Raw genomic sequence first — 56,203 nt, forward strand, 5'->3', positions numbered from 1 at the left:
GCGAGAGCCGCCCCCCGCCATGGATGGCGGATGGCGGCGGGCCCACGGAGCGGGACCGGAGTGAAGGAACCCCGAGGAACGAGGGGCCCAACCAGGAGCAAGCACCCTTGGTTACTTGGGGTGCTTTTCCAAGTAACTCGGCGAAGCCGAAACAGTCTGCCCCCAGGCAGACGCTCTTGATTTTGACCTTCGTACGCAACACCGGGGGGCTAGCGGTGGACCTGCGAAACGCCTAAATCTTGGCTGCTTCAGGCACCCGCCCATACACATCGGTAAACCGCACGATATCGTCCTCTCCCAAATACTCCCCGCTCTGCACCTCGATCATCACCAGATCAATCACCCCCGGATTGACCAGCCGATGAGTGTGCCCGGGCTGGATGAAGGTCGACTCATTGGTGTCGAGCATGAACTCCTTCTCCCCATTGGTAACCCGCGCCATGCCGCTGACCACGATCCAGTGCTCGCTGCGGTGGTGATGCATCTGCAACGACAACGACGCCTGCGGCTTCACCACAATGCGCTTGATCTTGAAACGCTTGCCTTCCTCCAGCACCGTGTAAGTCCCCCACGGCCGGGTCACGGTGTTGTGCAGCAAGTACGCCGGATGCCCCTGACGCTTGAGCGCCTGCGCGATAACCTTGACCTCCTGACTGCGATCGGCGTCAGCGATCAGCAATGCGTCCGGGGTATCGATGATGATCAGGTTATCCAGACCCACCGCACCCACCAGCCGCTTCTTCGAGTCGATGTAGCAGTTGGTCACGTCGTGCAGCACCACCTCGCCGTTGCATCGGTTGCCATTTTCATCGGCCGGACTCAGCTCGCGAATGGCCTGCCACGAACCGATGTCGCTCCAGCCCATCTCGCACGGCACCACCGCCACCTTCTGCGAATGCTCCATCAATGCGTAATCGATGGAAATGTCCGGCGCCAGGGCGAAGGTCGTGCTGTCCAGCTCGATCTGCAACTCGTTGCGGCCTTCCTTGCTGTTGCACTGCGCCAGGCAATGGCGCACGGCGGTCAGCACGTCGGGCGCGTGAGCTTCCAGCTCGGCGAGCAGCACATCGACGCGCATGCAGAACATCCCGGCGTTCCACAAATGCAGACCGCCCGCGAGATAGTCCTCGGCGGTCACGGCATCGGGTTTCTCGACGAAGCGCGCGACCTGATAGGCCTCGCTGCTGAGGGCCTGGCCTTTCTCGATGTAGCCAAAACCGGTTTCGGCGCGGGACGGGATCAGACCGAACGTCACCAGCCAGCCCTCGTCGGCCAGTTTGCGTGCGCTCTGGACGGCGGCCTCGAACGCGGCAACGTCAGTGATCAACTGGTCCGCCGGCAGAATCAACAGCTGCGCGTCGTCGCCATAGCGCTCCTGAACGTGCAGCGCCGCGGCGGCGATGGCCGGTGCGGTGTTGCGGCCGAACGGCTCGAGCAGAAACTCGAGCGCCAACTGGTGCGTGTTCAGCAGCCGGTAGTCATCGACGGTGCGGAAATACACTTCCCGATTGGTGACGGTGAGGACGCTTTCGACGCCGTCCAGCTGGCTGGCGCGATTGAAGGTCTTCTGCAGCAGGCTTTCGCCGTCCGGCAGGCGCATGAAGGGTTTGGGCATCGCCTCCCGTGAAACAGGCCACAGCCGGGTGCCGGCGCCGCCAGCGATAATGCAGGGAATCAGTTGCATGGGGTTTCTCGCCTCTTCGATCCATGAATCAATGACTGGGGCTGCATTCCCGATCATTCCGAGAAAAGTCAATTTAATGACTTTATCGTAGTATTCGGGCGAATTAGCCAATTATTTGTCGATTAGGCGCTTTCCGCCCGCGCATTTCAAGGGGTTGTAACGCGGAATTAACGCCTCTCGTCCCCTATTTACGGGGCGTAAACCCCCGGCAACTCGGCGTTGCGCGTAGGTGAACCCAGAGCGGTGGCAAGGCCGGCGCGCGTAAGTCCCTGCCATCCAAGGCTTTTTGCCATCATTGAGCGGGCTGACGTCCAACTTCAGCCGTGTCCGGGTGAATGCCAAAGCGTGTCTTGTCGAGGACGCCGGGTTAAAAGATTTTTCATCCACCGGGCTTTTTTTGCAGCACGCGCGGTCAACACATCACGCATCAACTCGAACACGCAAAAGGAAGGGACATGGCAGCGCGCAGGGCATTACTGATTCTTCACGGCAAGCAGGCGCTCAATGAGGATGTCCGCGAGGCGGTGGCGCGCAAGCGCAAACACGGCTGGGAACTGGACGTGCGCGTGACCTGGGAAGCGGGCGATGCCCAGCGCCTGGTACGTGAGGGTCTGGAGGCCGGTCATCGGCAGATCATCGCCGGTGGCGGCGATGGCACATTGCGCGACGTGGCGGAGGCGCTGGCGCTGTCTGAAGTCGACGCCAGTCTGGTGATCATGCCTCTGGGCACGGCCAATGATTTCGCCCGTTCGGCGGGTGTGCCGCTGGAACCCGACCAGGCCCTCGACCTGCTGGATGTCCCGGCGCGTGCGGTTGATATGGGTGCGGTGGGCGGTCAGATGTTCCTCAACATGGCCACCGGCGGGTTTGGCAGCCAGGTCACCGCCAACACCTCCGAAGACCTGAAAAAGATCCTCGGTGGTGCGGCGTATCTGTTCACCGGCCTTACGCGTTTCAGCGAGTTGAAAGCGGCTTATGGCGAATTTACCGGCCCGGACTTTCACTGGAAGGGCGAGATGCTGGCGCTGGGGATCGGCAACGGTCGTCAGGCGGGCGGCGGCCATCCGTTGTGCCCGGAAGCCCTCGCCGATGACGGCCTGCTGGACATCAGCATTCTGCCAGCGCCCCAGGAGGTGGTGAGCACGCTGAAGAGCCTGCTCGAAGGCGGTCTGGGCCTCGACAACATGTTCGTCCGCGCGCGGCTGCCGTGGGTCGAGCTCAAGTCGGCGCAAGGGCTGAACATCAATCTCGACGGCGAACCGCTGAGCGGCGAAGCAACCCGTTTCGAAGCACGAGCAGGCGCGTTGCGTGTGCACCTGCCGTCGCATTCGCCGTTGCTGGGGCAGACGCGACAACTCGCCTGAGCATCAACAACCGTCAGGTGAGCCGCGACCGCGCGCTCATCTGACGCCATCAGTCATCCAGGCTGATGATTCGCTCCCTCACACAGAACAGCACCAGTCCGGGCACGTCGTAGATGTGCAGCCGTTTCATGATCTGCGCGCGATGGGTTTCCACCGTCTTGACGCTCAAACCGAGGCCAGCGGCGATCTCGCGGGTTGAGGTGCCCCTTACCACCAGCCGCAGGATTTCCAGCTGGCGGGCGGTGAGGTTATGACCCTCGGCGGGTTCGACAGGCGCCAGCTGGCTGCCGACCAATGCCTGGCTGATGACCGTGTGAGCGATCGCCGGGCTCAGGTAGCGTTCGCCATCGCGCAGGGCGTTCAACGCGTGTTCGATCTCGCTGGCGGTTGCATCTTTCAGTAGGTAACCGTGGGCGCCGCACGCCAGCGCGCGCATGATCAGGCATGGCTCGGTGTGCATCGACAGGATCAGCACCTTGCTGTCCGGCAGCGTCTGACGCAGGCGTTGCAAGGCGTCCAGCCCGTCGCTTTCGCCCATGGAGATGTCGAGCAGAATGATGTCGGGTTCCAGCTGCAGGCTCATTTCCAGCAATTGATGGCCATTGCTGGCCTCGCCGATAACAGCGTAACCCGGGATGTCCGACACCAGCGCGCGGACACCGGCGCGGATCAGCGCGTGATCATCCACCAGCAGTACGTTGCAGACACTCACGGCTTGCTGCCTTCAGCGCGTCCGCGGACACGCGGCGCCCACGGAAACAACGCCTGAATGCAGGTGCCTTGCCCGGGCTCGCTGGCGACGTTCAATTCACCCCCCAACAAGTTTGCGCGCTCGGCCATGCCCGCCATACCGCGCTGCCCCTGACCGGCGGGGCTCAGCGCAGGAGCGAATCCCTGACCATCATCGCGAATGTTCAGCCACAACCCTTCCGGTCGGCGCTGCAGTTGCACGCGCAGGTTTTGCGCCTGGGCGTGGCGCAGCATATTGGTCACGGCTTCCTGGGTAATGCGGAATGCCGCCACCGCGATCTCTTCGGGAATACCGTCCAGGCGCTGCTGGCATTCCAGGCTCCACTGCACGGAAGTGGCTGACAGCGTGCGCAGCAAATGCGCGCGCAGGCTGGCTTCCAGTCCCAGGCTGGTGAGCTGTCGGGGGTTGAGAATGGCGGACAGGTCGCGAACCTTCGCCAGGGTTTCATCAAGGGTGTTGATGAGCATCGTGCACTGCGCGTGCAGCTCCTGCGGGGCGCGGCGCTGCAGCCAGTCGCTCTGCATTTTTGCTGCCGTGAGCATCTGGCCGATGTCGTCGTGCAGCTCGCGGCTCAGGCGATGACGTTCGGTTTCCTGAACCTGCAGCATGTGATCGGCGAGTTCCTTGGGCTGGAACTGAATGGTCCGGTTCGGGCGGATCATGCTGTAACAGAGGCCCGCAAATGCCAGCCCGTTGACGATGGCCAGCTCCAGCGGCAGGGTGCTGCTCGCCAGGTACGCGATCACATTGCAGCCCGTGGTCGCCAGGCACAGCAGGCCTGCCCAGCGAACGGTGCTGCCGGGGTTCATTCGCAGAAAGCCAGGGAATTTGCTGCTGCCATGCATAGCGGATGAAGCCATCGATAATGGATGTCTACACCTGACGGATCTGCCAGGCCATTTGAAAGGGCATTGCTAAAAACACAATGCTGTACTTCCTCTGTATGGGTACAGCGTGTTCGAACGACTCGTCGAATGGACAGAAAAAGTGCTGGTTGAAGCGCTCTTTCGAGCGCGCCGATAGTACCTTAATTGTCGGCGTTATTAAGGGCTGAGGTTGAAACCCGACTCACACCAACAACAGAGCCGGTTGTCCGTTCAGTCAGCTTTCAAGTCCGTAAGGCGAGTGCGTGTTCAGGAAATCAGCAGCCATTCATCGCGTTTCACTGTGATCGGCGTGCCTGGCGGCGAGCACGTCGCGCTGCCCGGGATTGACCGACCAGCCCGGATTGGCGGCGACGTTATTGTCCGGCTTGCCCACCCCGCACTGGCAGGCGAATGCGTTCAGCAAACCGCGCTGCTCACTGTCGTCCAGCGCCAGCGATCCGGTGTGGGGGTCGATGAGTTCAAGCTGCCAGGCCATCAGCTCAAAGCAGCGTTTGAGCGTGGGCAATGCCTCTGGCTGCAAATGGCCGGCCGCGCTGGCGAAGTAAAGGAGATAACGCAACTGCCGTGCGAAACCGCAGACCGTTTCCACGCGATGGGTGTCTGCCTTGCCGGCAAGGTGGTGCAATGTGGTGAGCAGACATTCCATCGCGTCACCATCATCGCTGATCAATTCCAGATGGCTGAGGCATTCATCGGCGCGGCACATGAGTGTCTGGGTATCGCTGAGAAACTCTGCGTGCAACTGCTGCCATTCATTGCCGTTCAGCATGTGCAATCTCCACTCTTCACAAATGGCGACGTCAGGTCGCGTGGGGCGAGTGGCCCAAAGTTAATGTTGAAGGCACTGGAAAGTCTGTAGGGCGTTTCTGATTGTTGCGAATGGTCGGGCAGGGTGGCGTGATCAGCATGAACGCGTGAAACGATCATCTGCACACAGGCCTCAAGAGAAGGGTCCTTCGCAAGGGTTCCGGCGAGTAGTGGGGAAACTTCCGCGAGCGCAACCGCATGCCTGACTCCATTCATTTACGAGAAGGGCGTCACAGTAATGGCTATTGGAAAAGCCGAATATCAGGTTCGCCCCGATTGCCCTTAGGGGTTACCCCTACTCGCGGTGGCAGGTTGCACTGAGTGGTCATCGGGCCGCGCATCTGAAAGCCGCGCCGTTCGCCGGTCTGCCAGCGCTCGGGTCTGTCGATGGGGTTGCAGTGATGTTATTGTGATATCAAAGGCGCGACGCGCGTTTCTATCCCGATTAAGGTCTGTCATGGGGCTGCCGATACAGGGTAGGCGGACTTACTTGAACCCTGCTCCAGGAGCAACAGATGGCTGGCATTCTCGACACAGTAGACCAACGTACACAGCTGGTAGGTGAGAACCGCCTGGAAATCCTTATGTTCCGCCTGGCCGGCCGACAGTTGTTCGCGATCAACGTATTCAAGGTGCAGGAAGTCCTGCAACTGCCCAAGCTGACACTGATGCCCCAGCGTCATCCGTTCGTGTGCGGCGTGGTCAACCTGCGCGGGCAGACCCTGCCGGTCATTGACCTGTCCCAGGCCATTGGCATGCGTCCGCTGGTGCCGGGGCCTTCGAGCACAATCATCGTCACCGAATACAACCGCTCGGTTCAGGCATTCCTGGTGGGCGGCGTCGACCGTATCGTCAACATGAACTGGGAGGCGATTCTGCCGCCACCGACCAGCGCCGGGCGTCAGCATTACCTGACCGCCATCAGCAAGGTCGATGACCAGTTGGTGGAGATCATCGACGTGGAGAAAGTCCTCGCCGAGATCGTGCCGTACAGTGCCAAGGTCTCCCGCGACAAGCTGGAAGATCCGGTCCTCGCCCGGGCCATTGGCCGCGAAGTGCTGTTGGTGGACGATTCCAATGTGGCGCTCTCGCAGTTGCGTGACACCCTGGGTCAGCTCGGCGTGAAGATGCACGTTGCCCGCGACGGGTTGAAAGCCCTGAACATGCTCAAGGGCTGGGCAGACACCGGCGAAGTCATGACCGACAAGCTGTTGATGGTCTTCACCGACGCCGAAATGCCGGAAATGGACGGCTACCGCCTGACCACGGAAATCCGTAACGACCCACGCTTGCGCGGCCTCTATGTCGTGCTGCACACCTCGCTGTCCGGGAGCTTCAACGAGTCCATGGTCAAGAAGGTTGGCTGCGATAACTTCCTCTCCAAATTCCAGCCGGACAAGCTGGTCGACGTGGTCCGCGAGCGGCTCATGCTCGACAACTGATCCGTTCCTGTTTCAAGCCCCTTGCTGTATGGAGGGGCTTTTTTGCATCTGTACCGCTTGGTTTTCCGGCGTCTCGTATAGAGTGGTGGCTTTCCGCTCTGGCAAAAGGACGCGTACATGTTTCACCTCAGCGCACTGTATCGGTACCCCCTCAAATCCTGCATGGCCGAGACGTTGCAGCAGGCCCGTTTCGATGAGTTGGGCATGAGTGGCGATCGTCGCTGGATGCTGGTGGACGAAGCCAGTGGGCGCTTTTACAGCCAGCGCGCGCTGCCGCAGATGTCGCAGCTCTCGGTGCTGTGGAAGGGCGATGGGGTGACGCTGTCGGCGCCGGGCCTGGGCAGTCTGGATGTGCCGGTGCCGGTCGATGAAGAAGCCAATCTGCGCGGTGTCACGATCTGGCGCGACACTTTTCGGGTGCCGGACGCGGGCGAGGACGCGGCGCGTTGGGTCAGCGCCTTGGTGGGCAAGCCGACGCGGCTGGTGCACGTGCCGAAAGAGCGCGCTCGCTGGCTGCCTTCAGGCTACGGGACGGTGGAAGACAGGGTCGGGTTCGCTGACGGTTTTCCGCTGTTGCTGATCGGGCAGTCTTCACTGGACGATTTGTCGCAGAAGGTGGGTCGCCCGCTGGAAATGTTGCGCTTTCGTCCGAATCTGGTGGTGTCCGGCGCGGAACCGTTCGCCGAGGATGGCTGGAAGCGGATTCGAATCGGCGGCGTTGAACTGCGGGTGCTAAAGCCGTGCTCGCGGTGCATCCTGACGACGATCGACCCTGCTACCGGTGAGCGCAGCGCGGATCGCGAACCGATGACCACACTGAAGACCTATCGCGAGCGAGAAGGGGAGATCTGGTTTGGCCAGAACCTGGTGAGTGATGGCCCAGGGCTGGTCGAGGTCGGGATGGAGGTTGAGGTGCTCGAGTGATTGAGCGCTTGCCCTTACGCTTTCCCGGCTAAAGCCGGTCCTACAAAATGCACTCGATTCGCACTGTAGGACCGGCTTTAGCCGGGAAGAGGCCAGGCGTCACACCGCGAATCTCCGCCGTGCAGCCGAGGTCTTCCCGGCTAAAGCCGGTCCTACGACCGCAGAGCCTCACAAATCATCAAAGAACCGTTCATGCCAGTCCACCAGCGGCTGCGGGGAATTGAGCTTCTGGCCGTAGATCACCGCATACGACAGCACGTTCTGCACATACTGGCGGGTCTCGTCGAACGGAATGCTCTCGACCCAGACGTCGAAGGCCAGGTGATTGGCGCCCCTCAACCACTGACGTACACGTCCCGGACCTGCGTTGTACGCCGCCGAAGCCAGTACCCGGTTGCCGTTGAACTGCGCATGGACCTGACTCAAATAAGCGGCGCCGAGCTGGATGTTCTTGTCCGGATCGAGCACCTGGGCCGGCGAGGCCAGGGGAATGCTGAATTTGCGCGCGGTCTCTTTGGCGGTCGCAGGCATCAGTTGCATCAGGCCTGCGGCACCGACGCCAGAGCGGGCGTCATCCATGAACGCGCTTTCCTGACGGGTGATCGCAAACACCCAGCTTGAATGCAGCCCGCGAACCTGCGCTTCACGCACCAGGGTGTCGCGGTGGGCCATCGGGAAGCGAATATCTAGATCGTCCCAGTACTGCGCCTGACTGATGGTGCGAATGGCCGGGAAATACCAGTGCATGTCGTACGCCAGTTTGGCCTGGGCGACCATTTCGTCCCGGCTGAAACGCCGGGTGACGTGGTACCACTCGCGACGGCCGTCGACGATCTGCCCGCGATCATAGAACTCCAGCGCGCGGCGCACGCCCGGTGTGTTGCGCACCTTGGTCATGAGCGCCTGGCTCATCACCAGCGGCTTGTTGTTGAGCATGTACGGCGTCTGGGTGCGGTCGGCGGCAAGGAAGCCGTAGAAATCACGCTCCTTCGCGACCGCCTTGTACAGCCCCGGAAGCAACGGGCTGTTGGGCTGAGCAAGCTCGAGAGAGCGGGCCTGCCAGTAACGCCAGCGGTTCGTGGTCGCGAGGTCTTGGGGCAGGCGACGGGTCAGCTCGTACGCATCGCTCCAGCGACCGAGCCGCAGCAACAGGCGCAGGCGCCATTCGGTGACGGTGTTGTCGCGCAGGTCCGGGTCGTACTTGGTCATGACCTCAAGGGCGCGGCCGTCATAACTGCGAGCCAGGGTCAGGCCGATTTCCTTGGCGATCTGCACCTGTTCCTCGTGGGAGAAATGCAGCACCGGCGCGTAGCTGTCGAGCAGCTCCATGGCCCGCTGCGGGTCCTGCTTGGCCAGGCGACGCAGCCCCAGCCCGACCACATCGGACATCGCCTCGTCGGCTGGCATGAACTGGCCCTGGTTGTTGACCATTTCCGGCTTCTGCGCGACGGCGATCAGCAAACGGCCCTGGGGCGCGAGGGTGGTCATGCTGTTGACCAGTTGATTGGCCAGCGCGTAGTTGCGCACCTGCGCGGCGAGCTTGGCGCGCTGCCAGCGTTTCTGCTCGGTCAACTGCCCCTCGACCGCCCACTGGGTGAAGAACGTATCGCAGGCTGCCGGCAGCGTCTTGCCGGTCATCCAGGTCTTCTCGGCGTTGGCATAGCCTTCCGAGCGCTGGTTGTGGCTGAGCTGATACGAGCCATACAAACAGTCGAGCTCGACGAAATTCAGCTTGGGGTCGTAATACTTGACGAAGGGCTGCCAGTCACCGCGCGAAGCCAGCAGCCGCAGCCAGCGCAGCTTCATGTAGTTGGCTTGCGGCAGGTCGCCATGCTCGGCGAAGAACTTCTCGATTTCCTCGTTGCTCGCGCTGTTCAGGCGGGCGGTGAGTTCGTCGTAGGCCAGGTAGGGTTCGAGGGGGTAATCCGCCAACGCAGCGGCGTACGTACGATAAGGGCCGCCGTCGCCCTTGGCCAAAGCCCGTTTGGCTTCATCGTAATATTGGCGTTGGGTGGTGAGATCGACCGCTTGGACGGACTGGGCAGCGGTGGCCGACAGAAGCAGGCAGGACAAAAGGCTGAAGAAACGACTGCGCATGAGACTTCCGTGCAGATGCATCGTGAAAAGTGCGGCTAGCTTAGCCTGTTGCCCGCGCGGGTTGAAGCGCTGCCTCGTCCGTCGTGATAGATGGAAACAAACCCCGGCCTGCAATCGGCCGACCACCGGGTCCGGACGACGTCCTGTCATCGATTAGCCGCCCATCTGCCGGGTTATCTCAGGTAGAATGCGCGCCCGGTTTTTGGAGAAGCTCATGACCCTGCTCAAATTCAGCGATGTGTCCCTTGCGTTCGGCGCCATGCCGTTGTTGGACAAGGTGTCCTGGCAGATCGCCCGTGGTGAGCGGGTCTGCATCATTGGCCGCAACGGCACCGGCAAGTCCAGCATGTTGAAGCTCGTCAAGGGCATTCAGATGCCCGACGACGGCAATGTCTGGCGCGCGCCGGGCCTCAAGATCGGCGAGCTGCCCCAGGAGTTGCCGGTCGCTGACGGCCGTACCGTATTTGACGTGGTTGCCGAAGGCCTCGATGGCGTCGGCGAGTTGCTCGCCCAGTATCACCACCTCAGCCAGAACATCGTCACCGCCGAAGACCTCGACAAGCTGATGCACGTGCAGTCGGACCTCGAAGCCCGTGACGGCTGGCGCCTGCAGCAGTTGGTGGACAGCACCCTCAGCCGTCTGCAACTGCCGGCCGACAAGACCCTCGCCGAACTGTCCGGCGGCTGGCGTCGTCGCGTGTTGCTGGCCCAGGCGCTGGTCTCCGAGCCTGATCTGCTCATGCTCGACGAACCGACCAACCACCTCGACATCGGCGCCATCGCCTGGCTTGAAGAAGCACTGAGGGAATTCCAGGGCGCGGTGTTGTTCATCACCCACGACCGGTCCTTCCTGCAAAACCTTGCCACGCGCATTCTTGAACTCGACCGTGGCGGCCTGATCGACTGGGACGGCGACTACGCCAGCTTCCTGGTGCACAAGGAAGCCATGCTCGCGGCGGAAGAAACCGCCAACGCGCTGTTCGACAAGCGTCTGGCCCAGGAAGAAGTATGGATTCGTCAGGGCATCAAGGCCCGTCGTACCCGTAACGAAGGCCGCGTACGCGCCCTGAAGGCATTGCGCGTTGAACGCAGCGACCGTCGCGAACGCACCGGCAAGGCCAACATCCAGCTCGACACGGCAGACAAATCCGGCAAGCAGGTGATGGTGCTCGACAACGTCAGCTTCGCTCACCCGGGCGGCCCGATGCTGATCAAGGACTTCTCTATGGTCCTGCAGCGCGAAGACCGCATCGGTCTGCTCGGCGCCAACGGTACCGGCAAGACGACGCTGCTCAAGCTGATGCTCGACAACCTCCAGCCCACCAGCGGCAAAGTGGAAGTCGGCACCCGTCTGGATGTCGCCTACTTCGACCAGTTGCGTCACCAGCTCGATCTGGAAAAAACCGTGATCGACAACGTGGCCGAAGGCCGCGACTTCATCGACATCGACGGCCAGAGCCGCCATGTCCTCAGCTACCTGGGCGATTTCCTGTTCAGCCCGCAGCGGGCGCGGACGCCGGTCAAGGCGTTGTCCGGCGGTGAGCGCGCGCGTCTGCTGCTCGCCAAACTGTTCAGCAAACCGGCCAACCTGCTGGTCCTCGACGAACCGACCAACGATCTGGACGTCGAGACCCTCGAGCTGCTTGAAGAAGTGCTGTTGACCTTCAAGGGCACCGTGCTGATGGTCAGCCACGACCGGGCATTCCTCGATAACGTCGTCACCAGCACCCTGGTGTTCGAAGGCGAGGGCAAGGTCCGCGAATTCGTCGGTGGCTATCAGGACTGGATTCGCCAGGGCGGCTCGCCGCGTCTGCTGGGCGTCACCGACAGCAAGTCCGGCAAGTCCGAGCTGGCCACTGCCGTGGTTCAGGCAGCACCGGTCGCGGCGGCCGAAATGCCGGTCGCCAAAAAGAAGCTCAGCTATAAACTGCAACGCGAGCTGGAAGCCCTGCCTGCGCAAATTGACGCTGTAGAAGCGCAAATGGCTGCGCTCAGTGCCGAGATGGCCGAGGCCGGTTTCTATCAGCGTCCTGCGGAGCAAACCACAGCCGTGATGGCGCAGCTGGAAAGCCTGCAAGGCGAACTGGACGGACTCCTTGAGCGTTGGGCCGAGCTGGACGAGTGATCGCTAAGCTGTAGCAATAAAAAAGCCCGGCCCTTTTTCAAGGACCGGGCTTTTGCATTGGCGCGCTTATTTCTCCGGGCGCTTGATCAGGCGCACTGCCAGCACGTCACACGGCGCACCGTGCAGCACGTCGTTGGCAGTAGAACCGAGCAGCAGGGACAGGCCATGACGGCCGTGGCTGCCGACAACGATCAGATCAACGTGGTGTTCCTTCGCCAGGTTGTGGATTTCCTGACGCGGCTGGCCGTAGGTCAAATGGCTGTCGCCGGTCTTTACGTCGGGGTATTTGCGTTTCAGCGCTTCCAGCTTTTCCTTGGCCTGATCGAACTGCTGTTGCTGCAGCTGCGACAGGTCCATCGGGACATCGCCACCGAACGCCATGGCCATAGGTTCGACGATGTGCACCAGCGAAAGCTTGGAGTGGCCGGCCAACGCCAGCGCCATGGCTTTTTTGATAACCGGATCGCACTCTTCAGTGAGGTCCACGGCTACCAGGATATGTTCATAGGACATGGGGTGTTCCTTCTGAGGTTTGCGATGGTTTTGATTATGGCTCTTTTCACGCGCCTCTGGCACGCCGATGTGGTTCGCCAGCAGCTAGCCGCCGCGGGGGGCGTACAAATATGACGGTGTGGATCATCCTGTCAATCATTGCGGTGGTTTTAAGTCCGCTGGTCTGGCTGCGCCCCTCGCGCTCGCAGAGCGGCAGAATGGCCATGCGCATGCAGGCGCGGCGCATGGGGTTGGCCATGCAGCTGATTCCCCAGGAGTGGCCGCATTGGTTGCCGACCGAGCCGCCGAGCCCGTGCCCGCAGTATCACCGGCCACGTGCCGCGCGGGCGCCCGATGTCTGGGTGTACTGGCAGATGGAGCCGGGCGTGTGGGTCAACCAGTGGCGCGAGCCGTGTGAAGATCCGCGCCTGCTCGAGCCGTTCAAGACGCTGCCGGCGGACGTCTACAAAGTGGAGGCGGGCAAGCAGCTAATTGCCCTGTATTGGGCCGAGCGCGGCGAGCCCGAAGTATTGCAGCACATTGCAGCGGTGCTGAAGGCCTTGGCGTAAGCCGTCCCGATGCCCGAATCGCGGGCATTAAAAAGCCCGATAACAACATCGGGCCGGGGTTGGCCAGGCAGGCCGTAATTCTTGTGCAGTGCGGTGCAATGCCGCTCGCCGGGTCTCACATCACTTGCTGACGACCCTCAAATGACCCGTCTTGATGCGCAGTGCGCTGAATGTAGACCTTAATGGTGCGTTTGTCTGCTGCCTCACCGTTTATTTCATGCTGCGTTCCGAGCCACTGCCCGCCGCCACGCCCCATCTTCTTCAGTTTCATGCCCCCGCGATCATGCGCCTGAATAGCCTTCTATCAGGCGCACGTTTTACCTGCGATTTGCCGGTTTTGCCCGCTGTCTGCTGAATTGACAATTGCTGGAATATGGCAGAAGGTAGCCGCACCCAAATCAAACGGGCGTATGAATTGAGCGTTTGCCGTAGGAATGCTCTCACAGACGCTCGAATCGCGTCGACGGGGTGACTGGCGTTTGGTGTTTCGCCTCGACGGCAACGTCGAGCATAGCGCCGGATCTCAGCGTCTGATGCGTATTGTTCAGCTTCCATATCGTGGAGATCAGTTGATGATTTACGAAGGTAAAGCCATCACGGTTAAGGCTCTTGAAAGTGGCATCGTCGAACTGCGGTTCGACCTCAAGGGTGAGTCCGTCAACAAGTTCAACCGCCTCACCCTCAACGACCTGAGTCAGGCCATCGAAGCCATCAAGGCCGACAGCTCGATCAAGGGCGTCATCGTCACCAGCGGCAAGGACGTCTTCATCGTCGGCGCCGACATCACCGAATTCGTCGATAACTTCAAGCTGCCGGACGCTGAACTCGTCGCCGGCAACCTCGAAGCCAACAAAATCTTCAGCGCTTTCGAAGACCTCAACGTACCGACCCTTGCTGCCATCAACGGCATCGCCCTGGGCGGCGGTCTGGAAATGTGCCTGGCCGCTGACTTCCGCGTCATGTCCGCTACCGCCAAGGTCGGCCTGCCTGAAGTCAAACTCGGTATCTATCCGGGCTTCGGCGGCACAGTCCGTCTGCCACGCCTGATCGGTGTAGACAACGCGGTCGAGTGGATCGCGTCCGGCAAAGACAACAGCGCTGAAGACGCACTGAAAGTGGGCGCCGTCGATGCTGTCGTGGCTCCCGGCAAACTGCAGGAAGCTGCACTGGACCTGATCAAGCGCGCCATCTCCGGCGAGTTCGACTTCAAGGCCAAGCGTCAGCCGAAGCTGGACAAACTCAAGCTCAACGCCATCGAGCAGATGATGGCCTTCGAAACCGCCAAGGGTTTCGTGGCAGGCCAGGCCGGCCCGAACTACCCGGCGCCGGTCGAAGCGATCAAGACCATCCAGAAAGCCGCCAATTTCGGTCGCGACAAAGCGCTGGAAGTGGAAGCGGCCGGTTTCGTGAAGATGGCCAAGACCTCGGCCGCTGCGAGCCTCATCGGTCTGTTCCTGAACGATCAGGAGCTGAAAAAGAAAGCCAAGGTCTACGACGAAGTCGCCAAGGACGTGAAGCAGGCCGCTGTATTGGGCGCCGGCATCATGGGGGGCGGCATCGCCTATCAGTCGGCTGTCAAAGGCACGCCGATCCTGATGAAGGACATCCGTGAAGAAGCCATCGCGCTGGGCCTGGGCGAAGCATCGAAGCTGCTGGGCAAGCGCGTCGAAAAAGGCCGCCTGACCACCGCGAAGATGGCCGAAGCGCTCAACGCGATTCGTCCTACGTTGTCCTACGGCGATTTCGGCACCGTCGACCTCGTCGTCGAAGCCGTGGTCGAGAACCCGAAGGTCAAACAAGCCGTACTGGCCGAAGTGGAAGGGCAGGTGGGTGAAAACACCATTCTCGCTTCCAACACCTCGACGATCTCCATCAGCTTGCTCGCCAAGGCCCTCAAGCGCCCGGAAAACTTCGTCGGCATGCACTTCTTCAACCCGGTGCACATGATGCCCCTGGTTGAAGTCATCCGTGGCGAGAAGTCCAGCGAAGTCGCCGTGGCGACCACCGTGGCTTACGCCAAGAAGATGGGCAAGAACCCGATCGTGGTCAACGACTGCCCGGGCTTCCTGGTCAACCGCATCCTGTTCCCGTACTTCGGCGGCTTCGCCAAGCTGGTCAGCGCCGGTGTGGATTTCGTGCGCATCGACAAGGTCATGGAAAAATTCGGCTGGCCAATGGGCCCGGCGTACCTGATGGACGTGGTCGGCATCGACACCGGGCACCACGGTCGCGACGTCATGGCCGAAGGCTTCCCGGACCGCATGAAGGACGATCGCCGCACGGCCGTTGACGCCTTGTACGACGCCAATCGCCTCGGCCAGAAGAACGGCAAGGGCTTCTACGTCTACGAGACCGACAAGCAGGGCAAACCGAAGAAAGTGGTCGACGCTTCCGTGCTGGAAGTGCTCAAGCCGGTGATCTACGAGCAGCGTGAAGTCAGCGACGAAGACATCATCAACTGGATGATGATCCCGCTGTGCCTCGAAACCGTGCGTTGCCTGGAAGACGGCATTGTCGACACGGCTGCCGAGGCCGACATGGGCCTGATCTACGGCATCGGCTTCCCTCCGTTCCGCGGTGGCGCGCTGCGCTACATCGACTCGATCGGTGTCGCTGAATTCGTGGCCCTGGCTGACCAATACGCTGATCTGGGCGCTCTGTACCACCCCACTGCGAAGCTGCGTGAAATGGCCAAGACCGGCCAACGCTTCTTCGGCTAAGTGCCCAACGAACAGGTGAAGATATGAGCTTGAATCCGAGAGACGTCGTGATTGTCGACTTCGGTCGCACACCGATGGGCCGCTCCAAGGGTGGCATGCACCGCAATACCCGCGCCGAAGACATGTCGGCGCACCTGATCAGCAAATTGCTGGAACGCAACCACAAGGTTGACCCGGCCGAAGTCGAGGACGTGATCTGGGGCTGCGTCAACCAGACCCTGGAGCAGGGCTGGAACATCGCGCGCATGGCGTCGCTGATGACCCAGATTCCGCACACCTCCGCCGCGCAGACGGTCAGCCGCCTGTGTGGTTCGTCCATGAGCGCGTTGCACACGGCGGCTCAGGCGATCATGAGCAACAACGGTGACGTCTTCGTCATCGGCGGTGTCGAGCACATGGGCCACGTTGGCATGATGCACGGTGTCGACCCGAACCCGCACATGTCGCTGTACGCCGCCAAAGCCTCCGGCATGATGGGCCTGACCGCCGAAATGCTGGGCAAGATGCACGGCATCACCCGCGAGGCGCAGGATGCGTTCGGTGTGCGCTCCCACAGGCTCGCTCAGAAGGCCACGCTGGAAGGGAAGTTCAAGGACGAAATCATCCCGATGCAGGGCTACGACGAGAACGGTTTCCTGAAGATGTTCGACTTCGACGAGACCATTCGTCCGGAGACGACGCTGGAAAGCCTGGCTGTCCTCAAGCCTGCGTTCAACCCGAAAGGCGGTACGGTCACGGCCGGCACCTCGTCGCAGATCACTGACGGTGCTTCGTGCATGATCGTCATGTCCGGCCAGCGCGCCATGGACCTCGGCATCCAGCCCCTGGCGGTGATCCGCTCCATGGCCGTGGCCGGTGTCGACCCCGCAATCATGGGTTACGGACCGGTTCCGGCGACCCAGAAAGCGCTTAAGCGTGCAGGGCTGAGCATCGCCGATATCGACTACTTCGAGCTCAACGAAGCTTTCGCTGCACAGGCCCTGCCGGTGCTGAAAGATTTGAAAGTGCTCGACAAGATGGACGAGAAGGTTAACCTGCACGGCGGCGCCATCGCCTTGGGTCACCCGTTCGGTTGCTCGGGGGCGCGGATTTCCGGCACCTTGCTCAACGTGATGAAGCAGAATGGCGGCACCCTGGGTGTTGCCACCATGTGCATCGGTCTGGGTCAGGGCATTACCACCGTATTCGAACGCGTCTAAACGGTGTGAGTGTGCAAGCCGGGGCCTGGTGCCCCGGCTTTTGTTTTTTCCGAAAATGTATTTTCGCCACTTTTTTTCCTGTCACACCCGAGGTCCCCCGCATGCCGCTACAGCCAGGTCTCTACCGTCACTACAAAGGGCCCGAATACCGTGTTATCGGTGTCGCGCGGCATTCGGAGACCGAAGAAGAAGTGGTGTGCTATCAAGCGCTGTACGGCGAATACGGCCTGTGGGTACGCCCTTTGAGCATGTTTCTGCAGTCAGTTGAGGTTGACGGCGAGCAAGTGCCGCGCTTTGCTTTGGTTCAGGCCGAACCGGATCTTTTTCCACGGCCCTGAGGCATGACGTTGCAGCAGCCATTGCTTGACCTCACCTTTCAGCCACTATATATAGCGGGGCCTCGACGGCTCTGACGTCTTTTTTCTCGCATTAGGAATTTTCCGATCCATGGGCAAATCGCTGGTCATTGTGGAATCCCCGGCTAAGGCCAAGACCATCAACAAGTACTTGGGCAACCAGTACGTGGTGAAGTCGAGTATCGGCCATATCCGAGACCTGCCCACCAGCGGTTCGGCTAGCGCCTCCAAAGAGCCTGCTGCCAAGCGCGGCAAGGCCGTGGCCGAAGCGCCTGCGCTGTCGCCCAAGGAAAAGGCCAAGCGCCAGCTCGTGGCGCGCATGGGTGTCGATCCGGAACACGGCTGGAAAGCCAAGTACGAAATCCTTCCCGGCAAAGAGAAGGTGATCGACGAATTGCGCCGCCTGGCCAAAGACGCCGACACCATCTATCTCGCGACGGACTTGGACCGCGAAGGGGAAGCCATTGCCTGGCACCTGCGCGAAGCCATTGGTGGCGACGATGCGCGCTACAAGCGTGTGGTCTTCAACGAGATCACCAAGAAAGCCATTCAGGAAGCCTTCTCCAAACCGGGCGAGCTCGACATCGACCGCGTGAATGCCCAGCAGGCACGCCGGTTCCTCGACCGCGTCGTCGGCTACATGGTGTCGCCGCTGCTGTGGCAGAAGATCGCCCGCGGTCTGTCGGCCGGCCGTGTGCAGTCCGTGGCAGTGAAGCTGGTGGTGGAGCGCGAGCGTGAAATCCGCGCGTTCATCCCGGAAGAGTACTGGGAGATCCATGCGGACCTCGGCACTGCCAAGGGCGCCAACGTTCGCTTTGAAGTCGCCCGCGAAAAAGGCGAGGCCTTCAAACCGCTGGACGAAGCGACCGCCATGGCGGCGCTGGAGAAGCTCAAGGCCTCGGCCTACAGCATCAGCAAGCGTGAAGACAAACCGACCAGCAGCAAACCGTCGGCACCTTTCATCACGTCCACGCTGCAACAGGCCGCGAGCAATCGCCTGGGCTACGGCGTGAAGAAAACCATGATGATGGCCCAGCGTCTGTACGAAGCCGGTTACATCACCTACATGCGTACGGACTCGACCAACCTGTCGGCCGACGCAGTGGCCATGGCCCGCACCTACATCGAAACCGAGTTCGGCAAGAAGTACCTGCCGGAATCGCCGATCGTCTACAGCAGCAAGGAAGGCGCGCAAGAGGCTCACGAAGCGATTCGTCCCTCCGACGTCAACACGCATCCGAGCAAGCTGACCGGCATGGAGCGTGACGCCGAGCGTCTGTACGAGCTGATCTGGCGCCAGTTCGTGGCCTGCCAGATGCCGCCCGCGCAATACCTGTCGACCACCGTCAGCGTCGCGGCCGGTGATTTCGAGCTGCGCGCCAAGGGTCGCATCCTCAAGTTCGACGGTTACACCCGCGTGCTGCCACAGATGAGCAAGCCGGGCGATGACGACGTACTGCCGGACATGGCCCAGGGCGACAAGCTGAAGCTGATCAAGCTCGACCCAAGCCAGCACTTCACCAAGCCGCCTGCACGTTATTCGGAAGCCAGCCTGGTCAAGGAAATGGAAAAACGCGGCATTGGCCGTCCATCGACTTATGCAGCGATCATTTCGACGATTCAGGACCGTGGCTATGTGGCGCTGCACAACCGTCGTTTCTATTCGGAAAAGATGGGCGACATCGTCACTGAACGTTTGTCCGAAAGCTTCTCGAACCTCATGGACTACGGCTTCACGGCCGGCATGGAAGAGAACCTCGACGACGTGGCCCAGGGCCAACGCGACTGGAAGAACGTCCTCGACGAGTTCTATGGCGATTTCAAGAAGAAACTCGAAGTGGCCGAAGCACCCGACAGCGGCATGCGCGCCAACCAGCCGGTGATGACTGAGATCCCGTGCAAGGTCTGCGGTCGCCCGATGCAGATTCGTACGGCGTCCACCGGCGTGTTCCTCGGCTGCTCGGGCTACAGCCTGCCGCCGAAAGAGCGCTGCAAGGCCACCGTCAACCTCACGCCGGGCGACGAAATTGCCGACGACGATGAGGGCGAGTCCGAATCCCGCGTGCTGCGTGGCAAGCACCGTTGCCCGATCTGCAGCACCGCGATGGATGCGTACCTGCTGGATGAGAAGCATAAGCTGCACATCTGCGGTAACAACCCGGATTGCTCGGGTTACGAGATCGAAGAGGGCACCTACCGCATCAAGGGCTATGAAGGCCCGAGCGTCGAGTGCGACAAGTGCGGCGGCGAAATGCAGCTCAAGACCGGCCGTTTCGGCAAGTTCTTCGGCTGCACCAACTGCAAGAACACCCGCAAGCTGCTGAAAAGCGGTGAAGCGGCGCCGCCGAAGATGGACCCGGTGAAGATGCCGGAGCTCAAGTGCGAGAAGGTCGACGACACCTACATCCTGCGCGATGGTGCTTCGGGGTTGTTCCTGGCGGCCAGCCAGTTCCCGAAAAACCGCGAGACCCGTGCACCGCTGGTGATGGAGATTGCACCGCACAAGGACGAGATCGATCCTAAGTATCACTTCCTGTGTGACGCGCCGAAGAAGGACCCCGACGGTCGCCCGGCGGTGATCCGCTACAGCCGCAAGTCCAAGGAGCAATACGTGCAGACCGAAGTGGACGGCAAGCCGACTGGCTGGCGTGCGTTCTACGACGGCGGCAAGTGGAAGGTCGAGGACAAGCGTTGATCGTTTGATCACGATCCGACTGGTCAGCCCCGACGCTTTGCGTTAAAAGAATCCCTCGGCGTCCTCGTGCGCTGCGAGGGATTTTTTTGTCTGCGGCTGACTCGCTGCGGGCAGGTTGGCGCTTCACTCATCTCTACAGAGGCCACCGTTATGGCTCATGAACTTTATACCCGCACCAACCAGAAGCTGTTCTTCGCAGGCCTGGCACTGGAGGCGATGGCGAAGGCCAGGGACAGCCGTGCGATGAACGCCCAAGGGCTTGAACAGGCGGAGCGTGAGTCGGCGATCTTTCATCTCTATGGCGCGTTGCTCGGGCTGTGCCACGAGATTGCCGGATTCTACCGACTGCCACAGGCCAGCACCCCGCGTGCCGAGGACCTGCTGTCGCCGAAGGTACTGGAAGCTATCGCCATCCCGGAAATGGGCGAATTGGTCGAGCTCGCCCACAACCGCGAAACGTGGCTGGCGCAATTACTGGCCTCCTACCAGGCGTTGTTCATGCCGCCGAGGGCGCCGCGCAAACCCAAGGGTGACGTCACTCAGCCACTTATCATCGCAGTGGGGGCGGAAGAAGAGCCCGAGCAGGCGTTGACGCGCGAGGAGATGGAAAGCTGGCGTCAGCAGCTCAAAGGCCTCGCAATCCGGTTCAGAGAAGGCCTGAGCGAGTGCTGAGTCGGAGTGATCGATGGGCTAGGGACTCAGTCATCTGGCTGTTACAATGCGAGCCTTTCGTGGAGAACTGCCCTGATGCCAACTTCGTTTCTGGAAATTGTTGAACTGCCTGACGGTCGCATCGAGCTGCGCCGCGCCGAAGATGAAGGATCGCTGGTCACCCTGAATTTTTCGGAAGACGCCAAGGCGTTCTTGCAGGGTCAGCACGTTGAAGTCGCCAAGGCGATGCTCAGCGTCGGTGTACAGATGGCGGGGCGGCTGGCCGAAGGCGAATTGACCAAGGATGAAGAAGGGCCGCGCGTGCTGCACTGATCCTCAGGATTCGCAGCTCGCCCACACGCCGTTCCGCTTCTCGATTCGCAAGAAGCACCTACACGCTCCAAATACCCTGAATAGTTCTGCCGACGTGCCTAGCCCAGACGAATGTTGAGGCTCTGCGCATCGCCGATACGTGCTGCGCTGGCCAGTTGCTGGCGCGCACTGCCTGAGATGGGATTGATCCAGCTGACCACCGTATGACTGCGGCCCAGGCGCAACACCTCACGGGTCAGTTCCAGCGCACTCTGCGTCCCGCGCGGGTGCATCAGAATAATGCGTTCCCGATTCAGACCCGCGTCACGCAGCCACGCCTGGGTCACGCTGGCGGGTGGTGCAACCAGGGTCAGCCAGCGGTCGTTGGTGTCCTCACTCAACTCACGCAGGATCGGGGCCAACAGGTTGAGGCAGTTCCCGGCAGCGCCGCGCAATGACACTTCACTAAAGGCTTCCGGTTCGTTGCTCCAGGGCGACTCGGCAATCTCTGCCAGGGTCGGGACCTGCAACAGCGGAACGTCGAGCATGGGCACGCCGGGTGCCATGAATGCTTCGAACAGGGGCAGTTGTGCATGTTGTTGCGGTGTCTGTGGGAACTGCATCTACGTTCTCCTTATCGACGAATCACGCCGACGCTCAAGCCTTCAATGACAAGATCCTGATCTTTGAGATTCACTTCGATCGGTGCGAAGTCGGCGTTTTCGGCCAGCAGCCAGACCTTGTTGCCTTCGCGTTTGAAGCGTTTAACTGTCACTTCATCACCGATTCGCGCCACAACGATCTGGCCGTTGCGTGCTTCGCGGGTGGTATGGACGGCCAGCAGGTCGCCGTCGAGAATTCCGACGTCTTTCATGCTCATGCCGTGAACACGCAGCAGGTAATCCGCGCTGGGGTGAAAGAAGGCCGGGTTGATGGCGAGGGATTCTTCGATGTGCTGCTGGGCCAGGATCGGCGCGCCGGCTGCGACGCGACCAATGATCGGCAGGCCGCTGTCATCGGGCTTGGCTTCGAAGCCGGGGATACGAATGCCGCGGGAGGCGCCCGGAGTCATTTCGATGGCGCCTTTGCGGGCGAGTGCTTTCAAGTGTTCTTCGGCAGCATTGGGCGATTTGAAGCCCAGCTCCTGAGCGATTTCAGCGCGGGTCGGCGGGTAGCCGTTGTCTTCGAGGCAGCGCTTGATGAAGTCCAGAATCTCGGCTTGGCGTGACGTCAGTTTGATCATGTGCATCGCTCTGGCTTTTTATACAGTGACTGGGATTATATACAGTGCTTGGGTCTTGGCAATGGTCCTTTTTGCCCAGCCTGCGGTGCGCCCCCTTCATAAGTGGCTACAGGCCCCGGTTTGTATGGTTAAATGCCGTGACCGCATGGACAGAAAGCGGACGCTCAGGGTTGACAGTGCTGTGTATGAAACGTATGTTTCAAACACGTGTTTGTCAGGCGTTGAACCATGGCTCAGTCGGAAACAGTTGAACGAATTCTCGATGCAGCGGAGCAGCTATTTGCCGAGAAAGGTTTTGCCGAAACCTCGTTGCGGCTGATCACCAGCAAGGCGTCAGTCAATCTGGCAGCGGTGAATTACCACTTCGGTTCCAAGAAGGCCCTTATTCAAGCGGTGTTCTCCCGCTTCCTCGGGCCGTTCTGCGTCAGTCTCGACCGCGAGCTGGAGCGCCGCCAGGCCAAGCCTGAACACAAGCCGACCCTTGAAGAGCTTCTTGAAATCCTCGTTGAGCAGGCGCTGGTGGTTCAGCCGCGCAGCAACAATGACCTGTCCATCTTCATGCGCCTGCTAGGCCTCGCGTTCAGCCAGAGCCAGGGCCATTTGCGGCGTTATCTCGAAGACATGTACGGCAAGGTGTTCCGCCGTTACATGCTGTTGGTCAACGAAGCAGCCCCGCGCATTCCTCCCATCGAGCTGTTCTGGCGGGTCCACTTCATGTTGGGCGCTGCGGCCTTCAGCATGTCCGGCATCAAGGCGCTGCGCGCCATTGCGGAGACCGATTTCGGGGTCAACACGTCCATCGAGCAGGTCATGCGCCTGATGGTGCCGTTTCTGGCGGCCGGCATGCGCGCCGAAACGGGCGTCACCGACACGGCCATGCTCACCGCGCAACTTCGGCCCCGTACCAAAACCTCGACACCGGCACCTGCCAAGGTCTGAGGCGCGCCACGGGCTGGCGGTGGCGTAATTTGCATCACATCCTTCGATCCCGCACCATGCCGGCCTGAGCATTGGTTGTTGAAGGATCTTCCTATGAGTTCTGGCCTGCAAGGCTCCCTGATGGTGGACGTCGCCGGTACCTGGCTGACCTCCGAAGACCGTCAGTTTCTGCGTCAGCCCGAAGTGGGCGGCCTGATTATTTTCGCGCGCAACATCGAGAGCCCACGGCAAGTTCGTGAACTCTGCGCATCCATCCACGCCATTCGTCCCGAGTTGCTGCTCGCCGTCGATCAAGAGGGTGGACGTGTCCAGCGCCTGCGCCAGGGCTTTGTGCGGTTGCCGCCGATGCGCGCCATTGCCGGCCATCCGAATGCAGAAAGCCTCGCCGAGCATTGCGGCTGGCTGATGGCAACCGAAGTGCTGGCGGTGGGGTTGGACCTTAGCTTTGCGCCGGTGCTGGATCTGGATTATCAGCGCAGCGCGGTCGTCGGCACCCGGTCGTTCGAAGGCGATCCCGAGCGCGCGGCGCTACTGGCCGGCGCTTTTATCCGTGGCATGAACGCAGCGGGCATGGCGGCCACCGGCAAGCATTTCCCCGGGCACGGCTGGGCCGAGGCCGACTCCCACGTGGCCATCCCCAATGACGAGCGCAGTCTTGAAACGATCCGTGCCAGTGACCTGGTGCCTTTTCAGCGCTTGAGCAAACACCTCGCAGCGGTCATGCCCGCCCACGTGATCTATCCCCAGGTCGATTCGCAGCCGGCAGGCTTTTCCCGCCGCTGGCTGCAGGACATCCTGCGCGGCGAGCTGGGTTTCGATGGCGTGATTTTCAGCGATGACCTGTCGATGGCTGGCGCCCATGTCGTGGGTGACGCCGCCAGTCGCATCGAGGCGGCGCTTACGGCCGGCTGTGACATGGGCCTGGTGTGCAACGACCGCGCGGCGGCTGAGTTGGCATTGAGCGCGGCGCAGCGCTTGAAGGTCTCGCCGCCGGCGGCGCGGCTTCACAGAATGCGCGGGCAGGGCATGGCGTCCACCGAATACCGGCAGCATCCCCGCTGGCTGGCGGCGCTGACCGCCCTGCGCGCCGCTCAACTGATCGAATAAGGAACTCCCATGACTGTTTACGCGATTATCGGCGGCACCGGCCTGACCCAACTCGAAGGGCTGACGATCCGTCAGTCCTTGTCAGTGAATACCCCATACGGCGCGCCGTCAGGCGATATCCATCTCGGCGAATACGCCGGCCGTGAGGTGATGTTCCTGGCTCGTCACGGGCACCCGCACCGCTTTCCGCCGCACAAGGTCAACTACCGCGCCAACATCTGGGCCCTGAAGCAGGCCGGCGCCGAAGCGATCCTGGCGGTCAACGCCGTGGGCGGGATTCACCCTGACATGGGCACTGGCCATTTCTGTGTCCCCCACGATCTGGTGGACTACACCAGCGGCCGCGAGCACACCTTTTTTGCCGATGATCTGGAGCACGTGACCCACATCGATTTCAGCTTCCCCTACAGCGCGCCATTGCGGGCCCGACTGATTGCCGCGCTGGCGGCCGAAGGCTGCGCCCACAGCGATTTCGGCGTGTATGCCTGCACCCAGGGACCACGGCTGGAAACAGTGGCCGAGATTGCGCGGCTCGAGCGGGACGGCTGCGACATCGTTGGCATGACTGGCATGCCGGAAGCTGCACTGGCGCGTGAGCTTGAGCTGGAATATGCCTGCCTGGCGCTGGTGGTGAATCCGGCCGCAGGCAAGTCGGCGGCGGTCATCACGATGGCGGAAATCGAGCAGGCTTTGCACGATGGCATCGGCAAGGTCAAGGCGACACTGGCGCGAGTGCTCAGCGCCGCTTGAGGCCTGAAATCGTGGGTTTGGAGGGCTTTCTCTCAACGCTGGCTAGGCCGGAAAGGGTAACAAAGTCAACGCTATATCGTTGAAATAGTTGTCCACGGAAAGCGTGAATATCTCTGTGGATAAGTTTCTGTAAGCCAGTGATTGCAAGGCGTTAGCGGCAATGGTCGTTTAATGATCAGGTTTGCCAATGGCGTCGATGAAGCGAGTTAATGGTCAGAATTCCCTTCAGATCAAGCTTCAAAAGGGCGGGGTTAAGCGAGGGGGGGCAGGCATTGGACTGCCCGCCAGCGCGCCGAGGATGACGCGCCGCCGAGGCAGATTTCCGCAGGGGAAAGTCAGGTGGAAGGTCAGCGAAAACTCAGAGGAGAAGAAGCCCTGATGGGTTGATCAGGATTCAGCCCACTCAACATCGGTCAAGCCCAGTTGCTCGGCTTTCGGCTTGGTCACTTTCGGCACCCGGTCGGAGCGGTATTTGGGAATCTGACCAAACCCGGCATCCACCGACGCCCAGTGCCAGGCAGATGCGTTATCCATGGCTTCAGCGCTGATGTAGAAGCTTTTGTAGCTGCCATGCAGCAGGTAATCGATTCTGAAATGCTTGTACTGTGCCACGCTTGCAAACCTCCCTATCAGTCACTCTCTTTGTAACTGAGTCGTCACCGTCAGGAAAATTCACTCGAAATCACCGTTCTAAGCCAAATGGTTAGCTTTAGTACAGAACGATGATCCCAAGGTCTTCAACCCTCACAAATGAATGGCACACCCGGTTTTGAGCGGTTTCAGTGACGGTATGGCGGCTTGAAGCAGTGGCCGGTGCGACAGAAGCGACGTTTGAAGTCGCCCTGCCGCGTCGGTTTTACACTCAAACGATCACTTGGTCAGGAATTTGAACACAGTGGTCTGGGTGTAAGCCTTGCCAGGGTCCAGACGCGTGGAAGGGAAGGCCGGCTGGTTAGGCGAATCCGGATAGTGTTGGGTTTCCAGCGTGAACGCGCCCCAATGCGGATAGATCTTGCCGGCCTTGCCCTTGACGGTGCCGTCGAGGAAGTTGCCCGTGTACAGCTGAACCCCAGGCTCGGTGGTAAACAGCTGCAGACGGCGACCCGACTTCGGATCGACCACGTCCGCGGCCAGATTCGACAGCTTGCCCTTGTTATCGAGCACCCAGTTGTGGTCGTAGCCGCCCTGGGTCGCTTCAGCGAACTTGAGCTGCTGGTTGTCTTCACGGATGCGCTTGCCGAAGGCGACCGGCTTGAGGAAGTCAAACGGTGTGCCGGCGACTGGCGGCAGCTCGCCGGTCGGGATCAGCGTCTCGTTGACCGGCGTGTAATGCGCAGCATGCACCACCGCCACCTGATCCAGGATGTCGCCGTTACCCGCGCCGGCCAGGTTGAAGTAGCTGTGGTTGGTGAGGTTGAGGACGGTCGGTTTGTCCGTCGTCGCGTGGTACTGGATGCGCAGCTCGTTCTTGTCGTTCAGGCTGTAGGTGACTTCGGTCTTCAGCGTACCGGGGAAACCCATTTCGCCATCGACCGAGACGTACGTCAGTTTGACCCCGACCGAGCCTTTGTCCTTGACCTCCTCAGCCTTCCAGATCTGCTTGTCGAAGCCTTTCGGGCCGCCGTGCAGGGAGTTGGTCTTATCGTTCAGCGGCACCTGATAGCTCTTGCCATCCAGAGAGAACTTGCCGCCTGCCAGACGATTGCCGAAGCGGCCAATGGTAGCGCCGAAAAATGCGGTGCCTTTGACGTAGCCGTCCACGTCATCGAAGCCCAGTACCACATCCTCAGCCTTGCCGTGCTTGTCCGGGACCAGCAGCGATTGCAGCGTGCCGCCGTAGGTGATCACCGTGGCCTGCATGCCTTTGCTGTTGCGCAGGGTGTATTTCTCGACCGGGGTGCCGTCGGCGAGTTTGCCGAAGGCGCCGTGTTCAGTAGACAGTCCGACGGCGTGCACTTGCAGGGCGGCGGCCATCAGCGACAGGCCCAGGGCAGGGATAAGCGTCTTTCTCATTGCGTCGATCCTTTTGTTTTTATAGGCGTGTTGATGTGAGTATTTCGGGGGTGTTGCCCGAAGGCATCAGCCTCACTACTCGAAGCGCTACCGCCAAGCAGTACGTCAATGGCCTGGATTTAGCGATTGGTCATACTATTCAGCTTGGAAGGCCCCGATATTTCGAGTTATAGATCAAAAGCACTCGCTTTAAAAATAAATTGTAATACTATTTGGCGGAAGGCAGTGTCCGTCCCGATGCGGGAAGGTCTAGCCCAGGAATGGCCTTCTGTACAGGTGATTGACGCCTAATCGTATGATCATTAGCCTCGATCTGCGGAACACACCGCGAACAGGGGCGGATCAATGAGCAGCAGTTTTCACGCGTCGACGGTAGACCGCCTGGGAGCCTGGATTGCTCAAGGCAATGTGATGCCGGGACAGTCGCTGAAGGTTGAAGCGGCATTGGGTGAAGAATTCGGGGTCAGCCGGACGGTGATTCGCGAAGCCATCAAGACCTTGGTGGCCAAAGGGTTGCTGGAAGTCGGACCCAAGGTGGGCACGCGGGTATTGCCGGTGCGCAGCTGGAATCTGTTTGACCCGCAGGTCGTGGGATGGCTGGCGGCGAAAGGCCTGCCGGAGAGTTTTGTGCTGGACCTGCTGGATTTGAGGCGCGCCATTGAACCGATGGCCGTGCGTTGGGCCTGTGAAAGGGCGACACCGGAGCAGATTGCCGGGATTCAGGCGGCTTATGTTCGGCTGGCGGCCAGCGTGGCAGATTCGAGTGATTACAACGCGGCGGATCAGCGCTTCCATGAAGCGGTGCTCGCGGCGAGTCATAACCAGTTCATCGAGCAGATGTTGCCGGCACTGGGGGCGTTGCTGGCGATCTCGTTCGAAGTGTCGTCGGCGGTACCCGGAGAGCTCGGCAGAACCTTGCCGCTGCATAAGGATCTGGCGGATGCCATTGCCAACCGTGACTCGGCGCGGGGTGTCTGGGCCTGCATGAGCCTGATCGAAAACGCCGGTGAGGTGATTGCGCGTTCACGGGAGCAACCGTTGTCGCGCTATTCCTGAGCAGGAACGTTTGACGTTTTACAGGTGAGCTTTTTGAGTGGCTCACGGACCTACAATAATAAGCAGGAAATTTTCCATGAAATGGCTGCCGGTCTGCGACCAGCGTTTCAAATTGGCCGAAGGGCCGTTCTGGGACCTCGCCCACCAAGCGTTGTACTGGGTCGACATTGCCGGCTTCCGCGCGTTGCGCCTGCACGCTGGTGAGGTGTCCCACTGGCAGTTCAGCGAGCCGGTCTCCGCCTTCATACCCACCACGGCAGGCGACGCATTGGTCACCCTGGCCAGCGGCGTCCATCGTCTCGACCTTGATTCCCCGTCCGACAAACCGGTTACTTCCCTGCTGTGCGCCGCCGATCCCGTGCCGGGCAACCGTGCCAACGAAGCCCGTTGCGACCGGCATGGCCGTCTCTGGTTGGGGACCATGCAGAACAACCTGGACGAGGAGAGCGGTGACCTGCCGATCGAGCGTCGATCCGGCGGGCTTTACCGCGTCGACGGTGATGCCTCAGTCGCGCCTCTGCTCAGTGGGCAAGGCATCGTCAATACGCTGGTCTGGCCAGAAAACGATTCTGCCGTACTGACCGCCGATACTCTGGACGGCGTGATCTATCGTTACCCGATCAACGACGATCACTCTTTGGGTGACCGCGAGATCTGGGCCCATGAGCATTCTCGCGGTGCACCCGATGGCTCGGCGATGGACGAAGACGGTTTTGTCTGGAACGCCCGCTGGGGTGGCGGCTGCCTGATCCGTTTTGCCCCCGATGGCAGCGTCGACCGGATCGTCGAGCTGCCGGTCAGTCATCCGACCAGCTGCGTTTTCGGCGGGCCGGACATGACCACGTTGTTTGTCACCAGCGCGCGACCTGCAGAAGGCGCGCTGGCGCTGGATGGAGCTGTGATTCAGATGGAAATTGGCATCAAGGGCATGGCCTCGCACCGCTTTGCGGGGTGAGCCAAACCCTGCGTCGTGGAGGTGTGACACTCGGTTACATAGGCTTCATTGATAATATGATATGACTGTTTTCAGTCGATCGGCGCGCGGTGTTTTCTGCTGCATGCCGCTCTGACACTCACTGCTGAACGCTGTAGCTAGTCAATAAAAATAAGGAGTTAGCTATGTTGAGTCGCCACGGGATTCGTTCCCTGTGCTGTGCTGCTGTTGCCACCGCCATTCTGGGCATGAGCGCCGGTGTATCCGCCGCTGACGTCGAAAAGGTCAAGATCGGTTTTCTGGTCAAGCAGGCTGAAGAGCCCTGGTTCCAGACCGAATGGCAGTTTGCCGAAAAGGCCGGTAAAGACCACGGTTTCGAAGTCATCAAAATCGCCGTTCCCGACGGTGAAAAAACCCTTTCTGCCATCGACAGCCTTGCCGCCAACGGCGCCAAGGGTTTTGTCATCTGCCCGCCTGATGTTTCCCTCGGCCCGTCCATCGTCGCCAAAGCAAAGGCCAACGATTTGAAAGTCATGGCTGTCGATGACCGGTTCGTCGACGCCAAAGGCAAGTTCATGGAAGACGTGCCGTATCTGGGGATGGCCGCGTTCGAAGTGGGCCAGAAACAGGGCGCGGCCATGGCCGACGAAGCAAAGAACCGCAAGTGGGACTGGAAAGAAACCTACGCGATCATCAACACCTACAACGAGCTGGACACCGGTAAGAAGCGCACCGACGGTTCGGTGGACGCCTTGAAGAAAGCCGGTCTGCCTGAGGATCACATCCTCTTCGCGCCGCAAAAGACCCTCGACGTGCCAGGCAGTATGGACTCCACCGGTGCGGCCCTGCCGAAACTGCCAAGCGGGGCGAAAAACCTCATCATCGGCGGCATGAACGACAACACCGTTCTGGGCGGCGTGCGCGCCACAGCGGGTGCTGGCTTCACCGCGGCCAACGTGATCGGCATCGGCATCAACGGCACTGACGCCATCGATGAGCTGAAGAAGAAGGAAAGCGGCTTCTTCGGGTCGATGCTGCCCAGCCCCGACAAAGAAGGCTACAACACTGCCCTGCAGATGTATGAGTGGGTCACCACCGGCAAAGAACCTGCGAAATACACCGCGATGGACGACGTGACGCTGATCACCCGCGCCAACTTCAAGGACGTGCTGACCAAGATCGGTCTGTACAAGTAAGCGCGGCAGTCGAGTCGGGACGCCTGAAAATCAGGCGGATATCTGCGAGGCCCCGTCCCACCCGGCAAGGGTGAGGCGGGGTGGAGGTGGTTCATGCAACAGGCATCGGTTCAGCAACAGGTTCAGCACGGCGGCAGCCTGCGTTTCAACGGGATCGGTAAAACCTTCCCCGGTGTGAAGGCGCTGTCGGACATCAATTTCGAAGCTCGGCCAGGCAGCGTTCATGCGCTGATGGGCGAGAACGGCGCAGGTAAATCGACGCTGCTGAAGATTCTCGGCGGCTCGTACCAGCCCAACAGTGGCGATCTGCAGATCGGCGATCAGCATCTGGCGTTCAAATCCACCGCAGACAGCATCGCGGCCGGCGTCGCGGTGATTCACCAGGAACTGCACCTGGTTCCGGAAATGTCGGTGGCGGAAAACCTGCTGCTCGGTCACATGCCCAATCGCTGGGGCATGATCAACCGTCGGGCCATGGTCCGTCGCGCGCGGGAGCTGCTCAAAGGCCTGGCCGACGAGATCGACCCGAACACGCGCCTGGGTGATCTCTCTCTGGGGCAGCGGCAACTGGTGGAAATCGCCAAGGCCATGTCGCGCAATGCCCACGTCATCGCCTTCGACGAGCCCACCAGCAGCCTGTCGGCGCGGGAGATCGATCGGCTGATGGCGATCATTACCCGGCTGCGGGACGAAGGTCGGGTCATTCTCTATGTCTCTCACCGCATGGAAGAAATCTTCCGCGTCTGTGACTCCGTGACCGTGTTCAAGGACGGCCGCTTCGTCCGCACCTTCGAGGACATGGCCGATCTGGACCATGACCGCCTCGTCACCTGCATGGTCGGGCGCGACATCCAGGACATCTACAACTACCGCACGCGCCAGCATCAGGGACCGAGCCTGCGAGTGACCGGCCTGATGGGCCCGGGCCTGCAGGAGCCCGCCAGTTTTGCGGTGGAGAAGGGCGAGATCCTCGGCTTCTTTGGCCTGGTCGGTGCCGGTCGAACGGAGATGTTTCGCATGCTCTCGGGGCTGACGCGCAGTCAGGCCGGAACCTTGCAGCTTGAAGGCAAGCCGCTGAACCTGCGTTCGCCTAGGGACGCCATCGACGCGGGCATTCTGTTGTGCCCGGAAGACCGCAAGAAAGAAGGCATCGTGCCGCTGTCCAGCGTCGCCGAAAACATCAACATCGGCGCGCGGCCTCGGCACGTCAGCCTGGGTTGCCTGATCCAGGGGCGCTGGGAGCGTGACAACGCGCGGCATCAGATCAAGTCGATGAACGTCAAGACGCCTTCGCCTGAGCAGCAGATGCTGTTTCTGTCAGGTGGCAATCAGCAGAAGGCGATTCTGGGGCGCTGGCTGTCGATGCCCATGAAGGTCCTGCTGCTGGACGAGCCCACCCGCGGCATCGACATCGGCGCGAAATCCGAGATCTATCAGATCATCCACAACCTCGCCGCTGATGGCATCGCGGTCATCGTGGTGTCCAGCGACCTGATGGAGGTCATGGGGATTTCCGATCGGATTCTGGTCATGAGTGAAGGCGCCATCACCGGCGAGCTGTCCCGCGAAGAGGCTAATGAACAGCGTCTTCTGCAACTGGCATTGCCGCGTACGCGCGGTTGAACCTGGCTATGAACACTGGCTATGAAAAATAAGAACGAGGTGCGTATGTCTACCGAATCCAGCCTGACGGCTCCCCGCCAAGGCATGAACCTGCGTCGATTCGTCGACGACTGGGCCATGCTCATGGCCGCCCTGGGCATTTTTGTGCTCTGTGCGCTGCTGATCGACAACTTCATGTCACCACTGAACATGCGCGGCCTGGGCCTGGCGATTTCCACGGTCGGCATCGCCGCCTGCACCATGCTCTACTGCCTGGCCTCCGGGCATTTCGACCTGTCGGTCGGTTCGGTGCTGGCATGCTCTGGCGTCATTGCCGGGATCGTCATTCGCGACACCGACAGCGTTTTTCTGGGTGTATCGGCGGCGCTGGCCATGGGCTTGCTGGTCGGGCTGATCAACGGCATCGTCATCGCCAAGCTGCGCATCAACGCGCTGATTACCACGCTGGCGACCATGCAGATCGTCCGGGGCCTGGCCTACATCTTCTCCAACGGTAAAGCGGTGGGCGTTGGCGACGAGGCCTTCTTCGTGTTCGGCAACGGTCAGCTGTTCGGCGTGCCGGTGCCGATCCTGATCACGATCGTGTGCTTTGTATTCTTCGGCTGGCTGCTGAATTACACCACCTACGGCCGCAACACGCTGGCCATCGGTGGCAACCAGGAAGCGGCGTTGCTGGCAGGCGTCCACGTTGACCGAACCAAGATCATCATCTTCGCAGTCCACGGCTTGATTGGTGCGTTGGCCGGTGTGGTGCTGGCCTCGCGCATGACCTCGGGTCAGCCCATGATCGGTCAGGGCTTCGAGCTGACGGTGATTTCCGCGTGCGTACTGGGCGGGGTGTCCCTGAGCGGCGGCATCGGCATGATTCGCCATGTCATCGCCGGGGTGTTGATTCTGGCAATCATCGAGAACGCCATGAACCTGAAGAATATCGACACGTTTTACCAGTATGTGATTCGCGGCACGATCCTGTTGCTCGCGGTGATCATCGACCGGTTGAAGCGTCGCTGATTCGAAGTCCTCAGTCGTTCGCTGTGTGGGGAGGCGTCCCCCACACAGCCTCATCTCCTGCGAAGCCGCCCTATACCAGCTTCGAGGTCTCGAAGATCAACTTCATCGTGGCCTGGGCCAGCGACTGCGCTTCAACCCGGATCGTCTCCAGCTGCACCTTTGCCTCGCTGAACCGGGCGTCGTGGTTGCGCACTTCGATGAGTTGCGTCAGCTGCAGCGATGCCTCAATGAGTCCGTATAAATTACGGTGCAGCTGATGGGTGACTTTGGTCAGATGGGGATAGACATCCGGCCTTTCCTCAGGATCGATCACCAGTGATCTGTTTACTGCGTCCGGCGATGCTCTGTTGCCACTCATGACGTAGTTCAGGTCGACACCGGCCTCGGCGATGCGTAGCAGATAATCGGCTTTCGGCGACCGGGTGCCATTCTCGTAATTGCCCTGCGCGTTGGTCTCGACGCCTCCGATTGCGCCCAATGCGCTCTGTGACAGCTTCAGTCTGTTGCGTTCCTGCCTGAGTCTCAGGCCAATGCCTTTCATGTGCTCAACTCCATTTGACGATCCCTGACATTAAGCTGCTGGTTGCGACTTCCTGGATCGACTCGACAGGAGCATGAGCAGATCAACGCAAACGGGTGCAGCTTAGGCGGTTTTATCTATTCACCCCGAACAATACTGCCATCCGGTGGGAAAGAGGATCCAAACATACCGGCTTGTAGGAGTTTTCTCAAACGGTTGTATGATAACTATCCGAATGAAGATTTTTTGATGTCACTTGCGGGCGTTTTTGAATAGTGTCCTGAGAAAAGGGCGGGTCGGCGAACGGCCGGGGGGCTTGGAGCCCCGGCTTTTTCGATGTCAGGACGGGCAGCGGGCGTCGGATTGGCGCGCCCATTGTGTGGCGGTGCGGGCGATGGTATCGGCCAACGTCGAGACAGCCTTCTGGTGCGCGACCACCAGACTTTCCATGCCGGTGCCCGCCGGTTGCCGAATGACGCTGCTGCAGGTGAGGGTCTGCCGCTTGCTACCCGGACCGGCACCGCTGCCGCGCAGGCTCAGGTTCCAGACCACGTCGATCAGTGCGTATTGGTCCAGTACCGACTCAAAGCGACGTACGTCAGTGCGAACCGACAGCACTGGCTGGTCACTTTGTTTAGGCAAGCCCGCCAGGTCTCGGGACCCGAAGCGGCGTTCGAGCTGGCCGGTCAACGCGTCATGGAACTCATCGCCCAACGGCGCGCCCCAGCGCTCATTCTCCAGAATCGCCAGACTGCCGTTGCCCTGGCGGATGACCAGCGGCGGCTGATCGACCTGCACCGCCATGAGCACCGCCTGCATTTCAAACTGGAACGGCGCCGGACTTGCATTCGCCGGAGCCTGGGTCGCGGGCGCGATCAACGTGTAGTAATGGGTTGGCGTGGAAGCACAGGCTGTCACCCCCAGCACGCAGGCCAGGGCAAGAAGAGAGTTACGCAAGGTCATTGAGCAGGCTCCGGAGCGATTTCGCGGGAAGAGGAAGATCCTTTGTACGAGCCGGGCGCCGCATCGCCGGTGCGACCGCGAATCAGCGATTCGGGATGGCGGCTGAGGAAGTCGGTCAACACGCGAACCGAGCGCGCCGTGCGCTGGACTTCGTCCATGGCCTGACCCAGTTGCTGACGTGCTGGCGAGTCATCCGACAGCGCTTCGTTGGCCGTGCCCAGGGTTTTCTGCGCTTGCTGCAAGGCTCCGCGCATCTGAGGCAAGACGTCGCTGTTGACCTGCTTCATGGTTTTCTGAAGTTCGATCAGGCTGCCGTTGAGGTTCTTCGCCAGGTCGTCGAGGGGGATTTTGCCGAGCTTGTCGACGAACGCCTGCAATTGCTCCTGCAGTTTGTCGAAGCTGCCGGGCACGGTCGGGATTTCCAGTGGCCGTGCCTTGGCGTTGTAGGCAACCTTCGCCGCTTTCGGATCGAAATCCATCGCGACGTAAAGCTGGCCGGTCAGCAGGTTGCCGGTGCGCACTTGCGCCCGCAGCCCGCGCTCAACGAACTGGCCGAGGATCCTGGAGGTCTGTTCTTCGTCATCGCCACCGCCGGCCTGCTGCTTCAGCTTGTCATTGGCTGCGCCCAGACGTTGCGGATAGATCACCGCGCCAACGATGCCGGGGAACGTGCCCGTCGCCGGGTCGTAGTCGAGGTCCACCGACACGACGCGGCCCACGTTGACGCCGAGGAAGTCCACCGGCGCATTGACCACCAGGCCGCGCAGCGACTGGTTGAAGCGCATGCGGATGTATTTGGGTTCGCCATCGGGCGGCGCCAGTGCAGTGGCTTGGTCTTCGAACAGTTTGAATTCGGCGTTGCCGTTTGCTGGTTTGGCGTCCGGGCTGTATTTGGGTTCGCGGAAGGCGATACCGCCGGAGAGGATCGAGGCCATGGACTGGGTCGACACTTTCAGGCCCGAAGCACCGAGGGTGACGTCTACCCCGCTGGCGTTCCAGAAGCGTGAATCGTCGAGGACGAATTGATCGTTTGGCGCGCCGACGAAGATTTCGACGTCCACGCCCTTGCCGTCCTTCGCCAGTTCGTAGGCCACCACCTGACCCACCTGAATGCGGCGGAAGTACACCGGCGAGCCGATGTCCAGAGAGCCAAGGTCGTCGGTGTGCAGAATGAAGCGCTTGCCTTTCTCGCCGAAGGTCACGGCCGGCGGGGTTTCCAGACCGGTGAAGTCTTTTTTGGTTTCTTCCGAGCTGCCGGCGTCAGCGCCGATGAAAGCACCCGACAACAGGGTGTCGACGCCGGTGACGCCGTGGGCGCCGATGCGCGGACGCACCACCCAGTACTGCGTGTCGGCGCGGGTGAAGGGCGCGGCCGACTGGTTCAGGTCGATGCTCGCCAGCACGTGGGTGCGGTCATCGCTGAGTTCGATGTCGGTGACCATGCCGATGACCACGTTCTTGTACTTGACCTGGGTTTTCTTGGCTTCCAGACCCTCGGCCGTGAGGAAGCTCACCACCACTTTGGGGCCGACGTTGAGGAAGTCATGAACCACCATCGACAGGCCGATCAGGGCTGCGACGATCGGCACCAGCCAGACCAGCGAAACGCGCACCTTGCGGGCCTTGACCTGCGGTCGGGTCGGCGGGGAGGGGGGTAGGGTGTTATCGGACATCTTCAACCTCTGCGTCCCAGATTAGCCGGGGATCGAACGTCATGGCGGCAAGCATGGTCATCACCACCACCAAACCAAAAAACAGAATGCCAAGGCGCGGCTCGATGGTGCTGAGCCCGCGAAACTGCACCAGCGCTGCCACCAGCGCCACCACCAGCACATCGAGCATGGACCAGTAGCCGATCAGTTCAATGAAGCGGAACAACCGCGAACGCTCGCGCATCGCCCAAGTGCTGCGGCGCTGGCACGTGATCAGTAACAGCCCCAGCACCAGAAACTTGATGCAGGGCACGACCACACTGGCGATGAAAATCAGAATGGCGATGTCCCACGAGCCGCCTTCGGCGAACTCGATGACCCCGCTCATGATGGTGTTCTCGCTGCTGCTGCCGAGCATGGTCGTGTACATCACCGGCAACAGGTTGGCCGGGAGGTAGAAGATCAGCCCCGCAATCAGAAAGGCCCAGGTCCGCGTCAGGCTGTTGGGCTTGCGCCGATGCACCGGTGAATCGCAGCGCGGGCATTCATGGGCGTCTTCCGGGCAGACGTAACTGCAGATGTGACACAGGGTGACGTTGTACTCGCGGGCGTAGGGAATGCCGTTCATTCAGGTCCGACTCCCAATTCGTCCCACAGACGGCGGATGTCTTTGCCAGCGATCAGTACGATCAGCACCATCAGCATCGCCATGGCCCAGAGGCCGACGCCCGCGTGCACGTCCAGCATGCCCGCCAGTTTGACGATGGCCACCAGAATCCCCAGCAGGCACACCTCCAGCATGCTCCAGGGGCGCAGGTGTTCGAGGGTGCGCATGCACATCTTGAAGCCGGGGGCGATCTCGCCGCGATGGGCGTGGGCCAGCACCCAGAACAGCAAGGCAATCTGCAGCGCTGGCGCGAGAATGATGGCCAGTCCCGCGACCAGCGCGATCAGTGTGATCTGCCCCTGGGCCAGCGCCTGAACCGATCCCCACAGCGTCACCTCGTTGTGCAGGCCCTGCATGCTGATGCTGATGACCGGGAATACGTTGGCGAAGATGAACAGGACGCAGGCGGCGATGGTCAGGGCGAGCAGTTGCTCGACGGTCATCCGGTGACTGCGGCGAAGAATCGCGGCGCAGCGCAGGCAGTAGGCAGCCTCGCCTTTGTTCAGGGGCAGGGCCTCATAGACCGAGTCGCAATGCTCACAGATGATCCACTGATCGGCGCGGGTCTGCGCCTCGGCGATCGCTGGAGCGGGCGGCTGTCCGAATGCATGAGCCTGGCGGTGAGGGGTGTCAGTCATCGGCGCGGGCGTCGCGGGAGTCATGGGTGTGTTCACGATAGATCGGCTTTCGTGGATTGCGCGCCTGGGTGGCGGGCTGGCAACGATACACTGTCGGCGAAGCGCAGGCTCGCATTAGCTGAAGTGAACGCCATGAAGGGTACGCCTGGGAAATGACTTGAGAGATTGACCACAGTGCCATCATCGGGTTCGGTTATTTGTGGAGCGGGCAGCAAACTTTTCAGGGCTTTGTGAGCGGGGAGGCTTGAATGCGGGTCCACTGCTGCAGCCCGGCGGTGTAGCGTCGGGCCGTTACAACTCCCGCCTGTCTGCGGTGATAGACTCCCGCCACTTCAAACGAGGAGCGACAGACGTGCGCAAGATGGCAATGATGGTGGCGGTGTTGATGCTGGCGGGTTGTGATGGTGGCAAGCCGGCGACGCCCGCCCAGGTTCCGAGCACTGATTCGACCGCGGAAGCACCGACGCCGGCTTCGCAGCAATGGACCATTCGTGTCCATTTGAAAGAAGCGCTGAGCGACATGACCTACTGGCTGGTCGAGCACCATTACCCGTCTTACGTGGTGAAGGTCGATGGCAGGGAAGTGGTGATGATCGGACCGTTCGAGTCTCAGGCGGATGCCGAGAAGGCCAAGACAGAGATCGATGCCGCGATGGTCAAGGGCCATCGCCTGTCACAGCTGGAAGTGATCGCGCCGAGGTCTTGAGGGTTTGAAGCCGGTGGCATCACGCGATGCCCCGGCCAAATTCAATCTTGCTACCAGGTCAGGCGTCGTTAATCAACGACGGCCCAGCAACAGACCCACTACCAGACCAAAGCCTGCCGAGACTGCCACGGTCTGCCATGGGTGGCCGCCGATGTAGTTTTCGGTGGCATCAACGGCTGGTTTGGCGCGTTCGCGCACGCTGCCCACGGATTCCAGCGCCTGCTTGAGTTTCTGGCTCAGTTGCGCACGCACGGTATCGGCTTCTTCGCCGACCAGGGAGGCGCTGTCTTTGAGCAGTTTGTCGGACTCTTCAATGAGGGCGGCCAGTTCGCTGAACGCTTGATCCTTGATCTGTTCGACAGCGGCGTTTTGGGCAGCAGTTTTACGAGCCATGGCAAATTTCCTTTCAGTGGTTATGGCAGTGTGCAATGGAGTTTTGAGCGCCTGAAAAGTTGCAGCGCTTTTCCCCCAGCCGGCAAAAAGTACGCGTAATGGGGTCGGGATTCACGGTCGGCGGGTGTAAGATGCTGACGTTTTTCGAGCCCGTCACCGGCTCCGTTTATGCGTTTCGTTTTGACCACCGAGGTACATACCATGAGCTACAACCTGGCCAATAAAACCCTTCCGGAACGTGCCGCGATCGAGGACGAAAAGTCCCGCCTGTTCGATCTGTGGCAGAGCAATCTGGGCAAGGCCAAAGGTGACGCCGCCCGGCTGATGGGCGAACGGGCCAAGCGCAAGGGCAAATGGTCGGAGTGGGTGCGCGGTGAGCTCGACGCCATGTCGCCGCCGGAGTACGCCAACATGGTGCGCGCCGAGGTCAATCGACTGGTGGCAGCGGCGCGGGGGTAGGTTTCGGTTTAGCCCGTCGGACGCCTTCCCGGCTGAAGCCGGTCCTGCCATGCGCGGTTTAGTGGGACCGGCTTCAGCCGGGAATAGGTCAGTCCTGGCGACATCATTTTTGCAGAGCTCTGCGGTGTTGCGCCTGACCCCTTCCCGGCTAAAGCCGGTCCCACTAAAACCGTAAAGCCGGTCCCACTGACAGCGTACGGCTACGGCCTGGCCGCCGCGCTCACGTCAATGCGTTTGGGCAGCAAATGGTTTTCGAAGAACAGATCGGCCGTCTGCTGCTGCGCCGCAATGATCTGCGGGGTGATCGGCAGGATCGGTGAGGCAGGGCGGTTGTCCATGTAACGGGCAATCACCGCCTGGGGCAGCCCCATCGACCGCGTCAGCACGTCCAGGCTCAGCTGCCGCTGGCTGCGGGTCAGCGCTTCGGCATTCGTAAGCTGTTCAAGCAATGCGTTGATGAACGCCCCGTGCCCACTGGCGTACGAACGTCTGGCCGTGTAGATCGGCCCGGACAGTCCCAGGTCGGTGCCGTCCCCCAAGAGCCGGGCGCGGCCGCCGCTCAATGCCAGCGACGAAAACGGTTCCCAGATCGCCCAGGCATCGACGCTGCCTTGCTCGAATGCCGCGCGGGCATCGGCCGGGCTGAGGTAGACCGGCTGAATGTCCGTGTATTTCAACCCGGCATGGTTCAGGGCGCGGAGGATCAGGTTGTGCGAGCTGGAGCCTTTCTGGAACGCCACCTTTTTGCCCTTCAACTCCGCCACCTGATGCAGCGGGCTGTCGGCCGAGACCAGCAGGGTTTCCGCCTGCGGCTTGGCGGGCTCGGCGCCGATGTAGAGCAGATCGGCCCCGGCGGCCTGGGCGAACAGCGGCGGAATGTCGCCGGTGGAGCCCACGTCCAACGCACCGATATTCAACGCCTCCAGCATCTGCGGCCCGGCCGGGAATTCGATCCACTGCACGTGGGTATTCGGGAAGCGCTTCTCCAGCAGCCCCTGTTCCTTGGCCAGCACCAACGCAATCGAGCCCTTCTGGTACCCGATGCGCAACTCGGCCGGGTCGGATGAATCGGCGGCGGCCGCGACGTTCGCGCAGGCCAGGTTGATCCCGATCACAGCCAGCAAAGCGCTGCCCAATGTGCGCAATGTCTTCATCCTTTCAAACCCTCTTGGTTTCTGTGTGCAGGGCGATGGCCTGGCGGCGCGCTGAAGCGGTTGGCCGGACGCGGCAAACCCAGGTGCTCGCGCAAGGTGCTGCCGGTGTAGTCCTGTCGGAACAAGCCGCGCCGCTGCAGCTCCGGAATCACCTTGTGCGCGACGTCTTCCAGCCCGCCCGGCAGGTGCGGCACCAGCACGTTGAAGCCGTCGGCCGCGCCCTGCTCGAACCATATCTGCCACTGATCGGCGATCTGACTCGGGGTGCCGACCACACTGAAGTGGCCTCGACCGCCGGCGATTTTTCGTCCTAGCTGGGCCAGGGTCAGGTTCTCGTCCTGCGCCAGTTGCGAGAGCAGGGCCTGGCGGCTTTGCTGGCCGCTCCGGGTCAATGGCAGCGCGGGCAAGGGTTCGTCCAGCGGGTAACCCGAGAGGTCGAAATTGCCCAGCATTCTTCCCAGTAACGCGACACCCACGCGGGGCTCAACCAGTGCCTGGAATGCCTCGAATTTGTCCCGGGCCTGGGCCTCGCTGTCACCGACGACTACGAACATGCCGGGCATGATCTTGAGCGTGTCGGGGTCTCGGCCGAACCCGACGGCCCGAGACTTCAGGTCTTGATAGAACGCCTGGGCAGCGGCCAGCGAAGGCTGAGCGGTGAATACCACTTCGGCAGTCTGCGCCGCCAGCGTGCGACCGGCCTCCGACGAGCCGGCCTGAACCACCACCGGCTGACCCTGGGGCGAGCGGGCCACATTGAGCGGGCCTTTGACCTTGAAGTGCTCACCCTGATGATCCAGCACGTGGAGGCCGTCAGGGCGGTAATACGCGCCACTGGCCTTGTCCCGCACGAAAGCGTCGTCGTCCCAGCTGTCCCACAATCCGGTCACCACCTGATGAAACTCCCGGGCGCGGCTGTAGCGCTCGGCGTGGTCGATGTGCTCGTCGCGGCCGAAATTCAGGGCTTCGGCGGCGGCATCCGACGTCACCAGGTTCCAGCCCGCACGGCCTCCGGACAGGTGATCCAGGGAGGCGAATTTACGGGCGATGTGAAAGGGCTCGTTGTAGCTGGTGGTGGCGGTGACGATCAGGCCGATGCGCTCGGTGACCGCACTCAACGCCGAAACCAGCGTCAGGGGTTCGAAGTGGTCCGAACGCGCCATGGAGCTGGCGGCGTCTCCCGTCGCGGCCGCCACGCTGTCGGCGATGAACAGCGTGTCAAACTTCGCTGCTTCGGCCACCTGCGCCAGGTGTTTGTAGTGCTTGAAGTCAAGGCCCGCGTTGGCCGGCACGTCCGGGTGGCGCCACGCCGCAACGTGGTGACCGGTGGCCATCAGGAACGCGCCCAGTTTCATCTGCCGGGGCTCAGTGTGTGTGTGGCGGGATTCAGTGCTCATTGCCGATGCCTTTCATGCAGTGTCCTTGTGACGGTTCGCCCATGTTCAGAAATCCTTGCGCACTTGCACGCCGAAGTAGCGCTCGTCGTCCCGTGGCACGGCGCGGTAGATGTAGCCCGTGCCGCTGGCAAGCAGGGGGGAATAGGATCTGTCGGTGAGGTTTTTCGCCAGCACCGCGACGCGCCAGCCATTGCTGTAATCGGCCACGGCTGCGCTGGCGTTCCACAGGCCGTAGGCGCCCTGTTTGGTGTCCGGGTTCTGGCTGATGTCGTACTGCACTTCGCTCTGCCAGCTGTAGTCAGTGCCCAGTTCGATGTCCAGCCCGTTGTCCAGCGGGATGGTGTAATCGGCGCGTACGTAACTTTTCCAGTCCGGCGCGTAGGGCAGCGTCTTGCCGTTCACGTCACAGGACGCCGCGGCGCCCGTCGGGCAGCTGAACTGGTCGATGCGCGCCTTGGTGTAGGCGATGGCGCCGGAGAACTTCAGGTTGCGTGTGGCCTGCAAGGCGTAGTCGGCCTCGACCCCTTCGGTGCTGACGCTGCCGGCGTTGATCAGCCGGGTCACCACCTGGCCCGCGACGCTGTCGAAGAAGTTCGCCTGATAGTTGCTGTACTCGCTGTGGAACACCGCGACGTTGGTGGTCAGGCGGTGGTTCCAGGTGGTGGCCTTGATGCCCAGCTCCCAGTTGTTGGAGGTCTCGGGTTTGAGGGCGCCGGTGTCCCGGGGCTGCATGTTGAAGAACACGTTGTAAGCCGGGCCTTTGTAGCCGCGCGAGTAGGTGAGGTAAGCCATGACCGAATCGCTCAGGTCATATTGCACGCCCAGCCGCCCGGACCAGCCGTCTTCGTCCACCGAACCGGAGCTGCTGGTGCCGGGCTGAATGCCGCTGACCGTAGTAGCGGACGTCGACACGCGGCGGTGATCGTATTCCAGGTCGTCGTGGGTCCAGCGCAGACCGGCGATGCCGCGAAACGCCGGGGTGAAATTCAGCGTGCTTTCGCCGAACACCGCGTAGCTGTCGCTGGTGGTGCTGTAGTCGGCGACGCCGGTGTTGGTCGCGGTGGGCGTGATCAGCGTGCGGCGGTAGGTTTCGTCGTCCTTGCCGTGCATGTAATACAGGCCGCCGACGTACTCGAGGAACTGCCCTTCCGGCGAGGCCAGTCGCAGCTCCTGGGAGTACTGATTGAAATCCAGATCGCCCTTGTCTTCGGTGCCGGGGAAGGCGGCGCTGACGTTGGCCAGTCGGTCGCCATCCTGCCACTGGGTGTTGTTCCAGCCGCGCCAGGCGGTGATCGAGGTCAGCGTGTAATCGCCCAGGTTCCAGTCCAGTTGCGCCGACAAGCCTTTGTTGATGTCGTCGACATGGCTGCGGTAGTCACTGACCAGATCGCGGTTGTCGTTGCTGGCGCGCACCGGCGACAGCGCGTTGGCGAAGGCAGGTGTCAGCGCTTGGCTGATGACCCCGTTGGGAGTGTCGTCATGGGACTGCATGTAGTCGCCGATGACCGTCAGTTTGACGTCTTCGTTGGGGGTGAACTCCAGCTTGCCGCGCGCGCCTTTGTGGTTGTAGCCGTTGACCTCCTGCCCGTTGGCCTTGTTGTGCACGTTGCCGTCGTAGGTGCCGAACAGGGTCGTGACCGAGGCTTTCAGCGTATCGGGAATCAGGCTGCCGCCAATGCCGAAACGGGTGCGGCTTTCATTGCCGCTGTAGTACGACTGATCGATGTAGCCGTGGGTCTCTGCGGTGGGCGCCTTGCTGACGATGTTCAGCACACCGGCCGAGGCGTTCTTGCCGAACAGCGTGCCTTGGGGGCCACGCAGGACTTCGATGCGTTCCAGGTCCAGCAGGTCCAGGGTCGCTTGGCCGGGCCGCGCATAGACCACGCCGTCCACCACCGTCGCGACAGTCGGCTCGACGCCCGGGGACGTGGAAATGGTGCCGACGCCGCGCATGAACAATGAGGTGTCCTTGTTCGACGCACCGGTGCGGAAATTCAGCGCAGGCACTTGCTGCGCGATGCTGGCGACGCCGTTGCGGTTGTCACGCTCCAGCTGTTCGCCGTCCAGTACCGTGACGGCGACCGGGACCTGCTGCAGCGGTTCTTCCCGGCGGGTGGCGGTGACCGTGACCGCCTGGAGGGTGGCGGTTTCGGGTGCTTGCTCCGCCATTGGCGACGCTGTGGACACGTCCGCGGCGAAGGCCGGCAGCGCACACAGCGCTAATGCCGTGGCAATGGCCTGACTAAGGTGACTCGGTGAATAGAACGCCCCGGTTTGTCGCATGATCGTTGCTCGCTGATGAATGCCTGTCGGAAGGTGGCTCTGCGGCCACTGGTGTGCTGCGCGGCAGAAAGGTGGGCGTTCGCTCAAGCGAGTAGCTGATACTGTCAGTTAGCGCTAACATCGCCAGTATCGGTAATCGGTGGATAGACCGTCCAATACTGAAAAATCTGCTTTAAATAATCTCTGGTTATAAACAGGCTTTTGCCAGGAGCGGCGTTTTGACGGACACAGGGGATCCCCCACGCAAGCGGCGCGGTGCCGGGCGCGTCACTCAGGACGCGGTGGCTCGCCACGTCGGCGTGTCGACGATGACCGTGTCGCGCTATTTCAATCAGCCGGATCAGGTGTCCGACGAGCATCGTCAGCGTATCGCGGCCGCCGTTGCCGAACTGGGTTACGTGCCCAATCTGGTCGCCGGAGGGCTGGCGTCGGCCAAGGGCAGGATCGTGGCGATGGTGGTACCGAACATCTCCGGGCCGATTTTTGCGGACACCATTCAGGGCTTCAGCGACACCCTGGCCCGGCACGGCTATCAGTTACTGCTGGCGTCGAGCTACTTCTCCACCGAGCAGGAAGAGCGGGCGATCCGCGCGTTTCTCGGCTGGTCACCCGCTGCGCTGGTGGTCACCAGCCACTTCCACAGTGAGGCCACGGAGAAGATGCTCGCGGCGACGGACATTCCGATGATCGAAACCTGGGACTACCAGCCCGACCGCGCGCCGATCCAGATCGGCTTTTCCCACCACGAGGTCGGGGTCACTGGCGCGCGTTATCTGCTTCAACGTGGCTATCAGCGAATTGCGTTCGTGCTCAACAGTGCGGCGGGGGACTTCAGCGCTCAGGAGCGTTGCGCCGGGTATGTGCTGGCGCTGGGGGAGGCCGGGGTCAGCCCGCAGATTTTCACCCCGGCGGGCGATCTCGCGCCGTTCGAAGCCGGCAAGCAGGCGCTCACCGAACTGATGCAGCGGGCCACGCCTCCCGATGCGATCTTCTTCGCCAACGACAACCTGGCCGCCGGCGGCTTGCTCGCGGCCCAGCGTGCAGGGGTAAGCATTCCAGGTGATTGCGCGATGCTGGGTTTCGGCGATTACCCCTTCGCCGAAATGCTCATGCCCAGCCTCAGCACGATCAAGCCGCCGGCGCTTCAGATCGGCGTGCTCGCTGCCGAGCGGGTGCTGCAACGGCTGGGTGTGATTGTCACGGAGGAGGTCTTTCAGCGGTTGAATCTGCTGGAGTGCCGGTTGATCGGTCGGGAAAGCACCTAGCGACGTTCTACCAAGCCGCCATCACCAAGTGCCGCTGGCCGGTTTCGGCAGGCTCAGCGTGCCGCTGTCCTCGAAGCGCATCGTGCCGAACAGTCCGCCGGCCAATTTGCCGTGCAATTCGTAGGGAAGGTTGTCCAGCCGTTGCTGATCGGCAAGGCCCACCGCCTGGCGCAGGGCGGCAAAGGCTGACACGGTGACCGGCACCGTCAACACGCCTTCGGAGAACCGCCCAATCGTGCCTTTCTGGTCGCTCACGCCAGAGGCCAGCAAGCGGCCGTTGACGTCCAGATTCAGCGCCACACCGTCGTACTGGATGTCGGTGTCGTTGGGGTTTTGCAGGCGCAGCTTCACGGCGAAGCGGATTTCCAGATCCTGGCCGGGCAGGGGATCGATGCCCACTACGTTGATGTTCAGCGGATCGCGGCTGGGAAACAGCGCGCAGGCGCTGAGTGCGAGCACCAGGGTCAGGCCGGCGAGGAGGGTGCGGATCGGGCGTAGCGGCATCGGTGACTCCCATGGCAGGCCGTTGGGGCGCAACACGCCCCTTCAAACGTCCTGACGATTCAAGTGTGCGACCCCGCGCGCCGGGAGAGGTTCTGCGTCAGGTCCCGCGGCAGGGCTAGGGGGCGGATCCTGCAGCACCTTAAGCGTGGCAGCTTCCGGGTCGAATTCGGTGAGCTCCGGCTCCTGGTATTCCTCCGGTAGAAAGATGTTGAGGATGATCGCGCAGAACGCGCCGACGGTGATGGGCGATTCGAAAATGTTGTGCAGCGCCTTGGGCAGCTCGCGCAAGACCTCCGGCACGGCCGCGACGCCCAGGCCCATGCCCAGGGAAATCGCCACGATCAGCATATTGCGCCGATGCAGACCGGCCTCCGAGAGAATCTTGATGCCAGCCACCGCGACCGTGCCGAACATGATCAGCGTCGCGCCGCCCAGCACCGGCTTCGGCATCAGTTGCAGCACCGCGCCGATGATCGGGAACAGGCCCAGCAGCACCAGAATCCCGGCGATGAAAAACGCCACGTAGCGGCTGGCCACGCCGGTCAGCTGAATCACCCCGTTGTTCTGCGCGAACGTCACCATGGGCAGGCTGTTGAAGGTCGCGGCCAGCGCCGAATTCAGCCCGTCCGCCAGCAGCCCCGACTTGATCCGGCGGATGTACACCGGCCCGCTCACCGGCTGCTGAGAGATCATCGAGTTGGCGGTGAGGTCCCCGGCGGCCTCCAGCGGCGACACCAGAAAGATCACCGCGATGGGAATGAACGCCAGCAGATCGAAGGAAAACCCGTATTTGAAGGGCACCGGCAGGCTCATCACCGGGACATGGGGCATCTGCGCGAAATCCACCCGGCCCATGAACCAGGCGACGGCGAAGCCCAGGGTCAGGCCGATGATGATTGCGCTCAGGCGCAGTAACGGAATATTGAACCGGTTGAGCACCACGATGGTGATCAGCACCAGGCCGGCCAGGCCCATGTTCGCCGCCGAACCCAGGTCGCTGGCGCCGAAGCCGCCGGCCATGTCGGTCATGGCCACTTTCAACAGCGACAGGCCCATCAGGGTAATGATCGTGCCGGTGACCACCGGGGTGATCAGCTTGCGCAATTTGCCGATGAACTGGCTGAGGGCGACTTCGACGAACGCCGCGCAGAAGCACACGCCGAAGATCGTCGAGAGGATTTCGTCGGTGCCGCCGCCGCGACTCTTGACCAGAAACCCGGCGCTCAGGATCACGCTGAGGAAGGAAAAGCTGGTGCCCTGCAGGCACAGCAGCCCCGAGCCGATCGGGCCGATGCGTTTGGCCTGAACGAAGGTGCCCAGCCCGGACACGAACAACGCCATGCTGATCAGGTACGGCACTTCACTGTCCAGCCCGAGCACGCTGCCGACGATGAGGGTGGGAGTGATGATGCCGACGAAACTGGCGAGCACGTGCTGTAACGCCGCAAAGACCGCGGCGGTGAAATGCGGCCGGTCATGCAGGCCGTAGATGAGGTCTGTTCTGGACGAGACTGAAGCAGAAGCCGAGCGGGTCGGGGCGCTGTTGCGGGGTGCGGTCATGGTTAGCCTGCCATTTTGTTTTTATGGGGTCATGGGCTTTGCGGATGACAAATCTCCGACCGGTGCGGACATCTTGTCTTGCCGGTCAGGATTGCCGACTGTACAACATGTCCACATGCATAAATACAGTTTGGTAGGAGATTGTGTACAAAGTTCAAGGTGAGGCATGGCAGTCGGCCGAGGTAAAAAGGGCGCGCAGGATGCCAGAAAACATTGACCAGGTCAGCGATCGATGTCGGGTGGTTCCGGGTAATGCTCACGGCGCTGAACCATCTTTTGCCGGAAGCCTCCATACTGTTGACCGCCAGTGTCGACCGCCATCAATGGTGACCGTCATCAGCCTGTCGAGTTTGTTCCGCAGTATCTCTGGACAAGGAGGTTTTTACTGAGGCGTCACAATGATTAACAGCACGGCACAGCAGTTCCCGTTGAGTGACTCGCAGTTCGCACTGATCGCCCGGGCGCTGGCTGACAGCCGCCGCTTTCGGATTCTGGTTCAGATCGGCGACAGTGAACAGGCGCTTCCATGCGCCGAAGTGCTGAAGGTCCATCCCGTCAGCGCCGCGACCGTTTCCCATCACACCAAAGAGCTCGAGCGCGCCGGCCTCATCGCCACCCTGCGCGAAGGCAAATACGCCAGCTTCATGATCCAGCGCGAGGTCCTGCACGCCTACGCTCGGCAGTTGATGCTGATCTAACACGCCCCGCGTCGTCTGCAGGACGCGGAGCGTCCGGGGCGGTGTTACCACGCGGAGCGTGGGAACCATCAACATCTATGGTGAACAAACCGGCCCCTTCCCGGCTAAAGCCGGTCCCACTAAATGCATTGCATGCATCCAGCAAGATTGGCGTCGACTGTAGGACCGGCTTTAGCCGGGAAGCCCTTGATCTGCTTTTGATCTTGATCTTCATACACAAGAGGCTCAGTCACCGCCAATCGCGAGTTTCATGTTCAGCGCCATTGAAAACGGCCTCGTCAGCCCCTATCTCTGAGGATGTCCCGCAACCGATCCAATCCGATCGCGAGCGGCGCGCATCCGGCAGGTTCAGCGCGCCTTTCTTCCCTCCGCCTCCCCGCGAGGCGCATCTGGAGTTCCCCATGTACCCAGACGTTCAGCTCTACATCGATGGTCAATGGCGTGCCAGCTCAGACGGCCGCACCCTCGATGTCATCAACCCCGCCGACGGCGAAACCCTCGGCACCGTGGCCCACGCCAACATCGCTGATCTGGACCAGGCGCTGGCAGCGGCCGAACGCGGCTTTGAAACGTGGCGCAGCACCCCGGCCTACGACCGCTACAAAATCATGCAAAAGGCTGCCAACCTGCTGCGCGACCGCGTCGATCACATCGCCAACATCATGACCCAGGAACAGGGCAAGCCCTTGGCCGAGGCGCGCATGGAAACCCTGTCCGCCGCCGACATCATTGACTGGCTCGCCGAAGAAGGCCGCCGCGCCTACGGCCGTCTGGTGCCATCGCGCAACGTCTCGGTCGAGCAGAAAGTCATCAAGGAACCGGTCGGCCCCGTGGCGGCGTTCACGCCGTGGAACTTCCCGATCAACCAAGTGGTGCGCAAGCTGTCGTCGGCGCTGGCGGCCGGCTGCTCGATCATCGTCAAGGCCCCGGAAGAAACCCCGGCGTCGCCTGCCGAACTGGTCCGTGCGTTCGTCGATGCCGGCGTTCCGGCCGGCGTCATCGGCCTGGTATACGGCGACCCTGCGCAGATATCCAGCTACCTGATCGCGCACCCGACCATCAAGAAAGTCACTTTCACCGGCTCGACCCCGGTGGGCAAGCAACTGGCAGCGCTGGCCGGTCAGCACATGAAGCGCGCGACCATGGAGCTCGGCGGGCACGCCCCGGCGCTGGTGTTCGACGACGCAGACATCGACCTGGCCGCGCGCACGCTGGCCGGCGCCAAGTTCCGCAACGCCGGGCAGGTCTGCGTGTCACCTACACGTATTCTCGTCCAGCGCGGCGTGTTCAATGAATTCGTCGAGAAGTTCGTCGGCCACACCCACGAGCTGAAAGTCGGCAACGGCCTGGAGCAGGGCGTGACCATGGGCCCGGTGGCCAACGAGCGACGCATCCCGGCGTTGAACGCGTTGATCAAGGACGCCAGCGACAAGGGCGCCAAGGTCCACGTCGGCGGCAAGGCCATCGAAGGATCGGGTTACTTCTTCCAGCCCACGGTCCTCAGCGGCCTGACCACCGAAATGCGCATCATGAACGAAGAACCGTTCGGCCCAGTGGCGCTGCTGGTGCCGTTCGACACGGTCGAGGATGCCGTCAAGGAATCCAACCGCGTGCCGTTTGGCCTGGCGTCGTACGCCTTTACCTCGTCGATGAAAACCACCCACATCCTCAGCACCCGCATCGAAGCCGGCATGCTGTCGATCAACCACCAGGGCATCGGCCTGGTGGAAGTGCCGTTCGGCGGCATCAAGGATTCCGGCTACGGGTCCGAGGGCGGCACCGAAGCGATCGAGGCCTACCTGAACACCAAGCTGGTGACGGTGTTCAACGTTTAACCCACGCAGCCCCGTTGAAAAAAGAAACCCACCGTTTGGTGGGTTTTTTTTAGGTTGTCGCGGGTGCCGCGGGTGACTGCTTTTAGTTGTTGATCGTGCCCACGCTCTGCGTGGGCACGCGCCCTATGACGCTCCGCGTCATTTCGCTGGACGCGGAGCGTCCTGAGCGGTGTTACCACGCGGAGCGTGGGAACAATCAGGCTTGGGAAAATGACTGAGACCGCGAGTCGGATCCGCGATCCTGTGGGAGCGAGCTTGCTCGCGAAGGCTTGCTCTTACTCACTGAAGACAGTGGCTGACTGTTCCGGCCTCTTCCTGAGCAAGCTCAGTCCCACAGGTTCAGCGGCTGACACAGATCCCGTCACCCCCGCTGAACTCCCACGCACCCCGCGAACTCTGAACCCACAGATCACTTCCGATCCACGGGGACGACTCATGGCGATCAGCAGCGTGCAGGCAGTAGCGGCAGACCCCAAAGGCGCAGTGTTTGAAACGGACCTGCCGGCCCGGCTCGATCGTCTGCCGTGGGGCCGGTTTCATACGTTGCTGGTCTTTGCGCTGGGCATCACCTGGCTGCTCGACGGTCTGGAAGTGACCCTGGCGGGCTCGGTGTCCGGGGCGCTGAAAGACAGCCCGGTCCTGCACCTGACCAACGCCGACATCGGCCTGGCCGGCGGCGCCTATATCTGCGGCGCGGTGCTGGGGGCGTTGTTTTTTGGCTGGCTGACCGACCGGCTCGGCCGGCGCAAACTGTTCTTCATCACCCTCGCGCTGTACATCACCGCGACCGCCGCCACGGCGTTTTCCTTCAGCGTCTGGAGTTTCCTGCTGTTCCGGTTCCTTACCGGGATGGGGATCGGCGGCGAGTACACGGCGATCAATTCGACCATCCAGGAATTCACGCCCGCACGGTTTCGCGGCTGGGTCGATCTGACCATCAACGGCACCTTCTGGATCGGCGCGGCCTTGGGCGCGGTCGGCTCCATCGTGCTCCTGGACGCCGCCTGGGTCGGCGCGGACATGGGTTGGCGCCTGTGTTTCGGCATCGGCGCGGTGCTCGGTCTGATCATTCTGCTGATGCGCCTGTGGCTGCCAGAAAGTCCGCGCTGGTTGCTGATTCACGGCCAGGGTGAAGAGGCGAGGGTGATCGTGGAAGGCATCGAAGAGCGCCTGCGCCGGCAGGGCCACGACCTCTCCGCGCCAACAGGCCCGCCCTTGCGTCTGCATGCGCGGGACCACACGCCGCTGAAAGAGATTTTCCACACGCTGTTCAACACCTACCGCCGCCGCGCGCTGGTGGGCCTGACGTTGCTGACCGCCCAGGCGTTTTTCTACAACGCGATTTTCTTTACCTACGCCCTGGTGCTGACCGAGTTCTATCAGGTGCCGTCGGCGTCGATCGGGTGGTACGTGCTGCCCCTGGCGCTGGGCAACTTCTGCGGACCCTTGCTGCTGGGCCGGCTGTTCGATGTGGTGGGGCGACGGGTGATGATCAGCCTGACCTACGCCGTGTCCGGGGTCCTGCTGACTCTCAGCGGCTATCTGTTTCAGCAGGGCGTTCTGGATGTCACGCAGCAGGCCATCGCCTGGATGATCATTTTCTTTTTCGCGTCGGCAGCGGCCAGTTCGGCCTATCTGACCGTCGCCGAAACCTTCCCGCTGGAGATCCGTGCACTGGCGATTGCGGTGTTCTATGCATTCGGCACGGCGCTGGGTGGCATCGTCGGCCCGACGCTGTTCGGCCAGTTGATCGACACCCATGAGCGCGGCCCGGTGTTTTTCGGCTACCTGATCGGTGCCGCGTTGATGTTGCTGGCTGCCGTGGTGCAGGCGATATGGGGCGTGGCATCGGAAGGCAAATCCCTGGAAGAAGTGGCGAGGCCCTTGTCCCAGGCCCACGACTGACCCAAGCCCACGACTGAGCCCTGAACACTGAACCAGGCACACCGTCGGCGATTGGTCAGTTTTGTTCAATCGCCGGCTCCTGCGCCTTTCGTACACTCACCCCACAGTCAATGAAGGGTGACACGTGCAATGAATCTGATGATTTCCATGGCGGCGTTCGCACTGGCCGCGTCCATATCGCCGGGGCCGGTGAACGTTGTGGCGCTCAGTTCGGGCGCGCAGTTCGGTCTGGTCGCGAGCCTGCGCCATGTGCTCGGCGCGACGGTAGGCTTTGTCGTCCTGCTGATGTTCACCGGCTTCGGCCTGCACGAAGTGCTGCAGCGCTACCCGATGCTGACCGAGATCATTCGCTGGGCCGGGGTGGCGTTTCTGCTCTATCTGGCGTGGAAACTGGCCATGGACGACGGCCGCCTTAATGTTGCCAAACCGACCCGCGAGCCGTCCTTTCTGCACGGCGCAGCGATGCAGTGGCTGAACCCGAAAGCCTGGCTGGCGGCGGTGGCGGGGATGGGCGCGTTTGTGGCCGATGGCGAGGCGCGACTGATCGGTCTGTTTGCGTTGATCTACTTCGTCGTGTGCTACCTGTCGGTGGCGTGCTGGGCCTACGCCGGTGCTTTTCTCGGCCCTTACTTGCGCAGCCCTCGGCGCATCCGCGTGTTCAACCGCAGCATGGCGGCGCTGCTGGCAGGCTGCGCGGTGTCGCTGTTTTACGTCTGAGCCCGTTCAGGTCCGGGCGAGCAGGCGTCTGATCACGGCTTGTACTGGCCCGGCGTCACGGCCAGATGCTTTTTGAACGCCCGCTGAAAATGCGCCTGATCGGCAAAGCCACTCTGCTGCGCGATGTCGGCGATGGGCTCGCCGATGCGCAATTGCGCCTGGCCGTGCTGGATGCGCCGGTTGACCAGCCAGGCGTGGGGTGTCATGTGGTAATGCTGCTCGAACGCTCGAATCAAGTAGGCCTCGGACAAGTTCGCCACCGCGCATAAATCCTCGAGCCGAATCGGTTGCAGATAATGCGCATCGATGTACCGCGCCGCGCGCTCGACCTTGGGATTGGGCTGTCTTGGCGTCAGCGTCGAGCCGCCCAAACGCTGTTCGACCAGGCTGAAAAAACCGACAGCGGCCTCCTGTTTTGCCAGCGTATCGAGCTGCGAATCCACCAGCCGCCGATGCAAGTCGAGCAAGCCTTTGAACAACAGCGGGTCACGACTGTGGGTGGCCGGATACCCGCGAAGCATGCCCCCGTTGTTGACCCCGCAATCACGCTGAAGCGCGCCCAGCCACTGCGCGTTCACGTACAGCATCAGGTAGGACCACGGCTGATCGTCGATGGGGTTGCAGGCGTGGACCTCGCCGGGGTTCATCAGCACAACGGTGCCGGCGGCGATGGTCTGAGTGGTTTTCTCGTGCAGGTACGTGCTTTGCCCGGCGGTGATTGCGCCGATGGAAAACACGTCATGGGAATGACGGGAATAACAGACCTTGCGTCCGTCGTCGATGGAGCGCGCTTCAATGAACGGCAGCTGCGCGTCCCGCCAGAACACCGGTTGATCAAGACGTTTCACCGGGTTCTGGCAGGTCATTTCAACTCATCCCTTGTCGCGCTTGCAGCTGTGAAAGAGGTCCAGCGCCGGTTGGTATTCCGTGCTGGTAACGCCGAGCAAGCCTAGCACCGAATGAAACATGTAGTCATGGCTCAGGTCCGGCTGGTCTTGCCTGGCCGCCAGGCACGTGCGATCGACGCCGGCGTCTTCCAGGGTCGAGTGGCCAAACCACATCACCATCGGCACGTGGGTCTGCGCCGTCGGTGCGATGGCGTACGGCGCGGCGTGCAGGTAGATGCCGTTTTCGCCGAGGGACTCGCCGTGGTCCGAGACGTAGATCATCGACGCATCGACCTTGTCCTGATTGCGCTTGAGCAGTTCGATGGTCTGGGACAGGAAATGATCGGTGTAGAGGATGGTGTTGTCGTAGACGTTTTTCAGCTCGTCGGACGTGCAGCTGCCCAGCTGATTGGTGTGGCAGACGGGCGTGAAGCGCTCCAGGCTCTTGGGGTAGCGGTCGTAGTATTCCGGGCCGTGGCTGCCATCGGAATGGAGGACGATGATGGCGTTGTCCTGCAGTGAGTCGATGTAGTCCTGCAAGCCCACCAGCAGGGATTCGTCGAGGCAGTTCTTGCCATCACAGAACGGGCTCGGCTGGTTTTTCGGGATATCGCTGTGGGGCACGCGCAGGCAGGTGCCTTTGCAGTCGCTGTTGTTGTCCAGCCACAGCACCTTCAGACCGGCGCGCTGAAGCATGTCCAGCAGACCCTCGTAGGTCTTGCCCTTTTTGTCGCTGTAATCGGTGCGCGGAAACTTCGAAAACATGCACGGCACTGACACGGCGGTGGAGGTACCGCACGAGGCCACGTGGGTGAAGTTGAGAATGTCCTGCTTTTTCAGCTCCGGGTTGGTTTCCCGCCCGTAACCGTTGAGGGAGAAGTGGTCGGCCCGTGCCGTTTCACCGACAACGAAGATCATCAGGCTCTTTTTCGGCCGCTGTTGTGCTTGCGGGCTGAGCGCCGCGTCGGCGCCGACGGGCTGGATTTTCAGCGTCTCTTTGATGGCGACGGTCTGCTTGGTCAGCTTGCCGATGGCGTAGATGTAATTGGTCGGATTGATGAAGTGGGTGAGCTTGTCTTCATCGCGAAAGATCGGCGCATAGGTCGAGTAGAAGGGGCCGACGGCAGCGGCGATCACCAGCAAACAGCCGATGCAGACAAGCACTTTGTTGACCAGCCCGGGCAGCACGGGGCGGTAGGTCACCGGCACCCACCAGATCAGCGCGATCGGCAGCACGCCGAGCAGGCCCAGGTAGAGAAACAGCTTGCCGCTCAACAGGGCCTCGGCCTCGCCGGGATTGGTCTCCAGCACGTTCTGCATCATCGTCGTGTCGATGCTGATGCCGTAGGTGTTCATGAAATACGCGGCGCCGGCCGAGCACAGCGCCACCAGACTCAGCGCCGGCTTGAGCGTCGGGCGAAACGAAAAGGGTGTGAGCAGCAGGGTGATTGCGGCCCACAGCAGGAAGGCAAACGACACATAGAACGCGATGGCTTTGACGCCCTGCAATTGCGCCAGATCAACCAGTGCGCGCCAGGTCGCCAAGTTGTAGAACACCACCAGACACAGGGAAAACAGCATCACCAGACGAGTAGACGTGACCGGTTTGACCATCGGATTCATTTCCATATCAGGGGCCGCGCAGTGCCTGGGGTGCGGGTGCAACAGGCATTTCCATCCGTGGGGCCGAGACGTCAGACTGAGTCAGTCAATGGCTGCCGGGAGGGGAGGCGGGACAGACCGCGCGGAGTTTTCCAAAACGATTGTGAAGGCTTTGTGAAATCCCCGAGGCGCTGATTTCCGGGGCGTGAAAACCGGGTTTTGCAGGCCGGGATCCGAGTGGGACGGCTTGCGGTCACTGCCCGGCGATGACCCTGTCCACCGTGCCGTCCTGTTTGAGTCGGGCGAAGGCGGCGGTGATTCGCTGGACCGTCTCGTCCGGGGTGCTGGCGCTGAGGGCGACGTACAGACCTTTGGACAGTTCGTCGAGGGTGAAGACGCTTTCCAGGTCCTCGAAGGCAATGTGCAGATCAGCGCATTGTTCCCGCGCCTCGCGCTCGGGCATGGGAATCAGCTCGACCTGGCCGCTGATGAGTTTGCGCAGGTTGTCGAGGTTATTGGCCGACACCACCATCCTGCTGAACCCCTTGCCTTCCAGGTATTGCTGGCGCGAATCGTCGCGCACCACGCCGACGGTGTAATGACTGGCGTCCTGCAAGTCCTTGACCCGCACATCGCCGCGCTTGCGCAGTTTGTAGAACGACGGCATGACGTGTTCCAGCTCGCCGACCCACTTGAACAGCCCTTCGCGCGCACTGCTGCGGATCATCGGGTAGATCAGCACGTTCGCTTCCAGCCGCGCGATGTCGTAGGCCCGCGCCCAGGGGTACAGCGCCATGTGGTAATCGGTGATGCCGGCGTTGGCGAGGGTCAGCTCGACCACTTCACTGGCGACCCCGACCACCTTGTCGCCGTCGAGTGCGCTGTAGGAGGAGTCTTCGGTCACCACTTGCAACGTCGCGGCGCCAGCGTTCAGGCACACGAAAAACATCAAGAAAGTGACCAGAACGCTGCACTGACGATGAATTGTTCCCATGGCATTCCTCTCGGTTCAGATCACACAGCGGTCCCGGCCCTGGCTTTTCGCCCGGTACAGCGCCCGGTCGGCACTCTGCAGCAGTTGATCGAAGTGCTCCATGTTCGCCGGGTCGAGCTCGGCCACGCCGATACTCAAGGTCACGAAAGGCGAGACCGGTGAAGCGCTGTGTACCAGTTGTTGCCGGGCCAGCAGCCCGCGCAGGCGATCGGCCGAGGCCAGTGCCTGTTGCTCATCCTGGCCGGGCAGCAGCACGGCGAACTCTTCGCCGCCGAGCCGCGCCACCAGTTCGCCGGAGCGCGAAAACAGCGCGCTCATGGCCAGCGCCACATCGCGCAGGCATTGATCGCCCCGGGCATGGCCGTAGGTGTCGTTGTAAAGCTTGAAGAAATCGATGTCGCACATCAGCACCGACAGCGGCTGGCGATGACGCAAGGCGCGGTTGAATTCCAGCTCC

The 56,203-nt window shown here is 61.5% G+C and carries 52 protein-coding genes (1 of these 52 cut by a window edge); 26 read left to right on the forward strand and 26 right to left on the reverse strand.

The features are described from left to right. Positions 1–232 precede the first annotated feature (232 nt). The gene (locus AC07VF_RS23490) at positions 233–1,684 is read right to left on the reverse strand and encodes a mannose-1-phosphate guanylyltransferase/mannose-6-phosphate isomerase (protein ID WP_346628876.1); all 1,452 of its coding nucleotides are present in this window, start codon (positions 1,682–1,684) and stop codon (positions 233–235) included. A 455-nt stretch (positions 1,685–2,139) separates the two neighbouring features. Between AC07VF_RS23490 and yegS the strand changes: the two genes are divergently transcribed. After that, positions 2,140–3,048 carry a lipid kinase YegS gene (gene yegS, locus AC07VF_RS23495; protein ID WP_192172356.1) on the forward strand — a complete coding sequence of 303 codons (909 nt, stop codon included), beginning with the start codon at positions 2,140–2,142 and terminating at the stop codon, positions 3,046–3,048. 49 nt (positions 3,049–3,097) lie between these two features. On the opposite strand, the gene AC07VF_RS23500 is transcribed toward yegS, so the two are convergent. The 3 genes from AC07VF_RS23500 to AC07VF_RS23510 all read right to left on the reverse strand — a co-directional run bounded on the left by AC07VF_RS23500 (position 3,098) and on the right by AC07VF_RS23510 (position 5,455). Then, positions 3,098–3,760, reverse strand: a complete 663-nt coding sequence (locus AC07VF_RS23500; RefSeq protein WP_495009765.1) for a response regulator — start codon at positions 3,758–3,760, stop codon at positions 3,098–3,100. Then, complete coding sequence (locus AC07VF_RS23505) at positions 3,757–4,608, reverse strand: sensor histidine kinase (RefSeq protein ID WP_495009764.1); 852 nt, start codon at positions 4,606–4,608, stop codon at positions 3,757–3,759. Before AC07VF_RS23505 ends, AC07VF_RS23500 begins: the two co-directional genes overlap by 4 nt. Before the next feature lie 343 nt (positions 4,609–4,951). Next, complete coding sequence (locus AC07VF_RS23510; protein WP_192172358.1) at positions 4,952–5,455, reverse strand: hypothetical protein; 504 nt, start codon at positions 5,453–5,455, stop codon at positions 4,952–4,954. A 553-nt stretch (positions 5,456–6,008) separates the two neighbouring features. Here AC07VF_RS23510 and AC07VF_RS23515 point away from each other — a divergent pair. Both AC07VF_RS23515 and AC07VF_RS23520 read left to right on the forward strand, forming a co-directional pair. Further along, complete coding sequence (locus AC07VF_RS23515) at positions 6,009–6,935, forward strand: chemotaxis protein CheV (protein ID WP_192172359.1); 927 nt, start codon at positions 6,009–6,011, stop codon at positions 6,933–6,935. A 117-nt stretch (positions 6,936–7,052) separates the two neighbouring features. Continuing rightward, a complete protein-coding gene (locus AC07VF_RS23520) occupies positions 7,053–7,859 on the forward strand; it encodes an MOSC domain-containing protein (RefSeq protein ID WP_495009763.1) in 807 nt (268 codons plus the stop codon). A 168-nt stretch (positions 7,860–8,027) separates the two neighbouring features. Here the strand turns inward: AC07VF_RS23520 and AC07VF_RS23525 are convergent, their stop codons facing one another. Next, positions 8,028–9,956, reverse strand: coding sequence for a transglycosylase SLT domain-containing protein (locus tag AC07VF_RS23525; RefSeq protein WP_192172361.1), 1,929 nt, complete (start codon positions 9,954–9,956; stop codon positions 8,028–8,030). Between the two features lie 214 nt (positions 9,957–10,170). On the opposite strand from AC07VF_RS23525, the gene AC07VF_RS23530 reads away from it, so the two are divergent. After that, positions 10,171–12,081 (forward strand): ATP-binding cassette domain-containing protein, encoded by a 1,911-nt coding sequence (locus AC07VF_RS23530; RefSeq protein ID WP_192172362.1) that lies wholly within the window; start codon positions 10,171–10,173, stop codon positions 12,079–12,081. Positions 12,082–12,147: 66 nt separating this feature from the next. Here the strand turns inward: AC07VF_RS23530 and AC07VF_RS23535 are convergent, their stop codons facing one another. Continuing rightward, complete coding sequence (locus tag AC07VF_RS23535) at positions 12,148–12,594, reverse strand: universal stress protein (protein ID WP_192172363.1); 447 nt, start codon at positions 12,592–12,594, stop codon at positions 12,148–12,150. Positions 12,595–12,704: 110 nt separating this feature from the next. Between AC07VF_RS23535 and AC07VF_RS23540 the strand changes: the two genes are divergently transcribed. After that, on the forward strand, positions 12,705–13,142 hold the full coding sequence (locus AC07VF_RS23540) for a hypothetical protein (protein ID WP_192172364.1): 438 nt from the start codon (positions 12,705–12,707) through the stop codon (positions 13,140–13,142). A gap of 115 nt (positions 13,143–13,257) precedes the next feature. On the opposite strand, the gene AC07VF_RS23545 is transcribed toward AC07VF_RS23540, so the two are convergent. Then, the gene (locus AC07VF_RS23545; RefSeq protein WP_192172365.1) at positions 13,258–13,413 is read right to left on the reverse strand and encodes a hypothetical protein; all 156 of its coding nucleotides are present in this window, start codon (positions 13,411–13,413) and stop codon (positions 13,258–13,260) included. 301 nt (positions 13,414–13,714) lie between these two features. On the opposite strand from AC07VF_RS23545, the gene fadB reads away from it, so the two are divergent. From fadB to AC07VF_RS23575, 6 genes are all read left to right on the forward strand, one after another. After that, positions 13,715–15,862, forward strand: coding sequence for a fatty acid oxidation complex subunit alpha FadB (gene fadB / locus AC07VF_RS23550; RefSeq protein ID WP_192172366.1), 2,148 nt, complete (start codon positions 13,715–13,717; stop codon positions 15,860–15,862). 23 nt (positions 15,863–15,885) lie between these two features. Next, the gene (gene fadA, locus AC07VF_RS23555; RefSeq protein WP_192172367.1) at positions 15,886–17,061 is read left to right on the forward strand and encodes an acetyl-CoA C-acyltransferase FadA; all 1,176 of its coding nucleotides are present in this window, start codon (positions 15,886–15,888) and stop codon (positions 17,059–17,061) included. Between the two features lie 101 nt (positions 17,062–17,162). After that, entirely contained in the window at positions 17,163–17,399 is a 237-nt protein-coding gene (locus tag AC07VF_RS23560; RefSeq protein ID WP_065988576.1) for a DUF1653 domain-containing protein, read from the forward strand. Positions 17,400–17,508: 109 nt separating this feature from the next. Next, positions 17,509–20,112: a type I DNA topoisomerase gene (gene topA / locus AC07VF_RS23565; protein WP_192172368.1), complete on the forward strand. Its 2,604-nt coding sequence runs from the start codon at positions 17,509–17,511 to the stop codon at positions 20,110–20,112. 150 nt (positions 20,113–20,262) lie between these two features. Beyond that, positions 20,263–20,784, forward strand: a complete 522-nt coding sequence (locus tag AC07VF_RS23570) for a DUF6586 family protein (protein WP_192172369.1) — start codon at positions 20,263–20,265, stop codon at positions 20,782–20,784. Between the two features lie 75 nt (positions 20,785–20,859). Further along, complete coding sequence (locus AC07VF_RS23575) at positions 20,860–21,096, forward strand: hypothetical protein (RefSeq protein ID WP_037011193.1); 237 nt, start codon at positions 20,860–20,862, stop codon at positions 21,094–21,096. 98 nt (positions 21,097–21,194) lie between these two features. Here AC07VF_RS23575 and sulA read toward each other — a convergent pair whose 3' ends face one another. Beyond that, positions 21,195–21,698 (reverse strand): SOS-induced cell division inhibitor SulA, encoded by a 504-nt coding sequence (gene sulA, locus AC07VF_RS23580; protein WP_192172370.1) that lies wholly within the window; start codon positions 21,696–21,698, stop codon positions 21,195–21,197. An 11-nt stretch (positions 21,699–21,709) separates the two neighbouring features. Continuing rightward, positions 21,710–22,318: a transcriptional repressor LexA gene (gene lexA, locus AC07VF_RS23585; RefSeq protein WP_065988571.1), complete on the reverse strand. Its 609-nt coding sequence runs from the start codon at positions 22,316–22,318 to the stop codon at positions 21,710–21,712. A gap of 228 nt (positions 22,319–22,546) precedes the next feature. Between lexA and psrA the strand changes: the two genes are divergently transcribed. From psrA to AC07VF_RS23600, 3 genes are all read left to right on the forward strand, one after another. Continuing rightward, on the forward strand, positions 22,547–23,257 hold the full coding sequence (gene psrA, locus AC07VF_RS23590; protein ID WP_192172371.1) for a transcriptional regulator PsrA: 711 nt from the start codon (positions 22,547–22,549) through the stop codon (positions 23,255–23,257). A gap of 105 nt (positions 23,258–23,362) precedes the next feature. Then, complete coding sequence (gene nagZ / locus AC07VF_RS23595) at positions 23,363–24,364, forward strand: beta-N-acetylhexosaminidase (RefSeq protein WP_192172619.1); 1,002 nt, start codon at positions 23,363–23,365, stop codon at positions 24,362–24,364. A 9-nt stretch (positions 24,365–24,373) separates the two neighbouring features. Then, a complete protein-coding gene (locus tag AC07VF_RS23600) occupies positions 24,374–25,114 on the forward strand; it encodes an S-methyl-5'-thioinosine phosphorylase (protein ID WP_346627816.1) in 741 nt (246 codons plus the stop codon). A gap of 387 nt (positions 25,115–25,501) precedes the next feature. Here the strand turns inward: AC07VF_RS23600 and AC07VF_RS23605 are convergent, their stop codons facing one another. Next, positions 25,502–25,726: a DUF6555 family protein gene (locus AC07VF_RS23605; protein WP_037011182.1), complete on the reverse strand. Its 225-nt coding sequence runs from the start codon at positions 25,724–25,726 to the stop codon at positions 25,502–25,504. Positions 25,727–25,984: 258 nt separating this feature from the next. Beyond that, positions 25,985–27,127 carry an aldose epimerase family protein gene (locus AC07VF_RS23610; protein ID WP_495009762.1) on the reverse strand — a complete coding sequence of 381 codons (1,143 nt, stop codon included), beginning with the start codon at positions 27,125–27,127 and terminating at the stop codon, positions 25,985–25,987. Positions 27,128–27,472: 345 nt separating this feature from the next. Between AC07VF_RS23610 and AC07VF_RS23615 the strand changes: the two genes are divergently transcribed. The 5 genes from AC07VF_RS23615 to araH all read left to right on the forward strand — a co-directional run bounded on the left by AC07VF_RS23615 (position 27,473) and on the right by araH (position 32,947). Beyond that, complete coding sequence (locus AC07VF_RS23615) at positions 27,473–28,183, forward strand: FadR/GntR family transcriptional regulator (protein WP_192172374.1); 711 nt, start codon at positions 27,473–27,475, stop codon at positions 28,181–28,183. 76 nt (positions 28,184–28,259) lie between these two features. Beyond that, entirely contained in the window at positions 28,260–29,138 is an 879-nt protein-coding gene (locus AC07VF_RS23620; protein ID WP_495009761.1) for an SMP-30/gluconolactonase/LRE family protein, read from the forward strand. Between the two features lie 164 nt (positions 29,139–29,302). Continuing rightward, entirely contained in the window at positions 29,303–30,313 is a 1,011-nt protein-coding gene (locus AC07VF_RS23625) for a substrate-binding domain-containing protein (protein ID WP_282371908.1), read from the forward strand. A gap of 93 nt (positions 30,314–30,406) precedes the next feature. Next, a complete protein-coding gene (araG, locus tag AC07VF_RS23630) occupies positions 30,407–31,936 on the forward strand; it encodes an L-arabinose ABC transporter ATP-binding protein AraG (RefSeq protein WP_495009760.1) in 1,530 nt (509 codons plus the stop codon). Positions 31,937–31,981: 45 nt separating this feature from the next. Further along, positions 31,982–32,947: an L-arabinose ABC transporter permease AraH gene (gene araH, locus AC07VF_RS23635; RefSeq protein WP_166650464.1), complete on the forward strand. Its 966-nt coding sequence runs from the start codon at positions 31,982–31,984 to the stop codon at positions 32,945–32,947. Between the two features lie 70 nt (positions 32,948–33,017). Here the strand turns inward: araH and AC07VF_RS23640 are convergent, their stop codons facing one another. From AC07VF_RS23640 to AC07VF_RS23660, 5 genes are all read right to left on the reverse strand, one after another. After that, entirely contained in the window at positions 33,018–33,488 is a 471-nt protein-coding gene (locus AC07VF_RS23640) for a helix-turn-helix domain-containing protein (protein ID WP_192172378.1), read from the reverse strand. A 318-nt stretch (positions 33,489–33,806) separates the two neighbouring features. Beyond that, on the reverse strand, positions 33,807–34,430 hold the full coding sequence (locus AC07VF_RS23645) for a PqiC family protein (RefSeq protein WP_346627812.1): 624 nt from the start codon (positions 34,428–34,430) through the stop codon (positions 33,807–33,809). Beyond that, positions 34,427–36,103: a PqiB family protein gene (locus tag AC07VF_RS23650; protein WP_346628885.1), complete on the reverse strand. Its 1,677-nt coding sequence runs from the start codon at positions 36,101–36,103 to the stop codon at positions 34,427–34,429. Before AC07VF_RS23650 ends, AC07VF_RS23645 begins: the two co-directional genes overlap by 4 nt. Continuing rightward, on the reverse strand, positions 36,093–36,710 hold the full coding sequence (locus AC07VF_RS23655; RefSeq protein WP_192172381.1) for a paraquat-inducible protein A: 618 nt from the start codon (positions 36,708–36,710) through the stop codon (positions 36,093–36,095). The genes AC07VF_RS23650 and AC07VF_RS23655 overlap by 11 nt, the downstream gene beginning before the upstream one ends. After that, entirely contained in the window at positions 36,707–37,411 is a 705-nt protein-coding gene (locus AC07VF_RS23660) for a paraquat-inducible protein A (protein WP_495009759.1), read from the reverse strand. The genes AC07VF_RS23655 and AC07VF_RS23660 overlap by 4 nt, the downstream gene beginning before the upstream one ends. A gap of 328 nt (positions 37,412–37,739) precedes the next feature. Between AC07VF_RS23660 and AC07VF_RS23665 the strand changes: the two genes are divergently transcribed. Then, positions 37,740–38,093 (forward strand): SPOR domain-containing protein, encoded by a 354-nt coding sequence (locus AC07VF_RS23665; RefSeq protein ID WP_192172382.1) that lies wholly within the window; start codon positions 37,740–37,742, stop codon positions 38,091–38,093. 72 nt (positions 38,094–38,165) lie between these two features. Here the strand turns inward: AC07VF_RS23665 and AC07VF_RS23670 are convergent, their stop codons facing one another. Beyond that, positions 38,166–38,486: an ElaB/YgaM/YqjD family protein gene (locus AC07VF_RS23670; protein ID WP_192172383.1), complete on the reverse strand. Its 321-nt coding sequence runs from the start codon at positions 38,484–38,486 to the stop codon at positions 38,166–38,168. Between the two features lie 201 nt (positions 38,487–38,687). On the opposite strand from AC07VF_RS23670, the gene AC07VF_RS23675 reads away from it, so the two are divergent. Continuing rightward, entirely contained in the window at positions 38,688–38,945 is a 258-nt protein-coding gene (locus tag AC07VF_RS23675; RefSeq protein ID WP_122534790.1) for a hypothetical protein, read from the forward strand. Between the two features lie 200 nt (positions 38,946–39,145). Here the strand turns inward: AC07VF_RS23675 and AC07VF_RS23680 are convergent, their stop codons facing one another. The 3 genes from AC07VF_RS23680 to AC07VF_RS23690 are packed head-to-tail and all read right to left on the reverse strand — an operon-like array spanning position 39,146 to position 43,779. Beyond that, a complete protein-coding gene (locus AC07VF_RS23680) occupies positions 39,146–40,099 on the reverse strand; it encodes an aliphatic sulfonate ABC transporter substrate-binding protein (RefSeq protein WP_495009758.1) in 954 nt (317 codons plus the stop codon). Continuing rightward, positions 40,096–41,496, reverse strand: coding sequence for an LLM class flavin-dependent oxidoreductase (locus AC07VF_RS23685; protein ID WP_346628888.1), 1,401 nt, complete (start codon positions 41,494–41,496; stop codon positions 40,096–40,098). Before AC07VF_RS23685 ends, AC07VF_RS23680 begins: the two co-directional genes overlap by 4 nt. 45 nt (positions 41,497–41,541) lie before the next feature. Further along, the gene (locus tag AC07VF_RS23690) at positions 41,542–43,779 is read right to left on the reverse strand and encodes a TonB-dependent receptor (RefSeq protein WP_495009757.1); all 2,238 of its coding nucleotides are present in this window, start codon (positions 43,777–43,779) and stop codon (positions 41,542–41,544) included. Between the two features lie 218 nt (positions 43,780–43,997). Between AC07VF_RS23690 and AC07VF_RS23695 the strand changes: the two genes are divergently transcribed. After that, on the forward strand, positions 43,998–45,044 hold the full coding sequence (locus AC07VF_RS23695) for a LacI family DNA-binding transcriptional regulator (protein WP_495009756.1): 1,047 nt from the start codon (positions 43,998–44,000) through the stop codon (positions 45,042–45,044). A 21-nt stretch (positions 45,045–45,065) separates the two neighbouring features. On the opposite strand, the gene AC07VF_RS23700 is transcribed toward AC07VF_RS23695, so the two are convergent. Together AC07VF_RS23700 and AC07VF_RS23705 are read right to left on the reverse strand one after the other, a co-directional pair. Beyond that, positions 45,066–45,548 carry an LEA/WHy family protein gene (locus tag AC07VF_RS23700; RefSeq protein WP_495009755.1) on the reverse strand — a complete coding sequence of 161 codons (483 nt, stop codon included), beginning with the start codon at positions 45,546–45,548 and terminating at the stop codon, positions 45,066–45,068. Between the two features lie 42 nt (positions 45,549–45,590). After that, on the reverse strand, positions 45,591–47,108 hold the full coding sequence (locus AC07VF_RS23705; protein ID WP_495009754.1) for a nucleobase:cation symporter-2 family protein: 1,518 nt from the start codon (positions 47,106–47,108) through the stop codon (positions 45,591–45,593). Positions 47,109–47,506: 398 nt separating this feature from the next. Between AC07VF_RS23705 and AC07VF_RS23710 the strand changes: the two genes are divergently transcribed. The 4 genes from AC07VF_RS23710 (at position 47,507) to AC07VF_RS23725 (ending at position 52,263) form a co-directional block, all read left to right on the forward strand. Next, a complete protein-coding gene (locus AC07VF_RS23710) occupies positions 47,507–47,806 on the forward strand; it encodes an ArsR/SmtB family transcription factor (RefSeq protein ID WP_192172389.1) in 300 nt (99 codons plus the stop codon). A gap of 401 nt (positions 47,807–48,207) precedes the next feature. Next, the gene (locus tag AC07VF_RS23715; RefSeq protein WP_495009753.1) at positions 48,208–49,641 is read left to right on the forward strand and encodes an NAD-dependent succinate-semialdehyde dehydrogenase; all 1,434 of its coding nucleotides are present in this window, start codon (positions 48,208–48,210) and stop codon (positions 49,639–49,641) included. A gap of 435 nt (positions 49,642–50,076) precedes the next feature. Continuing rightward, positions 50,077–51,546 carry an MFS transporter gene (locus AC07VF_RS23720; protein WP_495009752.1) on the forward strand — a complete coding sequence of 490 codons (1,470 nt, stop codon included), beginning with the start codon at positions 50,077–50,079 and terminating at the stop codon, positions 51,544–51,546. Positions 51,547–51,675: 129 nt separating this feature from the next. Continuing rightward, on the forward strand, positions 51,676–52,263 hold the full coding sequence (locus tag AC07VF_RS23725) for a LysE family translocator (protein WP_282373347.1): 588 nt from the start codon (positions 51,676–51,678) through the stop codon (positions 52,261–52,263). Between the two features lie 32 nt (positions 52,264–52,295). Here the strand turns inward: AC07VF_RS23725 and AC07VF_RS23730 are convergent, their stop codons facing one another. The 4 genes from AC07VF_RS23730 to AC07VF_RS23745 all read right to left on the reverse strand — a co-directional run. Further along, positions 52,296–53,129: an AraC family transcriptional regulator gene (locus tag AC07VF_RS23730; protein WP_495009751.1), complete on the reverse strand. Its 834-nt coding sequence runs from the start codon at positions 53,127–53,129 to the stop codon at positions 52,296–52,298. A gap of 6 nt (positions 53,130–53,135) precedes the next feature. Then, positions 53,136–54,779, reverse strand: coding sequence for a phosphoethanolamine transferase (locus AC07VF_RS23735; RefSeq protein WP_495009750.1), 1,644 nt, complete (start codon positions 54,777–54,779; stop codon positions 53,136–53,138). Between the two features lie 226 nt (positions 54,780–55,005). Continuing rightward, entirely contained in the window at positions 55,006–55,746 is a 741-nt protein-coding gene (locus tag AC07VF_RS23740; protein WP_346627799.1) for a substrate-binding periplasmic protein, read from the reverse strand. A gap of 15 nt (positions 55,747–55,761) precedes the next feature. Beyond that, positions 55,762–56,203, reverse strand: partial view of a GGDEF domain-containing protein gene (locus tag AC07VF_RS23745; RefSeq protein ID WP_495009749.1) — the 3' end only. Its footprint extends 917 nt past the window's final position; 442 of the gene's 1,359 nt are visible here — the last part of the coding sequence; the start codon falls outside the window, past its right edge; its stop codon occupies positions 55,762–55,764.

It is taken from the genome of Pseudomonas sp. GW821-FHT02H06 (genome assembly GCF_059421525.1).

Bases quoted from the DNA above. Each gene is read 5' to 3' on its own strand.
- AC07VF_RS23685 (WP_346628888.1), bottom strand. From the start codon at position 41,496: ATGAGCACTGAATCCCGCCACACACACACTGAGCCCCGGCAGATGAAA.
- topA (WP_192172368.1), top strand. From the start codon at position 17,509: ATGGGCAAATCGCTGGTCATTGTGGAATCCCCGGCTAAGGCCAAGACC.
- AC07VF_RS23625 (WP_282371908.1), top strand. From the start codon at position 29,303: ATGTTGAGTCGCCACGGGATTCGTTCCCTGTGCTGTGCTGCTGTTGCC.
- AC07VF_RS23505 (WP_495009764.1), bottom strand. From the start codon at position 4,608: ATGAACCCCGGCAGCACCGTTCGCTGGGCAGGCCTGCTGTGCCTGGCG.
- sulA (WP_192172370.1), bottom strand. From the start codon at position 21,698: ATGCAGTTCCCACAGACACCGCAACAACATGCACAACTGCCCCTGTTC.
- AC07VF_RS23735 (WP_495009750.1), bottom strand. From the start codon at position 54,779: ATGGAAATGAATCCGATGGTCAAACCGGTCACGTCTACTCGTCTGGTG.
- AC07VF_RS23535 (WP_192172363.1), bottom strand. From the start codon at position 12,594: ATGTCCTATGAACATATCCTGGTAGCCGTGGACCTCACTGAAGAGTGC.
- araG (WP_495009760.1), top strand. From the start codon at position 30,407: ATGCAACAGGCATCGGTTCAGCAACAGGTTCAGCACGGCGGCAGCCTG.
- AC07VF_RS23540 (WP_192172364.1), top strand. From the start codon at position 12,705: ATGACGGTGTGGATCATCCTGTCAATCATTGCGGTGGTTTTAAGTCCG.
- AC07VF_RS23510 (WP_192172358.1), bottom strand. From the start codon at position 5,455: ATGCTGAACGGCAATGAATGGCAGCAGTTGCACGCAGAGTTTCTCAGC.
- AC07VF_RS23670 (WP_192172383.1), bottom strand. From the start codon at position 38,486: ATGGCTCGTAAAACTGCTGCCCAAAACGCCGCTGTCGAACAGATCAAG.
- AC07VF_RS23640 (WP_192172378.1), bottom strand. From the start codon at position 33,488: ATGAAAGGCATTGGCCTGAGACTCAGGCAGGAACGCAACAGACTGAAG.
- AC07VF_RS23560 (WP_065988576.1), top strand. From the start codon at position 17,163: ATGCCGCTACAGCCAGGTCTCTACCGTCACTACAAAGGGCCCGAATAC.
- AC07VF_RS23650 (WP_346628885.1), bottom strand. From the start codon at position 36,103: ATGTCCGATAACACCCTACCCCCCTCCCCGCCGACCCGACCGCAGGTC.
- AC07VF_RS23515 (WP_192172359.1), top strand. From the start codon at position 6,009: ATGGCTGGCATTCTCGACACAGTAGACCAACGTACACAGCTGGTAGGT.
- AC07VF_RS23710 (WP_192172389.1), top strand. From the start codon at position 47,507: ATGATTAACAGCACGGCACAGCAGTTCCCGTTGAGTGACTCGCAGTTC.
- AC07VF_RS23705 (WP_495009754.1), bottom strand. From the start codon at position 47,108: ATGACCGCACCCCGCAACAGCGCCCCGACCCGCTCGGCTTCTGCTTCA.
- AC07VF_RS23615 (WP_192172374.1), top strand. From the start codon at position 27,473: ATGAGCAGCAGTTTTCACGCGTCGACGGTAGACCGCCTGGGAGCCTGG.
- AC07VF_RS23700 (WP_495009755.1), bottom strand. From the start codon at position 45,548: ATGCCGCTACGCCCGATCCGCACCCTCCTCGCCGGCCTGACCCTGGTG.
- AC07VF_RS23675 (WP_122534790.1), top strand. From the start codon at position 38,688: ATGAGCTACAACCTGGCCAATAAAACCCTTCCGGAACGTGCCGCGATC.
- AC07VF_RS23690 (WP_495009757.1), bottom strand. From the start codon at position 43,779: ATGCGACAAACCGGGGCGTTCTATTCACCGAGTCACCTTAGTCAGGCC.
- yegS (WP_192172356.1), top strand. From the start codon at position 2,140: ATGGCAGCGCGCAGGGCATTACTGATTCTTCACGGCAAGCAGGCGCTC.
- fadA (WP_192172367.1), top strand. From the start codon at position 15,886: ATGAGCTTGAATCCGAGAGACGTCGTGATTGTCGACTTCGGTCGCACA.
- AC07VF_RS23525 (WP_192172361.1), bottom strand. From the start codon at position 9,956: ATGCGCAGTCGTTTCTTCAGCCTTTTGTCCTGCCTGCTTCTGTCGGCC.
- AC07VF_RS23680 (WP_495009758.1), bottom strand. From the start codon at position 40,099: ATGAAGACATTGCGCACATTGGGCAGCGCTTTGCTGGCTGTGATCGGG.
- AC07VF_RS23645 (WP_346627812.1), bottom strand. From the start codon at position 34,430: ATGACCTTGCGTAACTCTCTTCTTGCCCTGGCCTGCGTGCTGGGGGTG.
- psrA (WP_192172371.1), top strand. From the start codon at position 22,547: ATGGCTCAGTCGGAAACAGTTGAACGAATTCTCGATGCAGCGGAGCAG.
- AC07VF_RS23720 (WP_495009752.1), top strand. From the start codon at position 50,077: ATGGCGATCAGCAGCGTGCAGGCAGTAGCGGCAGACCCCAAAGGCGCA.
- AC07VF_RS23660 (WP_495009759.1), bottom strand. From the start codon at position 37,411: ATGACTCCCGCGACGCCCGCGCCGATGACTGACACCCCTCACCGCCAG.
- AC07VF_RS23570 (WP_192172369.1), top strand. From the start codon at position 20,263: ATGGCTCATGAACTTTATACCCGCACCAACCAGAAGCTGTTCTTCGCA.
- AC07VF_RS23655 (WP_192172381.1), bottom strand. From the start codon at position 36,710: ATGAACGGCATTCCCTACGCCCGCGAGTACAACGTCACCCTGTGTCAC.
- AC07VF_RS23545 (WP_192172365.1), bottom strand. From the start codon at position 13,413: ATGAAACTGAAGAAGATGGGGCGTGGCGGCGGGCAGTGGCTCGGAACG.
- AC07VF_RS23610 (WP_495009762.1), bottom strand. From the start codon at position 27,127: ATGAGAAAGACGCTTATCCCTGCCCTGGGCCTGTCGCTGATGGCCGCC.
- araH (WP_166650464.1), top strand. From the start codon at position 31,982: ATGTCTACCGAATCCAGCCTGACGGCTCCCCGCCAAGGCATGAACCTG.
- AC07VF_RS23575 (WP_037011193.1), top strand. From the start codon at position 20,860: ATGCCAACTTCGTTTCTGGAAATTGTTGAACTGCCTGACGGTCGCATC.
- AC07VF_RS23715 (WP_495009753.1), top strand. From the start codon at position 48,208: ATGTACCCAGACGTTCAGCTCTACATCGATGGTCAATGGCGTGCCAGC.
- fadB (WP_192172366.1), top strand. From the start codon at position 13,715: ATGATTTACGAAGGTAAAGCCATCACGGTTAAGGCTCTTGAAAGTGGC.
- AC07VF_RS23490 (WP_346628876.1), bottom strand. From the start codon at position 1,684: ATGCAACTGATTCCCTGCATTATCGCTGGCGGCGCCGGCACCCGGCTG.
- AC07VF_RS23520 (WP_495009763.1), top strand. From the start codon at position 7,053: ATGTTTCACCTCAGCGCACTGTATCGGTACCCCCTCAAATCCTGCATG.
- AC07VF_RS23740 (WP_346627799.1), bottom strand. From the start codon at position 55,746: ATGGGAACAATTCATCGTCAGTGCAGCGTTCTGGTCACTTTCTTGATG.
- AC07VF_RS23530 (WP_192172362.1), top strand. From the start codon at position 10,171: ATGACCCTGCTCAAATTCAGCGATGTGTCCCTTGCGTTCGGCGCCATG.
- lexA (WP_065988571.1), bottom strand. From the start codon at position 22,318: ATGATCAAACTGACGTCACGCCAAGCCGAGATTCTGGACTTCATCAAG.
- AC07VF_RS23600 (WP_346627816.1), top strand. From the start codon at position 24,374: ATGACTGTTTACGCGATTATCGGCGGCACCGGCCTGACCCAACTCGAA.
- AC07VF_RS23730 (WP_495009751.1), bottom strand. From the start codon at position 53,129: ATGACCTGCCAGAACCCGGTGAAACGTCTTGATCAACCGGTGTTCTGG.
- AC07VF_RS23620 (WP_495009761.1), top strand. From the start codon at position 28,260: ATGAAATGGCTGCCGGTCTGCGACCAGCGTTTCAAATTGGCCGAAGGG.
- AC07VF_RS23725 (WP_282373347.1), top strand. From the start codon at position 51,676: ATGAATCTGATGATTTCCATGGCGGCGTTCGCACTGGCCGCGTCCATA.